This window comes from Mycobacterium sp. SVM_VP21 (assembly GCA_024758765.1).
Taxonomy (GTDB): Bacteria; Actinomycetota; Actinomycetes; order Mycobacteriales; family Mycobacteriaceae; genus Mycobacterium; species Mycobacterium heraklionense_C.
In genome coordinates, this window is record CP101406.1 from 4,835,215 (window position 1) to 4,882,418 (window position 47,204).

The window sequence follows — 47,204 nt, forward strand, 5'->3', positions numbered from 1 at the left end:
AATTGTTGGTGATGAACAGCTTTCGGCTCTGCAGTTCGGCCAGGGTCTCGACAGCGCCGGCAGTGGGTTCACCACCGCGGAACACCGTGCCGTCCAGATCCAGTAGCAGGCAGTCGTATTCCTCGGCCAGGGTCGCACCGCCGCCCAGTTCGGCGATGCGGTCCTCGACGTCGGTAACGCCTTCGGTGTCGGCGGCAGCGGCGCGCAGGAACCACTCCAGCGCCTCACCTTCGCGCCCGAGTGCCACCAGCGTCTCGCCGTGCGCGTAGTGCAGCCGTGCGACCGTCGAGCCGGTCCGGTCCGGGTCGTTCGGTGCCGAGGAGAGCACCGTCAGTGCCTGCTCCAACTGCCCCAGGTCCGCGCGAGCACCGGCGGCGACAATCCGCATCTCGTCGGCCTCGTCACCCTCGAGCTGCTCGGCATCCGGGCCGGTGGCCAACTCGATCGCTCGCTGGGGCCGGCCCAGGCCGCGCTCGCAGTCGGCGATCAGTGGCAACAGCGCGGACTTGCTGCCCATCCGCCGAGCCGCCCGCAACTCGCCCAGTGCCTGCGTCCAGTCACCGCACTGGTAGGCGGCGATCCCGACGGCTTCGCGGACGGCGGTGATCCGCGTTGAGCGGGACCGAGCCGCCTTGGCGTGTAGCAGTGCCGCTTCCGGATTGTCGTCGAGCAGCATGCCGGCGGCGACCAGGTGGCAGGCCACCGCGTCGGCGGTGGCCCGGTTGAGCGTGCTCAGCTCCCGTCGCACTTCCGGAGCCAACTGCTTGGGTTCGATCCCTTCGGGCAGCGGCGGGTCGTCGTAACGCTGGGACGTTTCCTCGCCAGCAGCGCGCGGGGGTCGCGACGTGCTCTCGAAGTCGCGCCGCGGGCGCGAAGAACGGTCGAAGTCGCGCGGCGGCCGCGAGGCTCCGTCGCGGTCACGCTGAGGTCGCGGGCCGCCGTCGCGGTCGCGGGGAGTCCACGAACCATCGCGGTCCCTTGGCGGTCGCGCGCTGCCATCGCGGTCGCGCGGCGGCTGGGAACGACGATCGCGGTCCGGTCCCGCACCTCGGGTTGTCCGACGCTGATCGCCGGATCCCCGGAACGAACCACCACCGGACTGCCCGGGGCGGCCTCCGGATTGCCCGGGCCGGCCACGGCGCCCGGCATCGCCGGCGCTCCTGCCGCCTCGCGGCCCGTCGCCGCCATTGCCGTGTTCGGCCACCTCGCGCCCTCCGGTCGTAACAGTGCTACCGAAAAGGATACGGCGGGGATCGCCGACCCCTTGACACGGTCGCATTCACGCGATCTGTTCGCGCAGAACAATGGGACATGCGGGAAATGCCTGTGCCCCCGGGAAATGCCTGTGCCCCCCAATTTCTTGGGGGGCACAGGGCTTAATGTTGTGTTCGGCGGTGTCCTACTTTTCCACCCGTGTGGGCAGTATCATCGGCGCTGACAGGCTTAGCTTCCGGGTTCGGGATGGGACCGGGCGTTTCCCTGTCGCTATTTTTGACGGGTCTCTCGAAGAATCACGCGATGACCTTCAATCATTCGGCAACGACACGCCGGTCCCGCTGATCAGGTCCGACTCGTACACCACTCTGCTGGACGCAACCCGGAGTATTACGTTGGATGCGTGAATCACGGCAGCATGCCGATTTTGGATGTGAAGCTCGAGTCCGCGCACATGCGCGGATTCCCCCAAGCTCAACCGAGGCTTTCCGATGCCGTGACGCGGGTGCTGCCGCCGGCACCCGGGTTCAGTACATCGTTCGTCACGCGCTGGGTGGACGAAAAGGACCAGCAGTTCCCTCTGGATGAGAACCAGCAGCACGTCAACACCGTCGACATCGAGGCCACCGTGAGCTTCTCCGATGCCAGCGGCAACCACTGGCGTCGGTCGAATGCCGGCACACTGAGACGGCTCTAGAGAGGGGCAGCAGCGGTCATGGCTGACTTCAAGTTCAATTCCGACTTCTTCGAAAGTCTCTCCAAGGGGTTTCGAGTCCCACTCGATGGAACCGAGCATGATGCGATCCACAGCGTCCGACAGCAGCTCAGGGATATGGGTCTCACGGTCGACGACGCCGAGATTGCGAGAATCGTCCACGAGGCGCGAAGCGGCGCGCTAGCGTCCCCCGATATGTGGGAACTCATCCAGCCTTCTAATGCGCAGACCTTTCTGCGGAATCCGTCGGATGCTAACCGTTACAGCGTGGTGGTCAGAAGCCCGACGATCCGCAACAGTGAGCACGAGGCTAGCTTCGCCGTCGTCCACTCAAGGGCCCAGGTGAAGTTAGACACCTTCAGCGCCATGGGTGTCGACAAGACCTTCGATATCACTTGGCACAACCAGCAAGACGAGTCGGACGATCCGCAAAACTGGAGCACCGAACTCTACTGATCCGGGACCAGGAGCAGGCTCGGTCACCCGAATTCGTTGAGTATCTGATGGCACCGAAGATCATCAAGAAGGCGCTCGCTACCCACCCGCAATGCGGAAAGGATGCGCCATACACGCTCGTGGACCGCAACGGCGATGGCGAGGTGGTCGACCGCGTGTGGATATGCCCCCGGTGCGGAAGGTGCGTCGATGAGGACGTCTACGAGCGCTAGTCCCTGAGCGCAGGTGATGGCCTAGCGTGCCCAACCGTGGACACACTTTGGACACAAACTTGCGTCGGCGACCGACAGCCAGCGTTAACTATCGTGACGCGTTCTCCCAGTTAGAGCCATATTCAGCCCCGTCCGGAAAGCCCCAAACTGTGTGCGCGGCTGTGGACTACTGCATCGGCGCCCTCCAGGCGGCCCCGGCATGAGGAGTGACACAGGTGGGCCGGCCCTCTAAGCTAGTCGTCTAGATGTGGTGGCGGGAGGCGGGTAAGTGCTCGAACTTGGTCAGGTCGATCGGACCGTGGACAGCCCGCCCTATCGGCAGATCGCGGGCATGCTGCGCGAGGGCGTCCGCTCGGGCCGGCTAGCCCCCGGGGCGCGGCTGCCGTCGGAGACTGAGTTGATCGAGCATTTCGGTGTGGCACGTATGACGGTGCGGCAAGCGGTCCAAGAGCTTCGTGCCGAAGGGCTGGTGATCGCCGAGCGCGGCCGCGGCGTGTTCGTCCGCCCGGCGCCTCAGATCCGACGCGTGGCATCCGATCGCTTCGCGCGGAAACACCGAGCCGACGGCAACACCGCATCCGACGTCGGAGTCGAGGAACCTGGGTACTCGCCGGAAGTCGACCGGATCGCAGTGACCCGGAAGAAAACGAACCAGCTTGTGGCCGAACGTCTTCAGGTGTCGGCCGCTGATAAGGTCGTCGCGTGGTCATGGCGCTACCTCTCCGATGGGCAACCCATTGAGACGGCCGTCTCCTACCTACCCTTGACGATTGCCGAAGATGCGCAGATCACCGAGGCCGATACCGGACCGGGTGGCATCTACGCCCGCTTGGAGGAAACCGGCCACGCCATCGCACGTTTCACCGAGGAAGTCACCGCTCGGATGCCCACCCCCGAAGAACGCCGTGAGTTGCAGCTGGAGTCAGGGGTTCCCGTTCTGAGTGTGCTGCGGACCGCCTACGACACCAACGACGTGGCCGTTGAAGTCTGCGCCAGCGTCAAGGTCGCATCCGCCTACGTCCTCGAATACGAGTTCCCAGCCCGCTGAACCACACCATCCCTGGACGCCTCGACTACAGAGGCGCCGGTCATGATGCGGGTCCCCGCGTCGCCCTCGTCGAGTCTCTCAAGGCACCTTGGCTGGTGTGGCACGTCTTTTGATCCCAGCCGAAACACGGCCTGCGCCGCTCCGCGGCTCCGGCCCGGTTCCGCCTGGCCGTTCAGGTGGGGGTTGCGCGAGGCGGGTGGGTCGCTTCCTGGAGTGAATGTGGTTCTCGCTGCGGTTTGATGGGTGCCGGGCATTGATGGAAATGATGATGCCCAACCCCACTCACAAGTCGTGACTCGTCCCCGATGTTGGGATGGACCGCATTGATCTGCTTCGACTGTCCCCCTTGGGTTCTCGCGTCGTTGCATTTCGGACAAACAATCTCCTGCGATACGTTGCACCGCTCTAGTTAACTAGGTAGGATGAACCTATATAGAGCAGTTCCCGAAAGGCTTGACCAATGCTTGTATCGAAGGTGCCCCACCAGGAGGATTTCGCACCCGCGGCCGCCGTATTTCCGGAGCTGTTGACGGCCGAGCAGGTCGCTGACTTGCTTGGCGTGTCCACGGCCACCGTCAGCCGCTGGGGCGCGATGCGCGACCAGGGCCAGGAAGTGGGGCCACCGTGCTACGCACTTTCTGATCGGGTAAGACGTTGGGATGCAGCCGAAGTCCGCACATGGCTACACCGGGTGCGACGCTAATGGCCGGCTCACTACCTCCCGGAATCCGAAAGCGGACCAACGCCGCCGGCCAAGCCCGCTATCAAGTGCGCTACCTGGTCCGCGACTCCAACTCACCGTCCGGGTGGGTAGAAACATCGTCGACATTCGCCACGCTACGGGAAGCGCGGGCATTCAAGGCCGACAGGGATAGTGAAGTGGCCCTGGGAACCAGACGTTTCGATCCGCGCCTCGGCCGGGTCCATCTCTCGGCGATCTGGACGCAATACAGCGCATCGAAACGCCCGGCCGTATCCCCCAAGACATGGAGCGGTTACACCCAGCACTGGCAGCTGCGCATCGGCCCACGCTTCGGCCATGTCCCCGTCGATGAGATCAGCCGCAGGGACGTCCAGGTCTTCGTCGACGCCCTGACCGTGGGCCCGTGGGCCAAGATGTCCACGCTGCGGCTCTTGCGGTCGATACTCGACATGGCACGCGAGGAGGGCCGGATCCACAGCAACCCGGCACAGGGCGTATCGGCGGGACGGTTACCGGTACGGGAACGCCACCGTTACCTCACCACCGCCGGAGTTGCGGCCCTGGCTGCGGCATGCGGTGACCAAGGCGACGTCGTCACAATCCTGGCCTACACCGGACTGCGGTGGTCTGAGCTGGTGGGCTTGCGCGTGGGCGATGTCGACTTGGAGGCACGCAGGCTCTACGTGCGCCAAGCCGCACCCGAGGTGGAAGGGCACATCATCGTCGGCCCGCCGAAAACCCGTGCGGCCGTGCGGACCGTCCCGCTCCCCCAGGTCGTCGTCGAGCTGCTCAAGGCGCGCGTCGCCGGCCGTGCGCCGGCCGAGCAAGCCATCACATCACCCAACGGCGGCTTCCTGCGATCCAACAACTGGCGTCGCCACACCCACTGGTCTCGCGCTTTGCAGACGACGCACCTGGCACCGTTGACGATCCACGATCTGCGCCATACCTACGCGAGCTTGGCCCGGGCCTCGGGCGCCGATTTGCGCTACGTCCAGAAGACCATGGGGCACTCCACGCCCACCGTCACCGCCAACATCTACAGCGATCTGTACTCCGATGAGCTCGACCAGGTGGCGGTCAACCTCGACCGGCTCCACGCGTCGGACGGGGCCAAAGGAAACCGACAGGAACCGGATACGCCGAATCAGCCATAGAGTTCCATCGTCGCGTCTGTGCACCTCAACACCGGCGGCTACGGCCTGCGGTCCAGCAGAAGCGTGAGGGTCCCTGTCGGCCGGCGGAGAATATCGAGGTTCACCTTCCAGCGGCTCGCGAGGTGGCCAGTCGCCGTCCCACGAAGTCCGCAATAGTAGAGCGTGTGCGTGCTGCATCCTGGAAGCCGACAACGGGCCCGGCGCCAGTCACGAAGCAGACGAACGGACAGAAACCGGACACGCCGCATCAGCGAAAGCGTGACATCACCGAGTCCGTGCAGCTCAATCCCAGTGGCCAGGGCCGGGATCGAACCGGCGACCTTCCGCTTTTCAGTTCGCAGGCGGACACGTTTCCCCAGGTCGCCGAACTAGGCTCTACTCCATTGACCTGCACTTTCAGTGCGTTGGGCTATGGGTTTGGGTGCAGCTCTTGTGACATCGCTGTGACACATCGGGCTTCGACAGGTGGAACGTGTCGTTCCAACGCGCCCCGACTAGGTCCGATACGGAACGTCTACAGGTAGTATTAGCTGTAAACGTTTCGTATCAGCCGTTCCATGGAGAGGAGGTACCGCCGTGGAAGCCCTCACCCCGAGCACCGCGACGCGGGCCGGCCTCTCACGTAGCGGGCTCTACCGCGACGCCTGGGCGGGCCGGTTGGACCGCATCGCCCGCGGCATCTACTTACCCGCCAAGGCGTCCGCCGCCGACTGGGATCAGATCGAAGCCGCCACACGTCGCCCGGAGGCGACGATCTGCCTGACCTCCGCCCTCGTCTACCACGATCTGACCGATGCGATACCCGCCGCGCTGGACGTCGCGATCCCCCGCGGGTCGCGAACACCGGCCAGCACGGGCGCGATCGCGTGGCACCACTTCGATCGGGCCACGTTTGAGATCGGACGCAAAGAGATCGCCATCCCGGGATCGGATCAAACGATCGGGATCTACTCCCCCGAACGGTCGATCGCCGACGCGTTCCGCCTGCGCGGCGACGTCGGATACGAACTGGCGCGCGATGCGCTACGGGAGTGGCTACGCCGGGGCGGCAAACCAGCCCGGCTGATCGAGATCGCGTCGCAACTACCCCGGGCAAAATCTCCTGTCCTTCAGGCATTGGAGATGCTGGGGTGATCTCCGGCGACGCAGTGTTCCGCGAAATCCAGGCCGCCGCACGTTCCGCAGCAGCGAAAAGCGCGGCCAGCACACCAACGCAGGAATACGTGATCCGGCACACGCTCGAATCGTTCCTGGATCGACTTACCCGTACCCCACATGCCGGCGACTTCGTCCTCAAAGGTGGCATTCTGTTGGCCGCCTACGGGGTGCGACGCCCCACCAAGGACACCGATGCCAACGCCGTGGCCGCGGAGGTAACCGCCGAGCATCTCACCCAGGTGGTCTGTGACATCGCCGGGATCGATGTCGATGACGGAGTGGTGTTCGACACCGACACGATCAGCGTGCAGGAGATCCGCGAGCACGCCGACTACCCCGGTTTGCGCCTACGAGTCGCCGCCTCAATCGGGCAGTGGCACGGCACCGCCGTGTGGGACGTATCCACCGGCGACCCGATAGTGCCGCCACCGCGGCTGGTAACCATCGACCGAATCCTTGGCGAACCGATCACGCTCCTCGGTTACGCGGCCGAGACAACCATCGCAGAAAAGGGCGTCACCATCCTCGAACGCGGCATCACCAGCACCCGCTGGCGAGACTACGTCGACATCGTGGCACTGGCCCGCCAAGGCATCGACCCCGACGAGCTTCTCCGGTCGGCACGAGCTGTCGCGCGCCACCGCGGCGTCACCCTCGAGCCTGTCGCCCCGCACCTGGCCGGTTACGGCGCAGTCGCACAGGCCAAATGGGCTGCATGGCGCCGCAAGGAACACCTGGAATCCGCCTGCGAGGAGAACCTCGACGACCAGATCATGCGGGTCTGCGAGGTTCTCAATCCTGTATTCGCCCGCGGGCCCGAATAAGCAGCGCACATATCAGCGCGACTGAGCACCCGCCAGCGTAGTCATCCCAAAGCTCCGAGCACCGCTATGTCATCTAATCCGCGAATTCCAGTAGTGGCATGCAAAAACTATCAGCCAATTGTGCTGTACGCAGCTATGCTGGGACTTTCGCATGTTAGCGTCCAGCAACTACTTTCGGGTCGGAGCGGCGGTGTGTCATGTTGCTGAGGCGTTGGAGCGACGCCGCATGAGCTCTGGTCCTATTAGCATGGCGTGGCGTGACTAGCGTGAAAACGCAACGACTGACTATCTTTCTGCTGCAGCCTATCTCTGATTTCGGCGAAGCAATCACTAAGGACAAGTCGCCTACCGCGGTGCCGCTGAACGAAGAGATCGGCATCAGCGGAACGTTCTACTTTGTGTCGAAACCACCGACGCGGCCCGCTTGGGTGTCATATGTCAAGGAGATCGCGCCGACGCTGCCAGATCTGTCCTCATCTTCAGCATCCGGCGTGCTGATCGTGGATGCCCACGGTCGCCATTTCGCGCTCACCTTCGGCTACGGCCGAAGTCTGCTGGACATGTCCAAGGTCGAGCGGCAGTTCGGGCTCAGAGTGGCGCTCAACCGGATTGATCCCACGCAGCTTCGGAGTATGGATACCAAGACGTTTGAAGATCTCGTTGTGACCCGTACATTGCAGGCAAGCAAGAGCACCGACTTGCCGACCTTCGGCGTCGACGTGTCGAGAGACATTCTCAGAGCGGTGACCGGTGAGCCACGAGACACATCGCTGTCAAAGCGCCTCTCCGGAGCTGACGCGCTGGTCCTCGGCACAACAACGAAGGCGTCGGAGCTGGAGAAAGTACTCGGCGAAGTTCTGGAGGCATTCTCTGAGGAGACCTATAAGGACAATTTTGCGTGGATCGACCACCTGTCGCTCGTCACCGACCGTGGATTGATCGACGCACTCGACGGGCAGCTGGCCCAGCAGCTAGTAGAAGGTGACACCTCTGGGACGCACATGGCGATGCCAGAGCCAATCGACTGGGGAGAAATCGAGTCATTCAAGATCACCAGCAGCCGAACAGTCTTCCTCGATCTCGACCTCGACGAATACCTCGAATCAATCGGAGACGGCCGGTCAAAGATGACGGTTTCGATCCTCAAGGGTCGGCGAGTTTCGGTGAAGTTCCTCCGCTCGGGTGAATACGACGGACGCTGGACGCTGTACAACTGCCTGATCTCCGAGCAGCGAGTTAATGGCCAGTTGTACGTTCTCATCGAAGGCAACTGGCTCGCGGTGAGCGAAACCCTCGCTCAAGAGGTCGACGCATTCGCAGCGGGCCTGTCGGCGCCCCAGACAACATTGGTGAGCTCGAACATTGGGGAAACCGAGCCGGCGTACAACAAGCGCATGGCGAGCGAGGCTGGGGCCGAGATGCTCTGCTTGGATGCCAAGATCCAGGTTCCAGGCGGAGCTTCGTCGGGGATCGAACTCTGCGATTTGCTAACTGCTGGGGGCGAGTTCATCCACATCAAGCGCAAATCGCGGTCTTCGACGCTCAGCCATCTGTTTGCGCAAGGTGCGATCGGTGCGACAACCTTCGTTAGCGACGGGACGTATCGCGACAAGGTCCGCGCGAAGATCGAGGAATCAGTCGGCCCTGCCGAGAAGGATAAGTGGTTAAGTCTCATCCCTGCGAGCGACCAGAGCGTTCATCGATCCAAGTACGTGGTCTCCTACGCCGTAATCGCTAATTCGGATAAGACCGGTGCGGATTGGCTGCCATTCTTCAGCAAGCTCAATTTGATGCAGCAGGGTAAGCAAATTTTGAGCCTCGGATTCGGCCTATCGGTATCGAGGATCGATATAGTCGCATAAGCGCTCGGCCCATCACGATAGCCTGAAGAGCGACGAGCGTGGCCGTCCATACCACCAAACTTTCAGCGCCGCGGTGTCATGCTCCGCTTACGGAGCAGCTCGTTGAACATCTCCGTGCTGATGTATGCGCGCTTCTCCAACGTCGAGGGCGCACGCAGGTCGGGACGCCCCCCTTCGACATTGGCGCATTCGACGATAGGCGTTATCTCGGAGCTGAAAAGCTCGACCCAATGTCGGTTGCGTGTTGGATCATGCCAGGGGTGACTGACTGCAGGCAGCACCGGAACGAGCTCGCTGAGCACGTGGGTGTCTCCCGGCTTTATGGTGGTCCAGCTGGTGACGTTGGCCCACCGATCATCGGTAAGTACCGTTTCTCCCGGGTAGATCAGCTCCCATGCCAGCGGGGGAAAGTAGACAGACGCAACGGCGTTGATTCCGACAGGATTACCCGAGCTGTCATGGCGCAGGCGACGGCCCGCGACGGGAAATCCAGCGATTGGCCCCGCAACCCGAGCTGTCACACCTCGCGTAACGGCGAGGTACAGACGTAGCTCTGGCGGCATCTCCAAAGGGATTCCGCTGGCCAACTGACCTGGCCAATCGGGCCAGTGGCGACGAATTAGCGGCCCAGTGGCGCACATACCCAACAGGATGGACCGCACGACAGCACCGGGGTCGAAGACCACCGATGGCATCGACATCAGCGGAGGGACATGTATCTGCCAGGATTTGACCCAGTGAGGCCGCATCTGTTGAGCGAAATCACCATAGGCCTTGTCGTACTGGCCAGCCTGACTATTACAGTCACCGCATAAGCCGTAGAGGTGGATGCCGCCAAGGTCTTGACGGCCCACATCGACCTCGTCCTTGTTCACCATGAGACGACACCGCTTGACTAGCATCTCGTTGCCCGCGCAACGAGATGGGACGTGCGACTGCGTCATGCGCTTCCGGACCCCGCAGATTCCGCATGGACGTTTGTCGCCGCGATGAGTGATGAGACCCAGCACCTGGGGGCGCCTATCGCCGCGCCTCGACTTCGATGACATCGGTAGCCCCAATCACATTCATAACGCTGAAGATACGTCGGTTATAGCAGCGCGCTACGACACCACGCTCTTGACGTTTCCCGAGGCCCTCGCGGCCCAGCTGGTTAAATACCTGACGGGCAACCCCTCAAGTCTGGGAAATACGTCACCGCTGACACCCGGAATCGAGGCCAACCGCTGTGCTGAGGGGGACCCGGTTTCTGGTCCAGTCGCTATGCGGCTTGGGGTTGGTGGGTCGTGGTCCACTGTAGGGCGAACTCGGCTGGGCTGAGTCCGCGGTGTGCTGAATGCGGTGCGGTGGCGTTGTTGGAGTTGGATGCCGTTGCTGCCGGTGAGTTGTTGGCGGGTTATCCCGGTGTTGAGGTGGCGGGGTATTTGTCGCCGCGGCAGACGGTGGTGGCTGGTGCGCCGGCGGATGTGGATGCGGTGATTGCTGCGGTGGCTGCCCAGGAGCGGTTTGCGCGGCGGGTGAATATGGAAGTGGCTTCCCATACCGCGTTCATGGATCCGATCCTTGACGAGCTGCGCGCCGAACTAGCCGACATCACCCCACAAATGCCACAAATCCCATTCCTGTCCACCGTGGTCGATCCACTCGGACCGACCCCGATGCTCGACGCCGGTTACTGGGCAGACAATGTGCGCCAGCCGGCCCGGGTGAATCAGGCGGTTGCCGCCGCAGGGGACAAGTACGGCACCTTCATTGAGATCAGCCCGCACCCGATCCTGACCCACACCATTGATGAGATCCTGGACGCGGTGCCGCACTGCAGCGTCGCCACCCTGGTGCGCGACGGTGATGACACGGTCGCTTTCCATCAGCATCTCAACAGCGCACACCCGGTGAGTCCTCGCGAACTACCGCACCCGTCTGGCCCCTACCCGGTGCTGCCGGCTACCCCGTGGCGACACACCCACCACTGGCTTGTGGTCGAAAGTGCCATCACCGCAGCAGAATCCGCGCCGCGGCCGGGACTGCTGCTGGGCACCCACATCAAGATCGGCAGCACACCGACCGTCCACCTGTGGCAAGCCCGGCTGTCGCCGGAGACCAAGCCATACCCGGGCAGCCACCGCAACAACGGGGTGGAGCTGGTCCCGGCGTCGGTACTGCTGCAAACCCTGGCGGATGCCGCGTTAGAGGCCAGCGGCCACTCGGCGGTCAGCGAGATCCGTTTCGAGCACCCGATCATCGTCGACCGGCCGCGGACCATCCAGGTGGTCGCCGACGGCGAATCAGTGACGGTCTCCTCGAAGGCGGTTTCCGACGACGCGGGCGCCCGCTGGGTCAAACACCTCAGCGCCCGCATCACGCCGTGCGGCGAATCCGTTGGGCCCGATGCTGATTCCATGCTCACCAACGGTGATAGCGGAACCTCCTTCGACGACGACGCGGTGACCGCGCTGTGGCTCACCTGGGGTAGTGAGGGACGCCCGTTTGAGTGGTCGCTGACCTCCGGCCGCGCCACCGCGACGGAGTTGCATGCCGACGTCGCATCCGCGCAGTCCGGCACGGCCGCGCTGCTCGACGCTGCCCTGCACGTCGCCCGCCTGGTCGACCAGGCCAACCCCGAGCTGATGGTGCCCGCCTCGGTTGACGATGTCCGTTTCGGAGACGCGCCCACTGACGGCCGGGCCGGAGTCACTGTGCTCCGGCGCGACGGCGGCGAGGGCGAACTCATCGTCGACCTCGCCGTGACCACCGCCGACGGCGCCCGGTGCGTCGAGATCCGCGGGCTGCGCTACACGGCGCTGAACTCGGCCACCGCGGCCGACGACCCGAGCTCGATCGCCCACGCGATCGACTGGCAGCCCTGGGACGCCGAACTGCAAACCCCGACTCAGCCGGGAACCCTGACGGTGGTCGGTACCGGTGCCGCCGCCGAGCGTCTGCGCGACGGACTGAACGCAGCGGGTCACCACAGTGTCGGGATCACCGAGGCCCAGAACGTCGTCTATGTCGCCGACCCGGGCCCCACAGACGAATCCGACCTGGACTGCGCGGCCCGACTGGCCGGTGAGGTGGCCGACCTGGTGGCCACCCTGGCCGACCGCGACGTCCACCCGCCAGCCCTGTGGATCGTCACCCACGGCGTCCACGAGGCCGCCTCCGCCGCTGCGGTGCGTCAGAGCTGCCTGTGGGGAATGGCGGGCGTGATCCGGGCAGAGCAGCCCCAACTCTGCGGCGGGCTGGTGGACCTGCCCAGCGATGACAGCGTCGATACGGCCGCGAGCGCTGCGGCGCTGTCGAGCATCCTGCGCACGCCGGCCAAGTCCATCCTGGCGTGGCGTGACGACCAGTTCCTGACACCCGCGTTCACTCCGATCTCCGGTCCGCCGCAGCGCCAGCCGATGGTGTGCCAGCCTGACGGCGCCTACCTCATCACCGGCGGTATGGGAGCGCTCGGCCTGCTGATGGCCGGATGGCTGGCCGACCGCGGTGCCCGGCGCCTGATCTTGGCCGGCCGCAGCGCCTTGCCGCCCCGGCGCGACTGGGACTCCGAGGAGATCGAGGACGGCGTGCGGAACAAGATCGCCGCCGTCCGGGCGTTGGAGCGGCGCGGTGTCACCGTTGACGTGGTCGGGCTCGATGTCGGATCCCGGGCCGCGGTGACCGACTTGTTGGCCCGCCGCGACGCCGCCGGCGCTCCGCCGATCCGCGGTATCATCCACGCCGCCGGTATCACCGAGGGCCAACTGCTCACCGAGGTCGAGGCCGAGCGGCTGCGCGACACCCTGTGGCCCAAGGTCGCGGGCGCCCAGGTGCTGAACGAGCTCTTCCCGCCCGGAAGCCTGGACTTCTTCTTCATGACCGCAGCTGCCGGAGCGGTGTTCGGGGTTCCTGGTCAGGGTGCCTACGCGAGCGCCAACGCCTACCTGGACGGCTTGGCCCGTGCCCGTCACAAGCTGGGCTGCCACAGCGTCAGCCTGGACTGGGTGGCGTGGAAGGGCCTGGGCTTCGGCTCCGAGGCGCACGTGGTGCTGCACGAACTGGAACGGATGGGCTCGCGGCCCATCACCCCGGCGGAAGCCTTTGCCGCCTGGGACCACGTCGAGCACTACGACGTCGCGCAGGCCGTGATGGTGCCGCTGCCCAGGGAAGGAAAGCCCGGGGAGTCCGCTTCCGGTGGCGTCGGACCGGTCCGAGACTGGGCGCAACTGCCCGCCGATGAGATACTGAGCGAGTTGGAAATCGGGTTGCGCAGCATTCTGGCGCGCGAGCTTCGCATGTCGGAGGCTGAGCTACAGCTGGACCGGCCGTTCGCCGAACTCGGTCTGAACTCCGTGATGGCGATGGCGGTCCGCCGTGACATCGAACAGCTGGTCGGCATGGAGCTGTCGGCCACCATGCTATGGAATCACCCGACAACTGCGGCACTGGCGGCGCACCTGACCGGCAAGCTGCTGCCGCAGGAAGATGTCAGCGGCAACGCGGCGGCCACCAACGGTGAGCTGCCCGAGCCGGCCGACAGTGTTTTGAACGAGCTGTTCGACAGCGTGGAATCGGCTCCGGCCGGATGGGACGGGATCTAGTGGGAATTGAGTTCCCCGCATGACCGCAGCATTTGATGAAGAAGCACTGCGCCACTGGCTGGCCGACTATCTGGTCACCAACATCGGTTGCAGCCTCGAGGACATCGATTTCAACGCGTCGCTCAACGATCTGGGCGTCGGATCCCGCGATGCCGTGGTGCTCTGCGGCGAGCTGTCCGAACTGCTCGGCCGCAAGGTCTCACCGGTAGAACTCTGGCAGCACCCCTCGGTCGCGGAACTGGCCCGGTTCCTCATCGAGCCCGAGTCCGCCGAGGAAGAATCGGCACCCGAGCCCGGGCGTTTCGGCACAGATGAGCCCATCGCGGTGGTCGGTCTGGGTTGCCGGTTCCCCGGTGACATCAACTCACCGGACGCGATGTGGCAGTTCCTGCTCGACGGTGGCAACGCGGTGACCGAAGTGCCCGCCGATCGCTGGGCGCCGTTCGACGACGGGTCAGCCGAGACGGGCAACGCGATTGCCCGCACCACCCGCTGGGGCTCGTTCCTGCGCGATATCGCCGCATTCGACGCCGACTTCTTCGACATCTCCAGCCGCGAAGCGGTCAAGATGGACCCGCAGCAACGGCTGCTGCTCGAAGTGGCGTGGGAAGCCTTGGAGCACGCGGGTATTCCGGCGACTTCCTTGCGGCGATCGCAGACCGGTGTGTATGTCGGAGCCAGCATCACCGAATACGGCTGCCACGCGTCGGCCGACCTGCCAAACGTGGACGCCTGGAGCAATGCCGGTGGCGCACTGAGCATCATCGCCAACCGGCTGTCGTATTTCTTGGACCTGCGCGGCCCGTCGGTGACGGTGGACACCGCGTGCTCGTCGTCGCTGGTCGCCCTGCACCTGGCCTGCCGAAGTCTGCGGACCGGGGAGTGCGAGACCGCGATCGCCGGCGGCGTGAATCTGCTGATGTCACCCGCGGTGTTCCGCGGCTTCGACCAGAGCGGGGCATTGTCGACGACCGGCGCGTGCCACGCATTCGACGCCGACGCCGACGGATTCGTTCGCGGTGAGGGCTGCGGTGTCGTGGTGCTCAAGCGGTTGTCCGACGCCCGCCAAGACGGCGACCGCGTGCTGGCGGTGGTGCGCGGATCGGCAATCAACCAGGACGGCCACTCCAACGGCCTGCTGGCGCCGAACCCGGCCGCCCAAATGGCGGTTCTGCGGTCGGCCTACGCCGACGCCGGCATCGCCCCGCAGGAAGTCGACTACGTCGAAACCCACGGAACCGGAACCCTGTTGGGTGACCCGATCGAGGCCAAAGCGCTGGGCACGGTGCTGGGCCGGGGCCGTTCCCCCCAGACGCCGCTGTTGCTCGGCGCTGCCAAGTCGAACCTCGGTCATCTCGAGGCGGCCGCCGGGATGGTCGGCTTCATCAAGGCGGTGCTGGCCGTGCAACGCGGGCGGATTCCGAAGAACCTGCATTTCAACACTCCGAACCCGCACATCACGTTCGAGCAGATGCGTTTGAAGGTCGTTGCCGAACACCAGGACTGGCCCTCGTCGGATCACCCGCGGCGAGCCGGGGTCTCCTCCTTCGGCTTTGGCGGCACCAACGCTCACGTGGTCATCGAGCAGGCGCCCCCCGCCAAGATCACGGCGCGCGAGGTAGATCCGGCAGTGACCACTCTGGTGGTCTCCGCGCGGACCCCGGAACGGATCGCTGCAACAGCGACCGACCTAGCCGACTGGCTGGAGGGCGACGGCGCCGGCGTGGAACTGCCCGACGTCGCGCACACCCTCAATCACCACCGTGCCCGCCAATCCCTGTTCGGCACGGTCTGCGCCCGCGACCGGGACGCGGCGGTCAGCGGCCTGCGGGCACTGGCGGCCGGTACCTCGGCGGATGGACAGGACTGCGGAGTCATCGGTCCGCACGACGGCCCGTGCGGCCCCGGCACCGTCTTCGTGTACTCCGGTCAGGGCTCGCACTGGATCGGCATGGGCCGTGCGCTGCTCACCGACGAACCGGCGTTCGCCCGGGCGCTGGCCGTGCTGGAACCGGCGTTCGTCGAACACGTCGGGTTCTCGCTGTGGCAGGTGATCTCCGCCGGTGAACCGGTCAGCGGTGATGCGCAGGTACAACCGGTCCTGATGGGGCTCCAGCTGGCGCTGACCGAGCTGTGGCGTTCCTACGGGGTCCACCCCGACGCCGTCATCGGTCACTCGATGGGCGAGGTCACCGCCGCGGTGGTAGCGGGCGCGCTGAGCCCGGCTGACGGGTTCCGGGTCATCGCGGCCCGTTCGCAGTTGATGTCGCGGCAGGCCGGTCAGGGCGCGGTGGCGCTGCTGAACTTGGACACCGACGCCGTCGAGGCGCTGCTGGTCGACTACCCGGATGTCAGTGTGGCGGGCTACCTCTCGCCGAAGCAGACCGTGGTGGCCGGCCCGGTTGCGCCCGTCGATGCGGTCATCGCGGCCGTCAGCGGCCGGAACAAGTTCGCCCGGCGGGTCAACATGGAAGTGGCCTCGCACACCGCGCTGATGGACCCGATCCTGCCCGAGCTTCGCGTAGCACTGGCGGACCTGACGCCTGAAGTCGCCACCATCCCGTTCTTCTCGACGGTGACCGAAGCTGCCATGCCGGCCGGTGGCATGCCGATCTTGGACGCCGACTACTGGGTGAACAACGTTCGGCAGCCTGCGCTGCTGACACAGGCGGTTGCTGCCGCGGCCGGCGAATACACCACGTTCGTGGAAGTCAGCGCGCATCCGATTCTCACTCACGCGATTGCTGACACGGTGGAAGCCCTCGGCGGTCATCACCATACGGCCGGAACTCTGGTGCGCGACGCCGACGACGCGGTCAGCTTCCACACCAACCTCAATCGCACGCACACCACCCAGCCCCCGCAGACCCCGCACCCGCCCGAGCCGCACCCGGTGCTGCCCGCCACCCCGTGGCAGCACAGCAGTTACTGGATCGAGACCGCGGCCGTCCGGCGCCCTGCCGGCCCGGCAGGCGCAGGGCCACAATGGGCCGTCGGCAGCCCGGGAGCGGTGCCCGAGGACTGGTGGTGCGAGCTGACGTGGCCGGCTGCTGAAGCGGCGGCCGGCGACCCCGTCACCCAGCAGTCCTGGTTGGTGATCGGCAGCCAGGAGCTGAGTGCCGAGATCGGCGCGAAGCAGGGCGGTGGCGTCACTGCGCTGGACGCATCGGTGTTGGCCGCGGACGGCGACCGCGCTGCACTGGCTGCGGCGCTGGGCGCTGCCACCCATGTGCTGTACGCGCCGTCGACGGATGCGACGGATCTGAGCGCTGCGCCCGCCTACGATGCGTTCAACGCGGCCCGGCGCCTGGTCACCGCGATGGCGGAACAGACCTCGAACCCGGCGAAACTGTTCCTGCTGACCCGTAATGCGCAACCTGTCGGTGAGGGCGACCGGGCCAACCCCGCGCACGCCGTGCTGTGGGGCCTGGGTCGCAGCTTGGCCCTGGAACACCCCGAGGTTTGGGGCAGAGTCGTCGATGTCGACGAGTCGGTCCCCGCGGCATTGATCGCCGGATACCTGCTGGCCGAGGCCGACGCCGCCGACAACGAGGACCAGGTCGTGTACCGAGCCGGTGTTCGTCGGGTGCCGCGCCTTCTCGGTAGCCGTCCAACCGGTGCTGCGCCGGTCGAATTCGACGCCGGCAGTTGCCATCTGGTAATCGGCGCGACCGGCAACATCGGTCCGCAGCTGGTACGGCAACTGGCGGCCAGTGGAGCCAAGACCATTGTCGCGGTGTCCCGACGTCCGGGCTCAGTGCTCGACGAGTTGGCGACCGAGTTGGCTTCGGCGGGAACGACACTGGTGACAGTGGCTGCCGACGCCGCCGACGAGACCGCGATGGGTGCGCTGTTCGATCGGTTCGGTGCTGACCTGCCGCCGCTGGAAGGCATCCACGTGGCCGCCTTTGCCGGCGGCCCGGTGACCCTGCGCGACATGACCGACGACGATGTCACCACCATGTTCCGCCCGAAGCTCGACGTGGTTGCGCTGTTGCACAAGCTGTCGCTGCGACAGCCGCTGCGCTACTTCGTGTTGTTCTCATCGATCTCTGGCATCACCGGGTCGCGCTGGCTGGCGCACTACACGGCCACCACCACCTTCCTGGACACCTTTGCCTACGCGCGCCGCGCGGCCGGGCTGCCGGCAACCGCGATCAACTGGGGCTTGTGGAAGTCGTTGACCGACACCCAATCCGATGTTGAACGCCAGGTGACTGTCGACTCCGGTCTGGAGCCGATGGCCGACGATGTCGCAATCGGAGCCCTGCCACTGGTGATCGGCGCACGGGGCGCGGTGCGGCACACCGTCGTCGCGGCGGACTGGCCGCGGCTTGCCGCCGCGTACCGCACCCGGGCGGCGCTGCGCATCGTCGACGACCTGCTGATCGTGGACGCACCCGTTGACGGGCCGGCGGCGCAGAGCACCGAGTTCCGTCGCGTTCTGGCTGAGTCGGAACCCGAGCAGCGTGGGGAGCTGCTGCGCGAACACGTCACCGACCAGGTCGTCGCCGCCATGGGACTGGGGTCGCGCCACGCGCTGGACCCGACCGCCGGATTCTTCCAGTCCGGCATGGATTCGCTGATGAGCGTCACCTTGCAGCGGGCACTGTCGGACAGCCTGGGCGAAACTCTGCCGGCCGCAGTGGTGTTCGACTACCCGACCATCGATGCGCTGACGGGGTACCTGGCAACGATCCTGCCCGAGGTAGCGGAAGCCGCCGAGCAGGACAGCACCGACGCCTATGACGACATGAGCGATGACGAGCTGCTCGCGCAGCTCTCGGAGAGGTTGAGTTGAGCGAGAAGAGTGCTGCGCCGGTCGGGGGGCCGGATCGTCGGGCGATTGTTGCTGAGGCGCTGCGCAAGATTGATGATTTGACGGCGCGGTTGGCGGTTGTTCGTCCGGCGGTTCCAGCGTCGGCTCTCCTCCGTCGAACCTCGCTAAACCGCGGGGTTCGTCCGGCGGTTCCAGCGTCGGCTCTCCTCCGTCGAACCTCGCTAAACCGCCGCGATTCGTCCTGGCCTCCAGCATCGCGGTGTACGGGTCGCGCAATCCCCACACCGTCTCGGGCGTGCTGACCGCTGACACCCCAACCAATCCCGCCGACGTCTACGGCGACCACAAGTTGCAGGCCGAACAACTGGTACGCGCCTCCCCGCTGGATTGGGTCATCCTGCGACTGGGCGGGGTGATCACCGTCGACCCAGGCTCCTACATGAACCTCGACAACGTGTATTTCGAGCAACTGCTCCCCACCGACGGCAGGCTGCAGACCGTCGACGTGCGCGACGTCGCGTCCGCGTTTGTCGCGGCCACCACCGCGCCGGTCGTCGGGGAGACCCTGCTGATCGGCGGCGACGACTCGCACCGCCAGATCCAGGGCGACGTCGCGCCGGCGATGGCCGCCGCGTTGGGATTGGTCAACGGTCTGCCCGCCGGGCTGCCCGGCAATCCCGACCGCGACGAGGACTGGTTCAACACCGACTGGATGGACTCGAACCGCGCCCAGGAGGCCCTAGGCTTCCAGCACCACTCCTGGCCGGAGATGCTGGCCGAGACGGCGTCCCGAGCCGGCGCCCAGCGCTACCTGCTGCGGACCGTCGCTCCCCTGGCCCGCGCCGTGCTGCGGACCCGATCCCCCTACCACCGCAAGGACCAGCGGTTCGCCGATCCGTGGCAAGCCATCGCCGACAAATGGAGTGACCCACGCCCATGAACCACGACTTCACGCCCACCCAACGACGGGCGCTGGCGGTCTTCACCGTGATCGCGCTGCTATTCGGCGCCTACTTCCTACGCACCTACTTCGTGCTGATCGTGGTGGCCGCGGTCGGTGCCTACCTGTTCACCCCGCTGTTCCGGTTGCTCAATCGCAGGGTGTCCAGCGGGCTGGCGGCCACCGGGACCCTGCTGGCGGCCTTGGTCGCCGTCATCGTCCCGGTCGGATTGTCGGTCTTTCTGGCCGTCGCGCAGATCTCCCGCACCGTGGGCGAAGTCGCCGAATGGGTGCAGGCCACCGACCCCAACGCCCTGGGCGACAAGGTGTTGAAGTTCATCAACGGCGCGTTGGCCAAGGTGCCGTTCGTGCACGTCGAGCTGACCATGGAATCGCTGCGCGGGGCGATGGTGAACGTGGCGCAGAAGGGCGGCGAGCTGCTGCTGCATGTGTTGCAGGGCGCCGTCGGCGGAGTGGTGGGCGCGGTCACCTCGGCGATCATCTTCTTGTACGTGTTCCTGGCATTGCTGACCCACCGCGAGGAACTGCACACGCTGATCCGACGGCTCAACCCGCTCGGCGGCGAAGTGACCGATCTGTATCTGGCCAAGATGGGCTCGATGGTGCGCGGCACCGTCGGCGGACAGTTCGTCATCGCGTTCTGCCAGGGCGTCGCCGGGGCCGCCTCCATCTACATCGGCGGATTCCACCAGGCGTTCTTCATCTTCGCGATCCTGTTGACCGCCTTGTCGATCATCCCGCTCGGCGGAGGCATCGTGACCATGCCGTTCGGCATCGGAATGGCACTGTTCGGCAACGTCATCGGCGGGCTGTTCGTGTTCTTCTTCCACCTGATCGTGGTGACCAACATCGACAACTTCTTGCGACCGGTGCTGGTGCCGCGCGACGCCCGGCTCAATTCCGCCCTGATGCTGCTGGCTGTTTTCGCCGGGATTGCCATGTTCGGCTTCTGGGGCATCGTGATCGGTCCGGTGCTGATGATCATCATCGTCACCACCATCGACGTCTACCTGGCGGCATTCTCCAGCGAGGAGACGGGCGAGGAACTGTTCGCGGACAGTTAGCGCAATTGCGTTTTGCAGCCCAGCAAACCGATGTGATGACACGATCATCTCCGTGAGCGACGGTACAGTGCCGCATCTGCCGGTGCCGCTGACCAGTTTCATCGGGCGCCAGGGGCAAATCGACGAGCTGCGATCAGTGCTGGCCGTGCGCCGGCTGCTGACGCTCAGCGGCGCGGGTGGCTCAGGAAAGACCCGTTTGGCAATCGAACTCACCGGCCAAGTCGCCCGCCTCTTCACAGCGGGAGCCTGCTACGTCGACTGCACTCCGCTGGCCCACCCGGAACTGGTGACAGTCGCCTTCGCTCACGCACTGGGCCTGCCGGATCAACCTGGCCGATCGGCCACCGACAGCCTGCTGAACTTCATCGACGACCGGCAGCTGCTGCTGGTCTGCGACAACTGCGAGCACCTGCTGCACCCCATCGCATCCTTGGTCGACGTGCTGTTGACCACCTGCCCGAACTTGACGGTGTTGGCCACCAGCAGGGAGCCACTAGGACTCGGCGGGGAAACGACCTGGCGGGTGCCGTCGCTGTCGTTGGATGATGAAGCGTTGGCGTTGTTCGCCGATCGAGCTCGTCTGGTGCTCTCGACGTTCACCCTGACCGATGCGAACCGGGCGACGATCGCTGAGATCTGCCGGCGCGTCGACGGCATGCCGCTGGCGCTCGAACTGGCCGCCGCCCGCCTGCGTGCGATGTCGCCCAAGGAGATTCTTGCTGGGTTGCAGCATCGTTTCGAGCTGCTGACCGGCGGCGCCCGCACGGCGTTTCCGCGTCAGCAGACATTGCGGGCATCGGTCGACTGGTCGCATGCATTGCTTACCCCGAGTGAGCGCGTCCTGTTCCGGCGTCTTGCGGTGTTTGTCGGAGGATTCGATCTGCCCGCTGCCGCCGCGACTGCCTCGGGTCAGGGCCTAGCGGCTGACGAGATCCTCGAACTGCTCACCCAGCTGATCGACAAGTCGCTGGTGATCGTGGTCGACAACCAGGACCACACCCGCTATCGGCTGTTGGAAACGATGCGTGAGTATGCCTTTGAACGGCTCGAAGAGGCCGGCGAATGCGACGCCGTACGGTGCCGGCACCGTGACTTCTACGCGGCGACGGCATCCGCGATCGACGCACTGACACGAACCAGCTTGCAGCGCGGGCTTGAACGGGCGGTCTTGGAACTCGATAACTTGCGCGCCGCATTTGCCTGGAGTCGCCACTGCGCCGACAATGACACGGCGCTGGCCATGGCGTCGTCACTGCTTCCGCTTTGGCTGTCGTCGGGTCGTATTCTGGAGGGGCTGAACTGGTTTGACGCCGTGCTCACCAGCGATCTCTCTGCAGACGTGGCTCTCGATACGCGGACGGCCGCGCTGGCCGATCGCGCGCTGCTGGACGGTTGGGTGGGTAGTGCTCACGAGACCGAACCGGCCGAGCTCGCGGTGGCTCAGTCCCGAGCGCAGGACGACCAGGCGCTACTCGCACGAGCGCTGACCACCCGCGGCATCATCGCCGCGCTTCACGGCGAGCCGGGTGAACAGTATTTCGCCGAGGCCGCCGAACTGGCCCGGTCGGTGGACGACCGTTGGCGGCTCTGCCAAATCCTGGGCTGGCGAGCGAATATGGCCTTCCTGGAAGGTGATCGGATCGCAGTGCTCGCCGCAACCTCCGAAGGCGTCACGATCGCCGACGAGATCGGCGATCGGTTCACCGCCCGCCAGTGCCGCACATGGTCGGCCTGGGCTCAGCTGATCGCTGGACATGTGACAGCCGCGGCGGCGCAGTTCGGCGCTATAGCCGACGAAGCCCGCACCGACCGGGACGTGCTCTGGCAGGTGGTGAGTGGGCACTACCGTGCTCAATCCTTGATTTACCAAGGGGATCCGCGCTCTGCTGAGGCCGAGCTCTCCTCGACTGCGCCGGCAGCCGAGGAATTCGGCCAACTGTGGATGGGCAACTCGCGCGGGGTATGTGCCGTCGTGGCCTTGGCTGACGGCCGCATCGAGGAGGCGGACCACTGCAGCCGAGTGGCCTGGGAGTCGCTGTCTACGATTCCGTTGCACCAACGGATGTACACCTACATACTTGCCGAAGTCGCCCTGGCACGCGGTGATTTGACCGAGGCGCGCCAGGTGGCCGACGCGGCGGTCTCGTCCGCCACCGGGTGGCATCGCATCCTGTCGTTGGCCACCCGGGCTCGGGTGAGGTTGTCCGAGCGCGAGCCGGAACTCTGCGAGCGAGACGCCTACGCGGCGCTCACCCAAGCTGTAGACCTCGGCGCGCACCTGTCGCTGCCCGACCTGTTTGAATGCCTGGCGGCAGCTGCTTGCCTCAACGAAATTCCGCACCGTTCCGCACGGTTGCTGGGCGCCGCCGAAGGAATGCGCCGGCGAATGGGCGCAACGCGCTTCGCGGTTCACGAGGTCGCCAATCACGCCGCCCTGCGAGCAGTCCGCGATGCTTTGGGCGACAAAGATTTCGATGCCGCGTTCACCGAGGGTGCGACGCTGACCGACCTAGACGCGATCGGGTATGCGCAGCGAGGCCAAGGGCAACGCCGGCGACCTTCGATGGGTTGGGGATCACTGACACCGACCGAGCACGAGGTCATCCGGCTGGTGTGTGCTGGTCTTGCCAACAAAGAGATCGCCGCGCGTCTGCTGGTCTCGCCGCGCACCGTGCAGACCCATCTGACCCAGGTCAAGTCCACGGGCGTGGTGTACGACGTCGTCGTGTGATTCTTCGAGTTGGTGGTTCAGGCGGTCAGTGCCGCGGGGGTGTCCTCCTGTTCTGTCGGGGTGTCTCCCCCAGCTACCGTCGCCGCCGCCGTCGGTGACAAACCCGACCCGAGCGACTCCCAGAACCTCTCCCACACAAAATCCGGTACCCGCCGATCACCACGGCCCCGAAACCCCGCGTGATACCCCATACCGCACCAACACCTCTCGATCAGGTGTTGCAGCGATCACTTGAGCCTGACTCGCTACCGGCCTACCAAACCTCACACTCGCGAATTCGGCCCCGTCCGGCGTCGGGGATACTGCCACACGTGACGCTGACCGACGCGGCGTTGGCCGCCGAACTGGCAGTCGACGCCGGAAAGCTCTTGCTGGCGGTGCGTGACGAGGTGGGCTTCGCTCAACCCTGGCACCTCGGCGACACCGGTGACGGCCGAGCCAACCAGCTGATCATCCGCAGGCTCCGTGATGCGCGTCCCGGCGACGCGGTGCTCAGCGAGGAATCGCCGGACGACCTGGTCCGGCTGCGGTCAGACCGGGTCTGGATTGTCGACCCGCTCGACGGCACCCGCGAATTCACCACACCGGGGCGCGACGACTGGGCGGTGCACATCGCACTGTGGCAGCGTGGCGGCCCCGACGGCTCTGGCACCATCACCGACGCCGCGGTGTCACTGCCGGCCTACGACAACCGAAGCAACGTGGTCTTCCGCACCGACACCGTCACCCGGGCCCCAGCACCGACCGAGACTCCGAATCCCATTCGGGTCGCGGTCAGCGCGTCGCGGATGCCGGCGGTGGTTCGGCTCATCCGCGAGGTGTTGCCGGTGGAGCCGGTGCTGATGGGTTCGGCGGGCGCCAAGGCGATGGCCGTGGTGCGCGGCGACGTGGACGCCTACCTGCACGCTGGCGGGCAGTGGGAATGGGATTCGGCAGCCCCGGCCGGTGTGGTGTTGGCGGCGGGCCTGCATGCCTCGCGCATCGACGGGTCGCCGTTGCGCTACAACCGCCCCGACCCCTACCTGCCCGACCTGCTGATGTGCCGGCCCGATGTGGCGCCGATCCTGCTGGACGCGATGCGGCGGACGGTCCTTTAGAGGAGGGGCCTTAAAGTCGTGGGCATGCAATCGTGGTCCGCGCCGGCCGTTCCGGTCCTGCCCGGGCGCGGCCCGGCGCTGCGCCTCTATGACACCGCCGACCGGCAGGTGCGTCCGGTGTCGCCGGGCCCGACGGCCCGCATGTACGTCTGCGGCATCACGCCCTACGACGCCACGCATCTCGGCCACGCCGCCACCTATCTGGTGTTCGACCTGATTCACCGGCTCTGGCTCGACGCCGGCCACCAGGTGAGCTACGTGCAGAACGTCACCGACGTCGACGACCCGCTGCTCGAGCGCGCCGAGCGCGACGGAGTGCAGTGGCAGGAGCTGGCAGCCAGCCAGGTCGAGTTGTTCGGCGCCGACATGACCGCCTTGCGGGTACTGCCGCCCCGCGACTACGTGGCGGCCACCGAGGCCATTGACGAGGTAGTAGAACTCGTCGAAAAGATGCTCGCCGCCGGATCGGCCTACATCGTCGACGGCGACCACCCCGACATCTATTTCCGCGCCGACGCCACCGAGCAGTTCGGCTACGAATCCGGATTCGACCGCGCCACCATGCTGGAGCTGTTCGCTGAGCGCGGCGGCGACCCGGATCGGGCCGGTAAGGCCGATCCGCTCGACGCCCTGTTGTGGCGCGCCGCCCGCCCGGGCGAGCCCAGTTGGCCCGCGCCGTTCGGGGCCGGTCGGCCGGGTTGGCATGTCGAGTGCGCCGCGATCGCGTTGAGTCGTATCGGCTCGGGAATCGACATCCAGGGCGGCGGCTCCGATCTGGTCTTCCCGCACCACGAGTTCTCCGCCGCGCATGCGGAATCCCTCACGGGGGAGCGCCGTTTCGCCCGGCACTACGTGCACGCGGGCATGATCGGCTGGGATGGCCACAAGATGTCCAAGAGCCGCGGAAACCTGGTCCTGGTCTCCAAGCTGCGCGCCCAGGGAACCGAGCCGGCCGCGATCCGGCTGGGTCTGTTGGCCGGGCACTACCGCAGTGACCGGTTCTGGGACGACGCGGCCCTAGCGGCGGCCGAGGCGAGGCTGGACCGCTGGCGGGCCGCCACGACGCTTCCGGCCGGACCGGCTGCCGATGACGTCATCGCCCGGATGCGTCGCTATCTGGCCGATGATCTCGACACCGTCAAGGCGTTGGCTGCGTTGGACGGCTGGGCGACCGATGCGCTGGACTACGGCGGCCATGACGCTGCCGCACCGCGGTCGGTGGCCACGGCGGTCGATGCGCTGCTGGGTGTGGCGCTGTAGATCACCCGCGGCGGGGGTAGGTTGAGCCCATGTCTTCGATTCACTCCCAAGTCGTTTTCATCACCGGTGGCGCGCACGGTATCGGCGAGCAGCTAGCCCGCCGGCTGCACTCGCAGGGCGCCTCGGTGGTGGTGACCGACCTGGACGAGGCCGCACTCAACAAGCTGGCCGACGATCTCGGTGACCGGGCGCTCACCGCCGTGGCCGACGTGCGGGATCTGTCCGCGATGCAGGCGGTGACCGCGCAGGCCGTGCAGCGTTTCGGCGGCATCGACACCGTCGTCGCCAACGCCGGCATCGCCAGCTACGGGTCGGTGCTGCACGTGGATCCCGAGACGTTCAAGCGGGTCATCGACGTCGACGTGATCGGGGTGTTCAACACCGTGCGCGCCGCCTTGCCGTCGGTCATCGAGCGTCGCGGCTATGTACTGGTCGTGTCTTCGCTGGCAGCATTCACTCCGCTGGCCGGGATGGCGTCCTACGACGTGGCCAAGGCCGGGGTCGAGCACTTCGCCAGTGCATTGCGCCAAGAGGTCGCCTACCAGGGCGTCGAGGTCGGATCGGCGCACATGGCCTGGATCGACACACCCTTGGTTCGCGACACCAAGGCCGATCTGGGGGCCTTCGGCGAGATGCTGGCCAAACTGCCGTGGCCGCTGAACAAGACCACCTCGGTCGACAAGTGTGTGGACGCCTTCGTCGCGGGCATCGAGGGCCGCCGGCGCCGCGTCTACTGCCCGGGCTGGGTGGGGGTGTTGCGCTGGCTCAAGCCGGTGCTGACATTGCGGCCGGTGGAAGCCCCGTTCGTCAAGGGCGCCGCCACCATCGTCCCGAAGATGGACGCCGAAGTCGCCGCACTGGGCCGCTCCACCAGTGCCTACAACGAGGCCCGGGAAAAGGAGAAGTAGCTCGCTCGGCGGTTCAGCGAGGTTCGACGCAGGAGAGGCGAAGCTGGGACCGCCGCATGAGCCCGGCGGTTCAGCGAGGTTCGACGCAGGAGAGGCGAAGCTGGGACCGCCGCATGACCTGGAGGACAGTGAGAAAGTGTTGTGGTTAGCGGAAGTGGCTTGGGATGGCCTGCCGTAGACGGTGAGAGCCCGGTACGTGAAAACCCGATACCTGTCTTGTGATGTTTCCCGAGTAGCAGCGGGCCCGTGGAATCTGCTGTGAATCTGCCGGGACCACCCGGTAAGCCTGAATACTACTCGATGACCGATAGCGGATTAGTACCGTGAGGGAATGGTGAAAAGTACCCCGGGAGGGGAGTGAAATAGTACCTGAAACCATGTGCCTACAATCCGTCAGAGCCCTCCCTTGTGGTGGGGTGATGGCGTGCCTTTTGAAGAATGAGCCTGCGAGTCACCGGCACGTCGCGAGGTTAACCCGTGTGGGGTAGCCGCAGCGAAAGCGAGTCTGAATAGGGCGTATCCAGTCCAGAGGGGCTGGTGTAGTGGCGTGTTGTGGACCCGAAGCGGAGTGATCTACCCATGGCCAGGGTGAAGCGCGGGTAAGACCGCGTGGAGGCCCGAACCCACTTAGGTTGAAGACTGAGGGGATGAGTTGTGGGTAGGGGTGAAAGGCCAATCAAACTCCGTGATAGCTGGTTCTCCCCGAAATGCATTTAGGTGCAGCGTTGCGTGTTTCTCACCGGAGGTAGAGCTACTGGATGGCCGATGGGCCCTACTAGGTTACTGACGTCAGCCAAACTCCGAATGCCGGTGAGTGTAAGCGTGGCAGTGAGACGGCGGGGGATAAGCTCCGTGCGTCGAGAGGGAAACAGCCCAGATCGCCGGCTAAGGCCCCAAAGCGTGTGCTAAGTGGAAAAGGATGTGCAGTCGCTTAGACAACCAGGAGGTTGGCTTAGAAGCAGCCACCCTTGAAAGAGTGCGTAATAGCTCACTGGTCAAGTGATTGTGCGCCGATAATGTAGCGGGGCTCAAGCACACCGCCGAAGCCGCGGCAATACGTAAGTATTGGGTAGGGGAGCGTCCTGCATCCGGTGAAGCCACAGAGTGATCTAGTGGTGGAGGGTGTGGGAGTGAGAATGCAGGCATGAGTAGCGATGAGGCAAGTGAGAACCTTGCCCGCCGAAAGACCAAGGGTTCCTGGGCCAGGCCAGTCCTCCCAGGGTGAGTCGGGACCTAAGGCGAGGCCGACAGGCGTAGTCGATGGACAACGGGTTGATATTCCCGTACCCGTGTGTGGGCGCCCATGATGAATCAGTGGTACTAACCACCCAAAAGGTGGTCGATCAATCCTTTCGGGGAGCGACGATCACTGGCTGCGTGGGACCTTCGCTGGTAGTAGTCAAGCGATGGGGTGACGCAGGAAGGTAGCCGTACCAGTCAGTGGTAATACTGGGGCAAGCCCGTAGGACGTCAGATAGGCAAATCCGTCTGGCATCAAGTCCGAGAGGTGATGCATAGCCGATTGCGGCGAATTCGGTGATCCTATGCTGCCGAGAAAAGCCTCTAGCGAGCACATACACGGCCCGTACCCCAAACCAACACAGGTGGTCAGGTAGAGAATACCAAGGCGTACGAGTGAACTATGGTTAAGGAACTCGGCAAAATACCCCCGTAACTTCGGGAGAAGGGGGACCCTCATACCGTCAACACCCTTGCGGTGGGCAGCGGGAGGGGGTCGCAGAAACCAGTGAGAAGCGACTGTTTACTAAAAACACAGGTCCGTGCGAAGTCGCAAGACGATGTATACGGACTGACGCCTGCCCGGTGCTGGAAGGTTAAGAGGACCGGTTAACCCTTCGGGGTGAAGCTGAGAATTTAAGCCCCAGTAAACGGCGGTGGTAACTATAACCATCCTAAGGTAGCGAAATTCCTTGTCGGGTAAGTTCCGACCTGCACGAATGGCGTAACGACTTCTCAACTGTCTCAACCATAGACTCGGCGAAATTGCATTACGAGTAAAGATGCTCGTTACGCGCGGCAGGACGAAAAGACCCCGGGACCTTCACTATAGCTTGGTATTGATGTTCGATGCGGTTTGTGTAGGATAGGTGGGAGACTGTGAAACTCGCACGCCAGTGTGGGTGGAGTCGTTGTTGAAATACCACTCTGATCGTATTGGACCTCTAACTTCGAACCATGAAGCTGGTTCAGGGACAGTGCCTGGTGGGTAGTTTAACTGGGGCGGTTGCCTCCTAAAATGTAACGGAGGCGCCCAAAGGTTCCCTCAACCTGGACGGCAATCAGGTGTTGAGTGTAAGTGCACAAGGGAGCTTGACTGTAAGACTGACACGTCAAACAGGGACGAAAGTCGGGACTAGTGATCCGGCACCCCCGAGTGGAAGGGGTGTCGCTCAACGGATAAAAGGTACCCCGGGGATAACAGGCTGATCTTCCCCAAGAGTCCATATCGACGGGATGGTTTGGCACCTCGATGTCGGCTCGTCGCATCCTGGGGCTGGAGCAGGTCCCAAGGGTTGGGCTGTTCGCCCATTAAAGCGGCACGCGAGCTGGGTTTAGAACGTCGTGAGACAGTTCGGTCTCTATCCGCCGCGCGCGTCAGAATCTTGAGGAAACCTGTCCCTAGTACGAGAGGACCGGGACGGACGAACCTCTGGTATACCAGTTGTTCCACCAGGAGCACGGCTGGATGGCTACGTTCGGACAGGATAACCGCTGAAAGCATCTAAGCGGGAAACCTACTCCAAGACCAGGATTCTCACCCTTTTAGAGGGATAAGGCCCCCCGCAGACCACGGGATCGATAGACCAGACCTGGAAGCACCGCAAGGTGTGCAGGGAACTGGCACTAACCGGCCGAAAACTTACAACACAAAGAAACAAACAATGTGTTGCCCGCAACCACACCACAAAATACTCAAAGAACCCACACCCCACCACCAAACACACATGGTGACACAGGTGAACCACCCCACAGGGGGAACGGTCCACCAGAGGGAAAAGAAAATAGAGTTACGGCGGAAATAGCGACAGGGAAACGCCCGGTCCCATCCCGAACCCGGAAGCTAAGCCTGTCAGCGCCGATGATACTGCCCACACGGGTGGAAAAGTAGGACACCGCCGAACACAACATGGCTAGGAGCCTGGGTCGGTAACACGCCAGCCGGGGTGAACGTCTGATTGCTGGGTGCGGGCGATGATGGGGTGTGCCTGATGATCTCGGTGATGGTGGTTTGTTCGAGGTAGATCCTTCGCAGCGGGTGGATTTGGATTCGTTGGGGCCGAAGGCACCGGTGGACAAGACCTTCCGGGCGTTTAACCCGGATCAGGGGTTGTTGTTGCCGCCGTCGCTGGATGACTGGCTACCGGCCGATCACCTGGCCCGCTTCATCGCTGATCTGGTCGATGAGCACCTGGACCTGTCACGTATCACCGCGGCCTATACCGAGGTCCGTGGTGGGCCACCGTATGACCCGCGGCTGATGGTGCGCATTCTGCTGCATGGCTACACCACTGGAGTGCGTTCCTCGCGGAAACTGGAAGCCGCCTGTGTTGATGTGGTCGCGTTTCGGTGGCTGGCCGCAGGATCGGCCCCCGATTACCGGGCGATCGCCCGGTTCCGCAAACGCCACTTGTCCGCCCTGGGGCATCTGTTCGTCCAAGCCCTGGCGTTGTGTCAGGCCGCCGGCATGGTCAGTCTGGGCCAGGTGGCCCTCGATGGCACCAAGGTGCGGGCCAATGCTTCCAAGCGTAAGGCGATGAGCTATGCGCGGATGACTGAGAAGGAGAAGGTCCTCGCCGACGAGGTCTCGGCACTGTTGGCCGATGCCGAGCGCATCGACAAGGACGAGGACAAGAAATTCGGCAAGAACCGGCGCGGTGACGAACTACCAGCAGAACTGGCCCGCCGCGAAACCCGGCTGGCCAAGATCCGCGAGGCCAAGGCCGCATTGGAGGAAGAAGCCCGGCAGCGGGCTCGTGAGCAGGCAGAAGCCAAAGCACGCGAACGCGGCGACGATGACGACACCATCACCGGCAAGGGCGCCGAGGCTGCCGGCGCGGCCGTCCCGAAACCGAAGGCGCAGCGTAACTTCACTGACCCCGAGTCGAAGATCATGCTCACCGCCGATGGGGCGTTTCACCAGTGCTACAACGCCCAGACCGTTGTTGATGCCGACCACCAGGTCATCGTGGCCACCGCCGTGGGTACCAACGCCTCCGATGTGGGCACCTTGATGCCGATGACCGAACAAGCTGCCGACAACACCGGGCAGGTGCCCGGCCAAGTGCTTGCCGATGCCGGGTACTGCTCGGCTGACAATCTTGATCGTGCCGCCGACTTCACCACCGAGTGCGGCACCGAGTTCTTCGTCGCCACCGGCCGGGCCCGCCGCGGGGATCCGCCACCGGTGGCCCCACGCGGCCGGATCCCCAACTCGGCCACCGGCAGGCAGCGCATGGCCCGCAAGCTGGCCACCAAGACCGGCCGTCGCGTCTATGCACGCCGCAAGGCCATCGTCGAACCCGTCTTCGGCCAGATGGCCACCCTGCAAAACGCCAAACACCTACTGCTGCGCGGATTCGACCAAGCCCGCGGCGAATGGCTGCTGCTGGCCGCCTGCCACAACCTACGCAAACTCCACGGCCACATCGGGGTCCACGGACTGGCCGGGCTCGCCACCAGCTGAGCCGCCAACCGCTCGACCATTGATCGTGCGGCTACGGCGTTGATTGTGCGGCCAGGGCGGCGACACGCCGACGGCTACCGCCACCAGCGCACAATGAAACCGGCACCGCCGTGGACCCGCGCAAACCCTTACCGACCCACGCTCCTAGCCGTAGTGGGTCGTCGACCCTGGGTGGGGGCGTTGCGTTGTCGCGGTCGGTTGGTGCTGCTGGATGAGGGACGGGTGCCTGGCGCCCACGCTGATGTATGCAACCTCTGGTGTGGGTTATCTGGCGTCGTTCGGGCTGCCGTGGAGGCGAAGGGCCGGGTGCCAAGCTAACCTCGGCGTAGCCCGCGGATGGGTCCGCCATAGCGAGTACGGCATCTGGTCCGGCCCTTCGTCCCGTCCGTTTAGCGTGGCACTACCGACGGGAGTTGTGAAGGGATCTGGTCGGTTCCTTTCGTTGGTGAACAGTCAGGCCCAGCGGGTCGGGTCGTAGGGGGTGTGGTCGCGCACCAGGGCATGCGCGATGCGGGTGGCGCGGTTGGCCAGTGCGCAGGCGATGACCCCGCCGCGCTTGCCGCGGGCTTTGAGTCCGCTGGCGTAGGTCTTGGCCGCCGGCTCGGTCAGCCACAGCCCGATTCCGAGGTCGATCAGGGCGCGGCGCAGTGCCACGCTGCCTTCTCGACTGATGCCGCCGTCGCGGCGCTTGTGTGCGGATTCGTACTGCATCGGCGACAGTCCCGAGGCGCGGTAGATTTGTCGCGGGCCGGGCCAGCGGCCCGGATCGCCAAGGGCAGCAGCGTAATTGGACGCCCGCACCACTCCCCAGCCCGGCACTGTCGTCAACGTGGTGAACGGACTGCGCGGCAGCAGCGCCTCCAACCTATCCTCAGCGGCCTGGATTTGCGTGTCCAGATCGGTCAGCAGGTTCAGGTCGGCGGCCAGGATCTGGCGGGCGATCACCGCATCACGGGTGGGCAGCGCTTCACGGGCCGCGGCGACCAGGCGCTCGGCGACGGGGCGGCGCAGCTGCAGGTCCCGGGCCGCGGCGAAGCGGATCAATCGGTTGGGTCCGAGGGCGGCCAACCGCGACGGATCGGAAAACTCCGCGGCGATCAGCCGACCGATCTTGGTGGCCAGCACATCCGGCAGCGCCAGGGTCAGTCCGGGAAAGGCTCGATCCAGCTGGCCGAGTAGTTGGTTCTTCGTCGCCGTGCGGGTGGCCACCCGCCGGCTCCGATGCCCGGCCCAGGCACTAAGTTCACCGATCACCGCATCGCGGTCGCTGACCGGGCGTCCGTGCCCGGCCAGCACCAACTCGGTGATGGCCTCCAGGTCGATGACGTCGGTCTTGATACGGCGTCGGCCCTGCACGCGGCGCTGTTCGGCGACATGGGCGGGATTGAGCTCCACCACCTCCCAGCCGTCCGGCCAGCGATAATCGAGCACCGGACGGTGATAGTGGCCCGCGGCCTCGACAGCGACCTTGACCTGCCCCGACACCGGAACCACAGCCATGATCGCGACCGCGGCCCGGGTCAGGCCGGAGCGGTTCATCGCGAACTCCGTGGGGCTGACCAGCTGATCGCGGGCCGCGTCGGTCACCGAAAACAATGCCGAGGTCTTGCCGACATCAACGGCGACGACGATCGTGGACGACGTGACTGGAGCACTCTGCACAGACACAACAACACCTCCGGGGTGTGTCAGGAAGGTCCGCGTGCGCCAACACACGGGCCCAACAAGGAATCAGTTACAGATCCCTTCCTGACACCTCCGGAGGCATTTGAGAAGGACCAACTTGATCTATATCAGCGAGCCTCGACGCAGGAGAGGGGTTGCGTCCAGCAGAGTGGTGTACGAGTCGGACCTGATCAGCGGGACCGGCGTGTCGTTGCCGAATGATTGAAGGTCATCGCGTGATTCTTCGAGAGACCCGTCAAAGTCACTCGAGCAAAGGAATCAACGCGATGACCACTGCCCACAATATCGACCTGCCCGCCGTGCTTGCCGAACGACTCACTACAGCGCATCCTGACGTGCTGCGTGAGCTGCTGGCCACGTTCATCCACACCCTGATGGGCGCTGAGGCCGACGCCCTGTGCGGCGCCGGCTACGGCGAGCGCAGCACCGAGCGGACCAACTCCCGCAACGGCTACCGGCACCGCCAGTTCGATACCCGCGCAGGCAGTCTCGATCTGGCGATCCCCAAGCTGCGCCAGGGCTCGTACTTCCCGGACTGGCTGCTGGAACGCCGCAAACGCGCCGAGCGGGCGCTGACCACGGTGGTGGCGACCTGCTACCTGCTGGGGGTGTCCACCCGACGGATGGACAAGCTCGTCGAAACTCTCGGCATCACGTCGCTGTCGAAGTCGCAGGTTTCGGTGATGGCCAAGGAGCTTGACGCCGCCGTCGAGGCCTTTCGTACCCGACCACTGGACGCCGGCCCGTACACGTTCGTCGCCGCCGACGCCCTGGTGCTCAAGGTCCGCGAAGGCGGGCGGGTGGTCAACGTGCACGCCCTGATTGCCGTCGGGGTCAACGCCGAGGGCTACCGTGAAATCCTGGGCATCGACGTGTCCACCGCCGAAGACGGTGCCGGCTGGCTGACGTTCTGGCGGTCACTGACCGCCCGCGGGCTGTCGGGGGTGAAGCTGGTCACCAGTGACGCCCACGCCGGGCTGGTGGCCGCGATCGGGGCCACTTTGCCCGGCGCGGCCTGGCAGCGCTGCAGAACCCACTACACGACGAATCTGATGAGCGTCACACCGAAGGCGTCGTGGCCGTGGGTGCGGACCTTGCTGCATTCGGTATTCGACCAACCCGATGCTGAATCTGTTGGAGCACAATATGATCGGATCATCGACGCACTGGCTGACAAGCTGCCCAAGGTCGCCGAACACCTCGAGATCGCCCGCCCGGACCTGCTGGCGTTCACCGCGTTCCCCAAACAGATCTGGCGCCAAATCTGGAGCAACAATCCCCAGGAACGGCTCAACAAAGAGATCCGCCGCCGTACCGACGTCGTCGGCATCTTCCCCGACCGCAACGCCCTGATCCGCCTCGTCGGCGCCGTACTCGCCGAACAACACGACGAATGGGCCGAATCCCGGCGCTACCTCGGACTCGACGTCCTCAGCAAATCACGCACCGTCGGAGACACCCCGACAGAACAGGAGGACACCCCCGCGGCACTGACCGCCTGAACCACCAACTCGAAGAATCACACGACGACGTCGTACACCACGCCCGTGGACTTGACCCGCTTGGATTCAGGCGGTCGCTGCAACAAACGTGGACGGGTCTGACAGTAGTCGGTCGAGTTCTTCGGCGGGGGTGCGCCAGCCGAGGCGTTTGCGGGGTCGGGCGTTGAGTTCGGCGGCGACGTTGTCGAGGATGCCGGGGCCGTGGAACGACAGGTCGGTGCCTTTGGGGAAGTACTGGCGGAGCAGTCCGTTGGTGTTCTCGTTGGTGCCGCGCTGCCAGGGGCTGTGCGGGTCGCAGAAGTAGATCGGCAGGCCGGTAGCCTCGGTGATCTTGGTGTGCAGCGCCATCTCTTTGCCCTGGTCCCAGGCCAGCGATAGACGCAGTACCTCGGGGAGATCAGAGATCTTTGCGGTCATGGCATCGGCGACGGTGGCCGCGCGGCGGTCCTCGGGCAGGTGCAGCAGCAGGACAAAGCCGGTGGTCCGCTCCACCAGGGTGGCGATCTGGGAGGCCTGGTTCTTGCCGATGATCAAGTCGCCTTCCCAATGCCCGGGTATCGCACGGTCGTCGGCCTCGGCCGGCCGCTCACTGATATTGACCATGTCCTTGATCTTGCCGGGCCCTTCAGTTGTGTTGCGGCCCTGAGGCTTACGTCGCGTACGCCCGGTCCGCAATGCCTCTTTGACGAGGCGGGCCAACTCCCCGCGGGGTTGGACGTAGAGGGCCTGGTAGATGGTTTCGTGAGACACCCACATCTCCGGATCGTCGGGGAAATCCTCGCGCAGCCGGCCCGCAATCTGTTGCGGGCTGTGCCGCCGTTTCAAGCGTCGCACAACCTCGGCCAGCAGCGCCGGATTCGTCTCCAGCTTGCGCAGCTTGGGGCGTGCTCGGGCCGCGTCGACGGCGTCCTGGCCGGTGCGGGCGCGATACACCCGACCAGGGCTGGTCACGCCCCGGCAAGCCTCCCGATGGATCGTCGAGCGATCCCGGCCCAGCAGGTCGGCTGCCTGGGCTTGGGTGTAGCCGTCCTCGAGCAAATCCTCCAGGCGGCAGCGTTCGACAAACGTCATCACCGGCGGCACAGACGCGCATTCGGGTTCAACACCAGCCGGGACAGGGGTTCTGGGCACATACCCAGCCTGTTGGACCCAACGTCGGCAGGTGTGTTCTGACACGCCGGCGTTCACCGCGGCCTGTCTCGGAGTCGCGCCACCGCGCAGCGCACCCCAGAACGCGTCCTTGACCTGCTGCGAATACCGCAAGCCGTAGTGCTTGGTTTTGGTCTGATACCCCGCAGACCTAGCCCACTGCCGGCCCGTCGCCCCCGAAACCCCAGCTACCGTCGCCGCCGCCGTCGGTGACAAACCCGACCCGAGCGACTCCCAGAACCTCTCCCACACAAAATCCGGTACCCGCCGATCACCACGGCCCCGAAACCCCGCGCCCCTGTCGAGCGTCGGTTGATGGTTGACGGATCTGTTTCGGTTGATCCTTGACACTCGGGTTTAGTGCTTAGGCCGGACCGCGGGTGCGGAGGGCCCGTTTGTTTCTTACCTCGCCGGTGCTGGTTCGTGCGGCGGTCTTGACCAGATCGTCGCCGATGAAGAACCGCAGCAGGTCCCCGTCGACGTGGACATCGCAGCGTGAACCGGCATGGTGGACACCCACACTGACTTGCTGCCACGCCACGCACACGACCCCGTTGCTGGTGACCCGACGCGACACCCAGTCATCACCGGTGCGATCACCCGGGATGGCCGGGGGATCCACCGGGGCCACCGGTACGGTGCCCGAGGTGAAACGTTGAGCCGGTGTGGCCATGGCGATCCCCTGATGCGGGCGCACGGTGTTGTAGTCGGCAACCCACTCGTCCAACGCCCGCTGGGCCGCCTTGAGATTGACGAAAGGCCTGCCGCCGGCCAGGAATTCAGCACGCAAACTGCGATGAAACCGCTCGATCTTGCCAGTCGTCGTCGGCGAACGCGGCGCAGTCAGCAGATGCTCGATCCCGTGCTGACGGCAGATCGCATCGAAGAGCACCTCCACCGGCGGATGGTTGAACCGCCCAGTGAACACCTTGCCGTTGTCGGTCAAGATCTGCTCGGGCACCCCATAAGCCGCCAACGCATCACGCAACCCGTCACAGACCGCCCGAGCACGCTCCCGGACCATCAACCGGGCACAGACACACATCCGGGAATGGTCATCAATCCCGGTCAATGCCTTGACGCTGGTCCCATCGGCCAGCGGAAACCCACCCACGACATCCATCTGCCACAACTCCATCGGCGCCCCGCGTTCCCAGCGCTTCCACTTGCGTGAGCGCCGATCCCGGCCGCTGGACTCGATCAACCCCGCCCGCAGCAACGCCCGATACACCCCCGACTCCGACGGCATCGGCGACACCTTGCGCTTGGCCAGCTCGAACACCAGCCGCCGCGGCCCCCAATACGGCCGCGAACGCCGCAACTCCAACACCGCCGCCTCCACCGGCGCCGGCATCTGATGCGGACACGACCTCGGACGATGCGACCGATCAGCCAACCCGTCCAAACCCTGCGCCTCATAGCGAGCCAACCACGCATGCAACGTCTGACGGGACACCCCGACCTTGCTCGCCACCTGACCTATCGACAAACCATCGCTGATCACCGCCAACACGGCCTGATACCGCTGCTCAACCACGCTCAACTCCCTCATCAAGGGAGTGTCAAGGATCAACCGAAGCAACTGTCAAGCCTCAGCCGAAACACCGTCAAGCATCACCCGACACCGAAATGTCAAGCATCAACCGAGGTCATACACTGAGGGGGACCCGGTTTCTGGTCCAGTCGCTATGCGGCTTGGGGTTGGTGGGTCGTGGTCCACTGTAGGGCGAACTCGGCTGGGCTGAGTCCGCGGTGTGCTGAATGCGGTCTGTTGGCGTTGTAGTCGATCCTCCAATCCTCGATGATCACTTGGGCTTCCAGGAGCGAGTCGAAGCGCCAGGAATTGAGCAGCTCGTCGCGCAGTCGGCCGTTGAACGATTCGATCCAGGCGTTCTGCCAGGGGGACCCGGGATCGATGAACAGTGAGCCGGTGCCGTTGAACCGGCACCAGTCGTTGACCGCGTGGGCAACGAACTCGGGCCCGTTGTCGAAGCGCACGTAGTGCGGCACCTCATGCGCGAGGGCCAACCGGTCGAGGATGTCGACGACGCCGTCGGCATTGATGGCGCGATCGACGTGGATCGCCAGGGCCTCGCGGGTGAATTCGTCGATGATGTTGAGCATCTTGATGGTGCGCCCGTCGGCGGTGGTGTCGAACTGAAAGTCCATCGCCCAGATCACGTTCGGTGCGATCGGCGACATCGCCCCAACCGCTGTACCAATGCCGGTCAGCCGTTTCTTCCTGCGACGCTGGGGAACTCGCAGCCCCTCGTCGCGCCACAGGCGGCGAACGCGCTTGTTGTTGACCGCCCAGCCGGCCTTACGGGCCATCGCCGCGGCGCGTCGCCATCCCCAGCGTGGCCGGTCGGTGGAGAACGTGCGCAGCCAGGCCCGCAGCTCGGCTTCCCCGTCGGTGATGGGCGTCGGCGTCAGGCGCATCGTGGAGCGGTGAATGCCCACCACCGCGCAGGCCCGACGCTGCGAGACCCCGAACCGCTCGCGCAGCATCACCACGGCGCTGCGCTTGCGGTTCGGGGTTAGAAGTTTCCCTCCGAGATCTCCTTGAGCATGTCGATGTCGAGGGCCTGGTTGGCCACCAGTTTCTTGAGCCTGGCGTTTTCGGCCTCGAGCTCTTTGAGGCGTCTGGCGTCGCTGGCCTTCATGCCGCCGTACTGGGCCACCCAGCGATGCCACGTCGACTCGGTGACCTCCAGGTGCCGGCACACCTCGGCCAGTTCCTGGCCGGTCCCGAGGAGCTTGTTGCCCTCAGCGAGCTTGCGGATGATCTGATCCGGCGTATGCCGCCGGCGCTTCTTGGCTGCCATGTCGTTGCCGATTCTTCCTGCCCGAACACCGGGCATCAGAGTCGCACAACAACTGGACCACTACGAAGGGCTCACCTCAGTGGCGTCCTGTGCATGTCAAACCCAGGTAAGGTTCTTCGCGTTGCATCGAATTAATCCACATGCTCCGCCGCTTGTGCGGGCCCCCGTCAATTCCTTTGAGTTTTAGCCTTGCGGCCGTACTCCCCAGGCGGGGTACTTAATGCGTTAGCTACGGCACGGATCCCTAAAGGAAGGAAACCCACACCTAGTACCCACCGTTTACGGCGTGGACTACCAGGGTATCTAATCCTGTTCGCTCCCCACGCTTTCGCTCCTCAGCGTCAGTTACTGCCCAGAGACCCGCCTTCGCCACCGGTGTTCCTCCTGATATCTGCGCATTCCACCGCTACACCAGGAATTCCAGTCTCCCCTACAGTACTCCAGTCTGCCCGTATCGCCCGCACGCCCACAGTTAAGCTGTGAGTTTTCACGGACAACGTGACAAACCACCTACGAGCTCTTTACGCCCAGTAATTCCGGACAACGCTCGCACCCTACGTATTACCGCGGCTGCTGGCACGTAGTTGGCCGGTGCTTCTTCTGTACCTACCGTCACCCCAAGAAAAATCCCGGAGCTTCGCCGATACTGAAAGAGGTTTACAACCCGAAGGCCGTCATCCCCCACGCGGCGTCGCTGCATCAGGCTTGCGCCCATTGTGCAATATTCCCCACTGCTGCCTCCCGTAGGAGTCTGGGCCGTATCTCAGTCCCAGTGTGGCCGGACACCCTCTCAGGCCGGCTACCCGTCGTCGCCTTGGTAGGCCATTACCCCACCAACAAGCTGATAGGCCGCGGGCCCATCCCACACCGCAAAAGCTTTCCACCACACACCATGAAGCATGCGGTCCTATTCGGTATTAGACCCAGTTTCCCAGGCTTATCCCAAAGTGCAGGGCAGATCACCCACGTGTTACTCACCCGTTCGCCACTCGAGTACCCCCGAAAGGGCCTTTCCGTTCGACTTGCATGTGTTAAGCACGCCGCCAGCGTTCGTCCTGAGCCAGGATCAAACTCTCCAAACAAAAACCAGAAACATCACAAGACAGGTATCGGGTTTTCACGTACCGGGCTCTCACCGTCTACGGCAGGCCATCCCAAGCCACTTCCGCTAACCACAACACTTTCTCACTGTCCTCCAGGCGAGTAGACCCAGACATGACGCTCCCACAACCCCGCACACACAACCCCTACCCGGTATCACATGCATACGGTTTAGCCATCCTCCGCTTTCGCTCGCCACTACTCACGGAATCACATTTTGTTTTCTCTTCCTACGGGTACTGAGATGTTTCACTTCCCCGCGTTACCTCCCCACTGGCTATACATTCACCAGTTGGTGACACGACATCACTCGTGCCGGGTTTCCCCATTCGGACATCCTCGGATCCACGCTCGGTTGGCAGCTCCCCGAGGCATATCGCAGCCTCCTACGTCCTTCATCGGCTCTCGATGCCAAGGCATCCACCATGCGCCCTTAAACACTTACAAAACACACAAACCAAGAAACAAAAATTGCAAAAACAAACAAGACACAAAGCCTTGCTTGCTAGATGCTCGCAACCACTATCCACAAAACAAACACCACACCCCACCACCAAGATGGAGCGACAACACACCCACCCCCACGAGGGCGACAAACGGCCTGTTGCCTCAGGACCCAACAGTGTGCCCAACCAAAGCTGGCCACCAGAAGCACAAGGCCCCTGGCAGTTGATGATCAAAGCTGTTGCTGTGTGAAAACAATCTGCACCACCAGCAACCCACTACAGGCGCCAGCGAAAAATATCCCAACCATCATCAATCCCGCACTCGTGACGGGGACGGGGGAAAAATGGTGCTCCTTAGAAAGGAGGTGATCCAGCCGCACCTTCCGGTACGGCTACCTTGTTACGACTTCGTCCCAATCGCCGATCCCACCTTCGACGGGAGGTTGAGTTGAGCGAGAAGAGTGCTGCGCCGGTCGGGGGGCCGGATCGTCGGGCGATTGTTGCTGAGGCGCTGCGCAAGATTGATGATTTGACGGCGCGGTTGGCGGTTGCTGAGGCCGGGGATACTGAGCCGATTGCGGTGGTGGGTGTTGGGTGTCGTCTGCCTGGTGGGGTGGATGGGCCGGCTGCGTTGTGGCGGTTGTTGTGTGATGAGGGTTCGGGGATTGTTCGGGTTCCGGCGGATCGTTGGGATGCGGATGGGTTGTTTTCGTCGGATCATTCGGTGGCGGGGACGATTTGTTCTCGTGAGGGTGGGTTTTTGACGTCGTGGCAGCCGGCGGAGTTTGATGCGGAGTTTTTTGGTATTTCGCCGCGTGAGGCTGATGCGATGGATCCTCAGCAGCGGTTGTTGATGGAGGTGGCCTGGGAGGCGTTGGAGCATGCCGGGATCACTAAGGAGGCGATTCGGGGTACTGCGACTGGCGTCTTCGTGGGTATGACGACTAACGATTACGCGCTTAATATTGTCGGTAATATTCGTGCCGAAGAAATTGATCCGTATGTGCCTTTTGGTAATGCGCCGAATTTTGCGGCGGGGCGGTTGTCGTATTTCTTGGGTGTGCATGGGCCGGCGATGATGTTGGATACGGCGTGTTCGTCGTCGTTGGTGACGATTCATTTGGCGTGTGCGAGTTTGCGGCGTCGGGAGTCGGATCAGGCGTTGGCTGCTGGGGTGAATTTGATGTTGACCGGGGACGGGGGAAAAATGGTGCTCCTTAGAAAGGAGGTGATCCAGCCGCACCTTCCGGTACGGCTACCTTGTTACGACTTCGTCCCAATCGCCGATCCCACCTTCGACGGCTCCCTCCACAAGGGTTAGGCCACCGGCTTCGGGTGTTACCGACTTTCATGACGTGACGGGCGGTGTGTACAAGGCCCGGGAACGTATTCACCGCAGCGTTGCTGATCTGCGATTACTAGCGACTCCGACTTCATGGGGTCGAGTTGCAGACCCCAATCCGAACTGAGACCGGCTTTAAAGGATTCGCTAACCCTCACGGGATCGCAGCCCTTTGTACCGGCCATTGTAGCATGTGTGAAGCCCTGGACATAAGGGGCATGATGACTTGACGTCATCCCCACCTTCCTCCGAGTTGACCCCGGCAGTCTCTCACGAGTCCCCACCATAACGTGCTGGCAACATGAGACAAGGGTTGCGCTCGTTGCGGGACTTAACCCAACATCTCACGACACGAGCTGACGACAGCCATGCACCACCTGCACACAGGCCACAAGGGAACCCTCACGCAGCGAAAAACCCACCTGCGCAACAAAAACCGGCTCCAACTCAGCAACAGCCGCAGCAAACACCGGCTCATCGGCCAACAACCGACGACCCATCCCCACCCAATGCGAACCCTGACCCGAAAACACAAACACCGTGCCGGGGCCGGGCAGCGCCGCCGCGGGTTCAACGACGCCGGGGGCGGATTCACCGGCGGCCAGCGCAGCAAGCCCCGCAATGGCCTGCTCGTGATCGCGGGCGGCGATGGTCGCGAACTTCTGGTGGCGAGTGCGGTGATGGTTGAGCGCATGGGCAATGTCGGCCAGGGCGATCTCGGCGCCGTCGTTCTGCAGCCATTGTGCGAGCACCCCGGCGGTGGCCGCGATACGCGCCGGCGACTTCCCCGAAACCACCAACGTACTCACCGGCACCGCAGCAGCCGCCGCCTTGCAAAAACAAACAAGACACAAAGCCTTGCTTGCTAGATGCTCGCAACCACTATCCACAAAACAAACACCACACCCCACCACCAAGATGGAGCGACAACACACCCACCCCACAAAAGGGCGACAAACGGCCTGTTGCCTCAGGACCCAACAGTGTGCCCAACCAAAGTCGGCCACCAGAAGCACAAGGCCCCTGGCAGTTGGTGATCAAAGCTGTTGCTGTTTGAAAACAATCTGCACCACCAGCAACCCACTACAGGCGCCAGCGAAAAATATCCCAACCATCATCAATCCCGCACTCTTTGCGGGGACGGGGGAAAAATGGTGCTCCTTAGAAAGGAGGTGATCCAGCCGCACCTTCCGGTACGGCTACCTTGTTACGACTTCGTCCCAATCGCCGATCCCACCTTCGACGGCAACAACTCACCGGCAGCAACGGCATCCAACTCCAACAACGCCACCGCACCCTGACCAGCCTGCCGCGACATCAAGGCCGACCGCACCCCGATCACCTTCAAACCCTGCTCCGGCGTCAGCGCCCCGGCCACCACCGCCGCAGACACCTCCCCCATCGAATGCCCAATCACCGCATCCGGAACAACCCCATAGGAACGCCACAACGCCGCCAACGCCAACTGCAACCCCATGATCACCGGCTGCACCTGCGCATCACCGGAAATCTCCACACCGTCAGCAATCACCTCACGCAGCGAAAAACCCACCTGCGCAACAAAATAAGAAACAAACGGGCCCTCCGCACCCGCGGTCCGGCCTAAGCACTAAACCCGAGTGTCAAGGATCAACCGAAACAGATCCGTCAACCATCAACCGACGCTCGACAGGGGCGCAGCAGCCGGTGTATGACTTCGGGTGATGCTGGCCGTGTTGGCGGTGATCACTGATGGTTTGTCGGTATGTCAGGTGGCCAGCGGTCAAGTCCACGGGCGTGGTGTACGACGTCGTCGTGTGATTCTTCGAGTTGGTGGTTCAGGCGGTCAGTGCCGCGGGGGTGTCCTCCTGTTCTGTCGGGGTGTCTCCGACGCCTGAGGTGGAGACGGCGACGATGGCGGCGTTGGTGACGCTGCAGGAGATCGTTGACTACCTGCAGTCGTTGATGGGTCCGGCGGCTGCACCTGCCGCTGCTGCGCCTGCGCCGGTTGCTCCCGCGGCTGCTGCGCCTGCTCCGGTTGCTTCGGTGGCGGTTGCTCCGGCGGCGGGTGTGGATTTGGTCGGGGACATGTTGGCGGTGGTTGCCGACAAGACTGGTTATCCGGTGGAGATGCTGGATCTGTCGATGGCGCTTGAGGCGGATCTGGTTGGATACGGCGTGTTCGTCGTCGTTGGTGACGATTCATTTGGCGTGTGCGAGTTTGCGGCGTCGGGAGTCGGATCAGGCGTTGGCTGCTGGGGTGAATTTGATGTTGACCCCGCAGAACAGCATTGCGACGTCGCGGTGGGGGATGTTGGCCCCGGATGGGCAGTGCAAGACGTTTGATGCGGCTGCTGATGGTTATGTGCGGTCTGAGGGTGCTGGGGTGGTGGTGCTCAAGCGGCTTTCGGATGCGCAGCGTGATGGTGACGTGCTGGCAACATGAGACAAGGGTTGCGCTCGTTGCGGGACTTAACCCAACATCTCACGACACGAGCTGACGACAGCCATGCACCACCTGCACACAGGCCACAAGGGAACCGATATCTCTACCGGCGTCCTGTGCATGTCAAACCCAGGTAAGGTTCTTCGCGTTGCATCGAATTAATCCACATGCTCCGCCGCTTGTGCGGGCCCCCGTCAATTCCTTTGAGTTTTAGCCTTGGTGCTGGCAACATGAGACAAGGGTTGCGCTCGTTGCGGGACTTAACCCAACATCTCACGACACGAGCTGACGACAGCCATGCACCACCTGCACACAGGCCACAAGGGAACCAACATCTCTGCTGGCGTCCTGTGCATGTCAAACCCAGGTAAGGTTCTTCGCGTTGCATCGAATTAATCCACATGCTCCGCCGCTTGTGCGGGCCCCCGTCAATTCCTTTGAGTTTTAGCCTTGTGATGGTGGCCGGTAAGCCGTTGTGCTGGCCGAGGTTTCCCGAGGCCAGTAGGGCGCGGCACATGGCGGTCAGGGCGTCGTGGTTGCGTTGGGCGGCGCTGCGGGTATCGGCGTCGATCGCGGCTTGCGACGGAGTGCCTCCGGTACAGGGGGTGTCATCGTTGGGGTTGCACATGCCGGGGGCTGCCCAGCGGGCCAGTACGGCGTCCCAGGTGGCGCGGGCGAATTTTTCGGAGTTGACGCCGAATGCGGGTGTGGGGGCGTCGAAGTTTGTGGTTGCGGCGCAGGCGATGGAGTGGCCGGTGGTGTCGCGTCCGCGTCGGGCGGGGGTGTCCTCGTTTGGGGTGTCGGGCACTAATGCGCATGTGATTGTGGAGCAGGCTCCCGATGTTGAGGTGGTGGCGGCGGCTGCTGCGGTGCCGGTGAGTACGTTGGTGGTTTCGGGGGGCGTCGGCGCGGTTGTCCCCGGCGGATATTGATTATGTCGAGGCGCATGGGACTGGGACGGCGTTGGGTGATCCGATTGAGTTGGATGCCTTGTCGGCGGTGTTTGGTGATCGTGGGTCGTCGGCGCCGTTGGTGTTGGGGTCGGTGAAGACTAATCTGGGGCACCTTGAGTCGGCTTCGGGTGTGGCGGGGTTTATCAAGACGGTGTTGTCGGTGCAGCGGGAAACATCACAAGACAGGTATCGGGTTTTCACGTACCGGGCTCTCACCGTCTACGGCAGGCCATCCCAAGCCACTTCCGCTAACCACAACACTTTCTCACTGTCCTCCAGGTGAGTAGACCCAGACATGACGCTCCCACAACCCCGCACACACAACCCCTACCCGGTATCACATGCATACGGTTTAGCCATCCTCCGCTTTCGCTCGCCACTACTCACGGAATCTCGGTGCCCAATGCGGTGAGGTGTTGTTCGGCCTGGGTCAGGGTGCCGGCGTCGACCTCGGCGGGTAGGTAGGTGAAGAAGGAGCGGATCACCGCGATGTGGGCGGTGCTTATCTTCCCCGCACGTTGGGCGGTAGCCACCGTCGGCAGTACCGGTTCCAACGCTTCGCCGGTGAGGGTGCGGCGGTCACCCAGTTCGGCGGCCTCCGCCAGACGCCGCCCGGAGGTCGACGCCGGCACCCTGACCCAGGCCGAACAACACCTCACCGCATTGGGCACCGAGTGTCGTCCCGACGAACTCGCCAAACTCGCCCAACGCCTCGCCGACCACCTACACCCCGACGGCAACTACACCGAAGACGATCGCGCCAAACGCCGCGGTGTAATCCTCGGCCCGCAAGGCAGCGACGGCATGACCCCCATCAAGGGCTACCTCGACCCCCAAGTGGTGGTTTTTGTTTGTTGTTGTTTTTGCCATGCCTTCGGCGCCCCGTGTTGGGGGTGTGGTGTTTTTTTGATGTCAGTTTTTGACTGATGTTTTGGGATTGTTTCCAAATTGGTTTTTGTTTGGAGAGTTTGATCCTGGCTCAGGACGAACGCTGGCGGCGTGCTTAACACATGCAAGTCGAACGGAAAGGCCCTTTCGGGGGTACTCGAGTGGCGAACGGCCGGCACCAATGGCGCCGAGCGTGAGGCCGGTCAGGGCGTGGCCCACGAAGCCTGAGCGGGATGCGACCAGCGCGCCAGTAGTGCACCGCCGGGCCTGTGCGGCGGTTCCATTCGGGTGGTTCGGGTCATCGCCGTTGTATGGGTAGACTGAGCCGTGATCCAGCGCGAGACTTCGACAACCGCCTCGCGGACGCACCGTTCCCCAGATGGCCGGAGCCTTGGTCGCTGCCTTCTTCGCAACAACCTTCTTAGCCGGAGCCTTGGTCACGGCCTTCTTGGCCGGAGCCTTGGTCGCTGCCTTCTTCGCAACAACCTTCTTAGCCGGAGCCTTGGTCACGGCCTTCTTGGCCGGAGCCTTGGTCGCTGCCTTCTTCGCAACAACTATGCGGCGGTTCCAGCTTCGGCTCTCCTGCGTCGAGCCTCGCTAAACCGCCGAGTCTATGCGGCGGTTCCAGCTTCGGCTCTCCTGCGTCGAGCCTCGCTAAACCGCCGAGTCTATGCGGCGGTTCCAGCTTCGGCTCTCCTGCGTCGAGCCTCGCTAAACCGCCACGCCGCGGTCCCAGCTTCGCCTCTCCTTCGTCGAGCCTCGCTGAACCGCCGGGTTCACGCCGCGGTCCCAGCTTCGCCTCTCCTTCGTCGAGCCTCGCTGAACCGCCGGGTTCACGCCGCGGTCCCAGCTTCGCCTCTCCTTCGTCGAGCCTCGCTGAAGTTAATAGCGGCGACCCGCTTCGCCCGGCTCCGCCGCGCTTGCGATCACCGCTGGGTTAATAGCGGCGACCCGCTTCGCCCGGCTCCGCCGCGCTTGCGATCACCGCTGGGTTAATAGCGGCGACCCGCTTCGCCCGGCTCCGCCGCGCTTGCGATCACCTGCGGCGGGTTCGGCCGGTGCCGCGGGTGCCGCAGCGCTGGCCTCGGCGGCGGGTGCGGCGGCCGGGGCGGCCTTCTTGGCACCCGGGCGCTTGGCGCCACCGGCCATCCCCAGTCCTGTCACCGGAGCCGCGGCCTTTACCTCGGCGATCGAGAGGTGTTGGTGCGGTATGGGGTATCAGGCGGGGTTTCGGGGCCGTGGTGATCGGCGGGTACCGGATTTTGTGTGGGAGAGGTTCTGGGAGTCGCTCGGGTCGGGTTTGTCACCGACGGCGGCGGCGACGGTAGCTGGGGTCGCTAGTTCGACGGCGCCGACCCGCTGCGCGTGACTTCGTCGCGCTTGCGATCGTCGCTAGTTCGACGGCGCCGACCCGCTGCGCGTGACTTCGTCGCGCTTGCGATCGTCGC

29 protein-coding genes, 1 tRNA gene, 3 rRNA genes, 5 pseudogenes and 5 other annotated features (1 of these 43 running past the window's edge) are annotated in these 47,204 nt (G+C 64.3%); of the genes and pseudogenes, 24 read left to right on the plus strand and 14 right to left on the minus strand.

What is annotated here, in order from left to right; genetic code table 11:
* The 3 genes and pseudogenes from NM962_22600 to rrf (NM962_22610) all read right to left on the minus strand — a co-directional run.
* On the minus strand, positions 1-85 hold the 5' portion of the coding sequence (locus tag NM962_22600; protein ID UVO14912.1) for an HAD hydrolase-like protein. The gene continues 878 nt to the left of window position 1, outside the view; 85 of the gene's 963 nt are visible here — the first part of the coding sequence; the start codon lies at positions 83-85; its stop codon lies beyond the left edge, outside the window.
* A gap of 57 nt (positions 86-142) precedes the next feature.
* Positions 143-766, minus strand: a pseudogene (locus NM962_22605) (hypothetical protein).
* 620 nt (positions 767-1,386) lie between these two features.
* Positions 1,387-1,499: ribosomal RNA gene (gene rrf, locus NM962_22610) — 5S ribosomal RNA — on the minus strand.
* Between the two features lie 119 nt (positions 1,500-1,618).
* Here rrf (NM962_22610) and NM962_22615 point away from each other — a divergent pair.
* From NM962_22615 to NM962_22635, 5 genes are all read left to right on the plus strand, one after another.
* Positions 1,619-1,912: a hypothetical protein gene (locus tag NM962_22615; GenBank protein ID UVO12577.1), complete on the plus strand. Its 294-nt coding sequence runs from the start codon at positions 1,619-1,621 to the stop codon at positions 1,910-1,912.
* Positions 1,913-1,930: 18 nt separating this feature from the next.
* Positions 1,931-2,386, plus strand: a complete 456-nt coding sequence (locus NM962_22620) for a hypothetical protein (GenBank protein UVO12578.1) — start codon at positions 1,931-1,933, stop codon at positions 2,384-2,386.
* 480 nt (positions 2,387-2,866) lie between these two features.
* Entirely contained in the window at positions 2,867-3,646 is a 780-nt protein-coding gene (locus tag NM962_22625; protein UVO12579.1) for a GntR family transcriptional regulator, read from the plus strand.
* A gap of 460 nt (positions 3,647-4,106) precedes the next feature.
* On the plus strand, positions 4,107-4,349 hold the full coding sequence (locus NM962_22630; GenBank protein UVO12580.1) for a helix-turn-helix domain-containing protein: 243 nt from the start codon (positions 4,107-4,109) through the stop codon (positions 4,347-4,349).
* Positions 4,349-5,506: a site-specific integrase gene (locus NM962_22635; protein ID UVO14913.1), complete on the plus strand. Its 1,158-nt coding sequence runs from the start codon at positions 4,349-4,351 to the stop codon at positions 5,504-5,506. Before NM962_22630 ends, NM962_22635 begins: the two co-directional genes overlap by 1 nt.
* Before the next feature lie 292 nt (positions 5,507-5,798).
* On the opposite strand, the gene NM962_22640 is transcribed toward NM962_22635, so the two are convergent.
* A tRNA-OTHER gene (locus NM962_22640) sits at positions 5,799-5,871 on the minus strand.
* A 211-nt stretch (positions 5,872-6,082) separates the two neighbouring features.
* Here NM962_22640 and NM962_22645 point away from each other — a divergent pair.
* The 3 genes from NM962_22645 to NM962_22655 all read left to right on the plus strand — a co-directional run bounded on the left by NM962_22645 (position 6,083) and on the right by NM962_22655 (position 9,350).
* On the plus strand, positions 6,083-6,640 hold the full coding sequence (locus tag NM962_22645) for a hypothetical protein (GenBank protein ID UVO12581.1): 558 nt from the start codon (positions 6,083-6,085) through the stop codon (positions 6,638-6,640).
* On the plus strand, positions 6,637-7,488 hold the full coding sequence (locus NM962_22650; protein UVO12582.1) for a nucleotidyl transferase AbiEii/AbiGii toxin family protein: 852 nt from the start codon (positions 6,637-6,639) through the stop codon (positions 7,486-7,488). Before NM962_22645 ends, NM962_22650 begins: the two co-directional genes overlap by 4 nt.
* 257 nt (positions 7,489-7,745) lie before the next feature.
* On the plus strand, positions 7,746-9,350 hold the full coding sequence (locus NM962_22655; protein UVO12583.1) for a TIGR04141 family sporadically distributed protein: 1,605 nt from the start codon (positions 7,746-7,748) through the stop codon (positions 9,348-9,350).
* Positions 9,351-9,412: 62 nt separating this feature from the next.
* Here the strand turns inward: NM962_22655 and NM962_22660 are convergent, their stop codons facing one another.
* Positions 9,413-10,228 carry a hypothetical protein gene (locus tag NM962_22660; protein ID UVO12584.1) on the minus strand — a complete coding sequence of 272 codons (816 nt, stop codon included), beginning with the start codon at positions 10,226-10,228 and terminating at the stop codon, positions 9,413-9,415.
* Positions 10,229-10,696: 468 nt separating this feature from the next.
* Between NM962_22660 and NM962_22665 the strand changes: the two genes are divergently transcribed.
* From NM962_22665 to NM962_22715, 11 genes and pseudogenes are all read left to right on the plus strand, one after another.
* Positions 10,697-13,933, plus strand: a complete 3,237-nt coding sequence (locus tag NM962_22665; GenBank protein ID UVO12585.1) for a KR domain-containing protein — start codon at positions 10,697-10,699, stop codon at positions 13,931-13,933.
* 19 nt (positions 13,934-13,952) lie between these two features.
* Positions 13,953-18,734, plus strand: coding sequence for a type I polyketide synthase (locus NM962_22670; GenBank protein ID UVO12586.1), 4,782 nt, complete (start codon positions 13,953-13,955; stop codon positions 18,732-18,734).
* Between the two features lie 202 nt (positions 18,735-18,936).
* Positions 18,937-19,653: pseudogene (locus NM962_22675) on the plus strand (NAD(P)-dependent oxidoreductase).
* On the plus strand, positions 19,650-20,738 hold the full coding sequence (locus NM962_22680) for an AI-2E family transporter (GenBank protein UVO12587.1): 1,089 nt from the start codon (positions 19,650-19,652) through the stop codon (positions 20,736-20,738). The pseudogene NM962_22675 and the gene NM962_22680 overlap by 4 nt, the downstream one beginning before the upstream one ends.
* Before the next feature lie 52 nt (positions 20,739-20,790).
* On the plus strand, positions 20,791-23,469 hold the full coding sequence (locus NM962_22685) for a LuxR C-terminal-related transcriptional regulator (GenBank protein ID UVO12588.1): 2,679 nt from the start codon (positions 20,791-20,793) through the stop codon (positions 23,467-23,469).
* 302 nt (positions 23,470-23,771) lie between these two features.
* Positions 23,772-24,566, plus strand: a complete 795-nt coding sequence (locus tag NM962_22690; protein ID UVO14914.1) for a 3'(2'),5'-bisphosphate nucleotidase CysQ — start codon at positions 23,772-23,774, stop codon at positions 24,564-24,566.
* A 24-nt stretch (positions 24,567-24,590) separates the two neighbouring features.
* Entirely contained in the window at positions 24,591-25,826 is a 1,236-nt protein-coding gene (gene mshC, locus NM962_22695; protein UVO12589.1) for a cysteine--1-D-myo-inosityl 2-amino-2-deoxy-alpha-D-glucopyranoside ligase, read from the plus strand.
* A 29-nt stretch (positions 25,827-25,855) separates the two neighbouring features.
* Complete coding sequence (locus NM962_22700) at positions 25,856-26,734, plus strand: SDR family oxidoreductase (protein ID UVO12590.1); 879 nt, start codon at positions 25,856-25,858, stop codon at positions 26,732-26,734.
* 21 nt (positions 26,735-26,755) lie between these two features.
* A 23S ribosomal RNA gene (locus NM962_22705) occupies positions 26,756-29,624 on the plus strand.
* Positions 29,625-29,764: 140 nt separating this feature from the next.
* A 5S ribosomal RNA gene (gene rrf, locus NM962_22710) occupies positions 29,765-29,877 on the plus strand.
* A gap of 149 nt (positions 29,878-30,026) precedes the next feature.
* A complete protein-coding gene (locus NM962_22715) occupies positions 30,027-31,439 on the plus strand; it encodes an IS1182 family transposase (protein UVO14915.1) in 1,413 nt (470 codons plus the stop codon).
* A 453-nt stretch (positions 31,440-31,892) separates the two neighbouring features.
* Here NM962_22715 and NM962_22720 read toward each other — a convergent pair whose 3' ends face one another.
* Positions 31,893-33,107 carry an IS110 family transposase gene (locus tag NM962_22720; GenBank protein UVO12591.1) on the minus strand — a complete coding sequence of 405 codons (1,215 nt, stop codon included), beginning with the start codon at positions 33,105-33,107 and terminating at the stop codon, positions 31,893-31,895.
* Between the two features lie 284 nt (positions 33,108-33,391).
* On the opposite strand from NM962_22720, the gene NM962_22725 reads away from it, so the two are divergent.
* Complete coding sequence (locus NM962_22725) at positions 33,392-34,627, plus strand: IS256 family transposase (GenBank protein ID UVO12592.1); 1,236 nt, start codon at positions 33,392-33,394, stop codon at positions 34,625-34,627.
* Between the two features lie 66 nt (positions 34,628-34,693).
* Here NM962_22725 and NM962_22730 read toward each other — a convergent pair whose 3' ends face one another.
* From NM962_22730 to NM962_22740, 3 genes are all read right to left on the minus strand, one after another.
* Positions 34,694-35,698 (minus strand): IS30 family transposase, encoded by a 1,005-nt coding sequence (locus NM962_22730; protein UVO12593.1) that lies wholly within the window; start codon positions 35,696-35,698, stop codon positions 34,694-34,696.
* 442 nt (positions 35,699-36,140) lie between these two features.
* Complete coding sequence (locus NM962_22735) at positions 36,141-37,328, minus strand: IS481 family transposase (protein UVO12594.1); 1,188 nt, start codon at positions 37,326-37,328, stop codon at positions 36,141-36,143.
* A gap of 134 nt (positions 37,329-37,462) precedes the next feature.
* A protein-coding gene (locus NM962_22740; protein UVO12595.1) for an IS3 family transposase occupies positions 37,463-38,601 on the minus strand; the annotation gives its coding sequence in 2 pieces (ribosomal slippage) (positions 37,463-38,331 and positions 38,331-38,601; 1,140 coding nt in all).
* 207 nt (positions 38,602-38,808) lie between these two features.
* Positions 38,809-40,105 (minus strand) — a sequence feature (most likely nonfunctional fraction of RNA operon).
* Positions 40,106-41,382: 1,277 nt separating this feature from the next.
* Positions 41,383-41,516: a sequence feature (16S ribosomal RNA rRNA prediction is too short), on the minus strand.
* 5 nt (positions 41,517-41,521) lie between these two features.
* Positions 41,522-41,968, minus strand: a sequence feature (16S ribosomal RNA rRNA prediction is too short).
* A gap of 31 nt (positions 41,969-41,999) precedes the next feature.
* On the opposite strand from NM962_22740, the gene NM962_22745 reads away from it, so the two are divergent.
* Positions 42,000-42,359, plus strand: coding sequence for a hypothetical protein (locus NM962_22745; GenBank protein ID UVO12596.1), 360 nt, complete (start codon positions 42,000-42,002; stop codon positions 42,357-42,359).
* A gap of 389 nt (positions 42,360-42,748) precedes the next feature.
* On the opposite strand, the pseudogene NM962_22750 reads toward NM962_22745, so the two are convergent.
* Positions 42,749-43,054 (minus strand): annotated as a pseudogene (locus tag NM962_22750) (acyltransferase domain-containing protein).
* 329 nt (positions 43,055-43,383) lie between these two features.
* Between NM962_22750 and NM962_22755 the strand changes: the two are divergent.
* The gene (locus NM962_22755; GenBank protein ID UVO12597.1) at positions 43,384-43,815 is read left to right on the plus strand and encodes a hypothetical protein; all 432 of its coding nucleotides are present in this window, start codon (positions 43,384-43,386) and stop codon (positions 43,813-43,815) included.
* 47 nt (positions 43,816-43,862) lie between these two features.
* Positions 43,863-44,379 (minus strand) — a sequence feature (16S ribosomal RNA rRNA prediction is too short).
* On the opposite strand, the pseudogene NM962_22760 reads toward NM962_22755, so the two are convergent.
* Positions 44,370-44,591: pseudogene (locus NM962_22760) on the minus strand (13E12 repeat family protein). Its footprint overlaps the feature before it by 10 nt.
* 67 nt (positions 44,592-44,658) lie before the next feature.
* Here NM962_22760 and NM962_22765 point away from each other — a divergent pair.
* Positions 44,659-44,847, plus strand: a complete 189-nt coding sequence (locus NM962_22765) for a hypothetical protein (protein ID UVO14916.1) — start codon at positions 44,659-44,661, stop codon at positions 44,845-44,847.
* A gap of 139 nt (positions 44,848-44,986) precedes the next feature.
* Positions 44,987-45,258: a sequence feature (23S ribosomal RNA rRNA prediction is too short), on the minus strand.
* On the opposite strand, the gene NM962_22770 is transcribed toward NM962_22765, so the two are convergent.
* Complete coding sequence (locus tag NM962_22770) at positions 45,252-45,500, minus strand: 13E12 repeat family protein (protein UVO12598.1); 249 nt, start codon at positions 45,498-45,500, stop codon at positions 45,252-45,254. It overlaps the preceding feature by 7 nt.
* Before the next feature lie 31 nt (positions 45,501-45,531).
* Between NM962_22770 and NM962_22775 the strand changes: the two genes are divergently transcribed.
* Complete coding sequence (locus NM962_22775) at positions 45,532-45,795, plus strand: 13E12 repeat family protein (protein ID UVO12599.1); 264 nt, start codon at positions 45,532-45,534, stop codon at positions 45,793-45,795.
* 342 nt (positions 45,796-46,137) lie between these two features.
* Here the strand turns inward: NM962_22775 and NM962_22780 are convergent.
* Positions 46,138-46,305 (minus strand): annotated as a pseudogene (locus tag NM962_22780) (hypothetical protein).
* Between the two features lie 432 nt (positions 46,306-46,737).
* Positions 46,738-46,920 carry a hypothetical protein gene (locus tag NM962_22785; protein UVO12600.1) on the minus strand — a complete coding sequence of 61 codons (183 nt, stop codon included), beginning with the start codon at positions 46,918-46,920 and terminating at the stop codon, positions 46,738-46,740.
* Positions 46,921-47,204: the final 284 nt, after the last annotated feature.

Excerpts from the sequence above, each read along its gene's own strand:
- NM962_22620 (UVO12578.1), top strand. The coding sequence starts at position 1,931 with ATGGCTGACTTCAAGTTCAATTCCGACTTCTTCGAAAGTCTCTCCAAG.
- NM962_22630 (UVO12580.1), top strand. The coding sequence starts at position 4,107 with ATGCTTGTATCGAAGGTGCCCCACCAGGAGGATTTCGCACCCGCGGCC.
- NM962_22635 (UVO14913.1), top strand. The coding sequence starts at position 4,349 with ATGGCCGGCTCACTACCTCCCGGAATCCGAAAGCGGACCAACGCCGCC.
- NM962_22660 (UVO12584.1), bottom strand. The coding sequence starts at position 10,228 with ATGGTGAACAAGGACGAGGTCGATGTGGGCCGTCAAGACCTTGGCGGC.
- NM962_22670 (UVO12586.1), top strand. The coding sequence starts at position 13,953 with ATGACCGCAGCATTTGATGAAGAAGCACTGCGCCACTGGCTGGCCGAC.
- NM962_22680 (UVO12587.1), top strand. The coding sequence starts at position 19,650 with ATGAACCACGACTTCACGCCCACCCAACGACGGGCGCTGGCGGTCTTC.
- mshC (UVO12589.1), top strand. The coding sequence starts at position 24,591 with ATGCAATCGTGGTCCGCGCCGGCCGTTCCGGTCCTGCCCGGGCGCGGC.
- NM962_22700 (UVO12590.1), top strand. The coding sequence starts at position 25,856 with ATGTCTTCGATTCACTCCCAAGTCGTTTTCATCACCGGTGGCGCGCAC.
- NM962_22725 (UVO12592.1), top strand. The coding sequence starts at position 33,392 with ATGACCACTGCCCACAATATCGACCTGCCCGCCGTGCTTGCCGAACGA.
- NM962_22730 (UVO12593.1), bottom strand. The coding sequence starts at position 35,698 with ATGACGTTTGTCGAACGCTGCCGCCTGGAGGATTTGCTCGAGGACGGC.
- NM962_22735 (UVO12594.1), bottom strand. The coding sequence starts at position 37,328 with ATGAGGGAGTTGAGCGTGGTTGAGCAGCGGTATCAGGCCGTGTTGGCG.
- NM962_22745 (UVO12596.1), top strand. The coding sequence starts at position 42,000 with ATGCGAACCCTGACCCGAAAACACAAACACCGTGCCGGGGCCGGGCAG.
- NM962_22755 (UVO12597.1), top strand. The coding sequence starts at position 43,384 with ATGGCGGCGTTGGTGACGCTGCAGGAGATCGTTGACTACCTGCAGTCG.
- NM962_22765 (UVO14916.1), top strand. The coding sequence starts at position 44,659 with ATGGAGTGGCCGGTGGTGTCGCGTCCGCGTCGGGCGGGGGTGTCCTCG.